The organism is Streptomyces sp. NPDC045778 (genome assembly GCF_056431945.1).
Genome location: NZ_JBWKJZ010000018.1, coordinates 57,265 through 111,869 on the forward strand (window position 1 = coordinate 57,265; position 54,605 = coordinate 111,869).

Sequence of the window (54,605 nt, forward strand, 5' to 3'; positions counted from 1 at the left end):
GATGGCCGCCGTGGACCGCTCCGGGGTGGCGCTGCGCGTGGTGGTGCTCGTGGTGTGGCGGGTCAGGGACACCGCCCGGGCCACGCTCGCCGTCGCCGACCACCAGGAGTATCTGCGCGAGTGCGTGGAGGCGACCGCCGCGCGCGTCCTGTCGCGGCTGCCCGCCGACGCCTTTCACGACGGGCAGCGGGGCGCGGCCGACGGCGGCCCGACGCTGCGCGACGCGGAGGCCGTCGGCGAGGCCCTGACGCGGGCCCTCGCCGCGCAGGCGGAGCCGGTGGGGATCGAGGTCTTCTCCGTACAGCCGACGCGGATCGAGTACGCGCCGGAGGTGGCCGAGGCGATGCACCGGCGCCGGATCGCCGCGCTCGACGCGCGGCACCGCGACGGCGTCCTCACCTCGGTGCTTGACTCCGTCGAGGACACGGTGACGCGCCTCACCGCGCGCGGCCTGGTCGACTTGGACGACTACGAGCGCAAGGCGCTGGTCAAGGACCTGACGGTGGCCTTCTGTACCGGGCACGGAGAGCGCTGAGCGCCGACCAGGACCACCGCGGGGGGAACTTGCCGCGAGCGCGGCGCGGGGCGGGTGACGACGGCCCCGAGGGCGAACGCGTGGAGACTTCGCGGACTCGGTGCGATCGGATCGTCTCCACGATTGGTATGGACATGTTCAACTACCCGCCATAATCTGGGACTTGGTCTAGACCGCACGCCCCCACAGGTCCAGACCATGCGAATCGCATCCCGTGCGGCGACAGCACCACCCGTCACACGGCAGTTCAGCACGACCGTCAGCGCGCGCACGGCTCACAGGACTCCCCCACGTTCTTCAGGAGCGCAGCATGCGAAAGAAACTGTCCGCCGCCATGCTCGGGATGGCGACGGTCGGAGCGTTCGTGCTCTCGACCGGCGGCGCCAGCAGCCATGGCTACACCGACCTGCCCGCAAGCCGTCAGATCAACTGCGCCAAGGGCGTGGTGACCGGCTGCGGCGCCATACAGTACGAACCGCAGAGCGTGGAGGGCCCCAAGGGCTTCCCCGCGGGCGGCCCCGCCGACGGCAAGCTCTGTTCCGCGGGACTCGCCGGCTTCAGCTCGCTCAACAAGGCGACGCAGCCGAACGGCAACGCCTGGCCCACGACGAAGCTGTCGGGCGGCCAGAGCTACACCTTCCGCTGGCAGTTCACCGCGCGGCACCGCACCACGGACTTCCGCTACTACATCACCAAGCAGGGCTGGAACGAGAGCCAGCCCCTGACCAGGGCGGCCCTCGACACCCAGCCGTTCCTCACCGTCCCCTACAACAGCCAGCAGCCGCCCGCCACCCTGTCGCACAGCGGCACGGTCCCCTCCGGTCGCAGCGGCCACCACGTGATCCTCGCCGTCTGGACGGTCGCGGACACCGGCAACGCGTTCTACGCCTGCTCCGACGTCACCTTCTGACCCCTCCGGCACCTGGTTCTGAGGTTTCCCTGAGGATCCCCGCCACCCCCCACGGGTAGGTTCTGCGCACGCCGTACGTGACCACGACGGCGTGCGCGGGACTTATCGGGGGGCCTCATGGACCTGCTGTTCTATGCCGTACCGGCACTCATGGCGGGCCTGGCCCTCGTCATGGGGGCCGCGATCGTCAGACGCTCGACCCAGGTGCGGCGCGCCTGGGGCAGCGGCCTGACCGCCGAGGCGCGCTGTCTGCGCACCTACACCACGACCTCCGGACACGGCGACCACGTGTCCACGACCCTCCACCACGTCTACGAGTACGTCACCCGCGACGGCCGCACGGTCCGCTTCGAGGAGGAGGACGGCCCGGGGACCGTCCTGGAGGGCGACATCGTGACCGTGTACTACGCCCCGGAGCGGCCCGAGCGGGCAACCGCGCACGCGCCGCGCCCGGTCGCGAACACGGTGGCCACCCTCGCCGTGCTCGGCTTCCTCGGCCTGATCGTCGCCTTCTGCGCCTTCTTCGTCACGCAGGTGCACGCCTTCTCCGAGGACTTCGGCTGGGGATCCGGCGTGAGCGTCGACGACGACCCGGCCCCCGACGTGCCGTGGGAGACCGACCCGGGCGTCGAGGCGCCCTGAGCGTGAAGCGCACGGTGCGGAAGGCCGCCTATGTGCTGTCGGGGGCCGCGCTGGGGGCACCCCTCCTGGTCGTCCTGGTCGGGGGCCTCGTGCTCGGCCTTGTCGGCAGCCTCGTCGTCGTGGGGATCCCCCTGCTCGCACTCCTCGCCCTCGCGGGCGTGCCCGTAGGGGCCCTGGAGCGCCGCCGCGCCCGGCTGGTGCGGCCGGGCCCGGTGCCAGGACCGCACCGCACCCCCGACGCCCCCGGCCTCGCGGCCTGGCTCCGGCTCCGGGTGCGGGAGCAGGCGACCTGGCGGGAACTGGCGTACGCCGTCCTGATGGCGTTCGTGCTGTGGCCCCTCGACCTGGCGGTGGCCGCCTGCACGCTGGGGCTGCCCCTCACCCTCGCCGCCGCGCCCGCCCAGCTCGCGCTCACGGGCGGCCCCGCCGGCGGCGGCATCCGGCCCGCCAAGCTGTGGTTCCTCGACTCCTACCCGGCGGCCTGCGGCACCGCCGCGCTCGGTCTGCTGCTGCTCGCCGTCCTGCTGTACCCGCTCGGCGCGTACGCCACCGCCCGCGCCGCCGTCGCCCATCTGCTGCTCGCCCCGCGCGAGGCCGAGACGGAGGCACGGCTCGCCGAGGTGACCCGGTCCAGGGCCCGGCTCGTCGCCGCCTTCGAGGCCGAACGCCGCCGGGTGGAGCGGGACCTGCACGACGGCGCGCAGCAGCGGCTCGTCGCCCTGAGCATGGGCCTCGGCCTCGCCCGCCTCGACGCCGAGCCGGGCAGCCCCCTCGCCGACCGGCTCGCCGCGGCCCACCAGGAGGCCGACCGGGTCCTCGCCGAACTGCGCGAGCTGATCCGGGGCATCCACCCGCGCGTCCTCGCCGACTACGGCCTCGCCGCCGCCATCGAGGACGCCGCCGACCGCTCGCCCGTGCCCGTCGACACCGACGCGGACCTGCCCCGGCTGCCCGAACCCGTCGAGTCCGCCGCCTACTTCGCCGTCCGCGAGGCCCTCGCCAACGTCGCCCGGCACAGCGGCGCCGCACGCGCCGACGTGCACGCCCGGCACACGGGCGGAGCCCTGCGCGTACGGGTGCGCGACGACGGGCGCGGCGGCGCCGACCCCGCGCGCGGCACCGGCCTGACCGGGCTCGCCGACCGCCTCGCGGTCCTCGATGGCACACTGACCGTCACCAGCCCGCCCGGCGGTCCGACCGCCCTGTCCCTGGAGATCCCGTGCGACCCGCTCCCACCCGCGCCCGCCGCGTAGTCCTCGCCGAGGACAGCGTGTTGCTGCGCGAGGGCCTCGTCGGGGTGCTCACCCGCTTCGGGCACGAGGTGGCCGCGGCGGTCGGCGACGCGGACGCGCTGCGCCGGGCCGTCGCCGAGCACGGCCCCGACGTCGTCGTCACCGACGTGCGGATGCCGCCAGGCTTCCAGGACGAGGGGCTGCGCGCCGCGCTCGCCCTGCGCGCCGACCGCCCTGACCTGCCGGTGCTCGTGCTCAGCCAGTACGTGCAGCGGTCGTACGCCGCCGAGTTGCTGGACACCGGCGACGGCGGCGGCGTCGGGTATCTGCTCAAGGACCGGGTCGGGCAGGTCGAGCAGTTCGTGGACGCCTTCACCCGGGTCGCCGACGGCGGCACGGTCGTGGACCCCGAAGTCGTACGGCAGTTGCTGCGGCGCAGGCGCGACCCCCTGGAGCGGCTCACGCCGCGCGAGCGCGAGGTGCTCGCGCTGGTCGCGGAGGGCAGGTCCAACGCCTCCATCGCCGCCGAACTCGTCGTCACCGAGGCCGCCGTGGGCAAGCACATCGGCAACATCCTCGGCAAGCTCGACCTGCCCGTCACCGACGGCACGCACCGGCGCGTGCTCGCCGTCCTCGCGTATCTCAGGGCCTGACTACGATTCCGGGCATGGGCATGTCGGAACAAGGCCCCCCGGAGCGCGGGGCCCGCACCCCGCGCCAGGCACGGCGACTGCGCGGCGCCGCCGCCACCGCGGGGATGGCGGTGGCGGCGGTGCTGCTCACCATGCATCTGCTGAATAGAGCGTCCGTTCTGGTCGTGGGTGTGTACGGGCTGCTGCTCGTCCTCTGCGGCCTGGTCGTCGAGCTGAGCCGGCGCGGCAGGACCAGGCTCGGCAGCTACCTCCTCGGCTGCGGGCTTGCCGCCGCGCTCGTCATGGACGTCGTCGTGCTCTCCTGAAGTGCGGCCCCACCGGGCTCGGCCAGGACCGTCGGCGCCTCCGAGAGCCCGTACCGCTGGTGGAGCCGCCGCAGGAACGGCGGCGCCCACCACGCCCGGTCGCCGAGCAGCGTCATCGCGGCGGGCACGAGCAGCATCCGTACGATCGTGGCGTCGATCAGGACCGCGAGCGTCAGGCCGAGGCCGATCTGGAGGATCGGTGAGAAGCCGCCCGTCATGAAGCCGCCGAAGACGATGGCGAGCAGCAGCGCGGCACAGCTCACCACGCGGCCCGAGCGGCGCAGGCCCTCGACGACCGCCTCGTGCGCGTCCCCGGTCGCCTCCCAGGACTCCCGCATCCGCGACAGGATGAACAGCTCGTAGTCCATGGCGAGCCCGAACGCGATCGCGACGATCAGCGGCGGCGCGGTCAGGCTGAGCGCGCCGAGGCCCTCGCCGCCGAGCAGCGAGGCCCCGTGCCCGTCCTGGAAGACCCAGGTCACCACGCCGAGCGCGGCGCCCAGGCTCAGGAGCGTGGTGAGCAGCGTCCGCAGCGGGCTGAGCAGCGAGCCGGTGAAGGCGAAGAGCAGCGCGAACAGGCCTACGATCACGGTGAGTACGGCCCAGGGCGCCCGGTCGGCGAGCATCGCCCGGAAGTCCACGAGCCGGGCCGCGGTGTCCGTGACCCGTGCCGGCTCGTCGCCGCGCAGGTCGCGTACCCGCTCGACGAGGGCGGTCGCCTCCGGGCCGTCCGCCGAGCCGGTCGGGGTGAGCCGCACCAGGGTGGTGCCGCCCGGCAGCCGGTCGCTGCTCGACCGGGTGACGCCGGGCAGGGCGCGGATCTCGCGCTCGTAGGCGGGGTCGGCGCCCGGCTTGATCACGACGTCCACGGTGTTCACGTCCGTGCCCGCAGGGAAGTGCTCGTGCACGGCGTCGTAGAGCTGCCGGGCCTCGGTGTCGTGCGGCAGCTGACGCGCGTCGCCGATCTCGATGCGCATGCCCAGGACGGGCGTCGCGAGCACCGCGAGCCCGGCGACGACGGTGACCAGGACGGCGTAGGGGCGGCGGGCGGAGAAGCGGGCGAGCCGGGCGAAGAGCGCGCCGGGCTCCGCGGGCTTCTTCCGCAGGCGCGACCGCGTGCGCCGGGGCGTGAGCTTGCCGCCGAACAGGGTGAGGAGCGCGGGGAGCAGCGTCAGGGCCGCCAGCATGTCGACCACGACGACCGCGCCCGCGGCGAGCCCCATGCTCCGCAGGAACGGGCTGGGGAACCACACCAGGCCCGACAGGCACACGGCCACGGTCAGGCCGGAGAACAGCACGGTCCGTCCGGCGTGCGCCACCGTCGCGTGCACGGCGCGTACGACGTCCGGCTCACGCCCCCGCTCCTCGCGGAACCGCACCACCATGAGGAGCGCGTAGTCCACCGCGAGGCCGAGGCCCAGCATCGACACCACCTGCACCGCGTACACCGAGATGTCCGTGACCTGGCTGAACGCGAACAGCGTCAGGAACGCCCCGGCCACCCCGCTCACCGCCACGAGCAGCGGGAGCCCGGCAGCGCGCAGCCCGCCGAAGATCAGCAGGAGGGCGAGCAGGACGGCGGGCAGGGTGATCAACTCGGCGCGTGCCACGTCCTCCTGGGCGCGGCCGCCCATCTGGTCGCCGAGCAGCGGGTCGCCGCTGACCGCCACCTCGACGCGGTCGTCCGCCGCCGCGGCGATCTCGCGCAGCCGGTCGGCGGCGTCGTTCACCGCGCGGATCTCGTCCCGGTCGGAGAGGTCGCCGTCGAGCGAGACGGGGATCAGCAGCACCTTCCCGTCCTCGGCGACGAGGCCTTTGCCGGTGTACGGGTCGAGGACGCGCTCGACGCCCCGCTGGCCGCGCACGTCGGTGAGGGCGTCGGCCACCGCGGCGCGCACCTCGGGGGCGCGCACCGGCCCGCCCGTGACGGACGCCGTGAACGACTCCCCGTCCGGGGTGAGCGGCCCGAGTGCCTCGCTCGTGACCGCGGACTCGCTGCCGGGCACGTCCTCCACGGACGAGTTGAGGTCGCCGAACACCCGCGTACCGAAACCGAATCCGACGACGAGCAGCAGTAACCAGACCAACAGCACCAAGACCGGCCGGCGGGTTGCCGTCCGGGAGAGCGAGGCGAGCATGACCGCTCCTAACTGGCCCCAGGGGCCGGGGCGAAGACTGTTCTCGGCCACACCTTCGCCCGTGGCGGGCGGGCTCCGGATCGCCGTGGGGAGCGGTCTTCGCGGACGCGGTCCATGGGTCGCGCGGGGGAGGGGGCCCGCCGCCCTCCCTCCGGCGGGGGAGGCGGCGGGCCCGCTCAGGCGCCCTGGTCCCCTGGCACCACGAGGCCGTGCTCGTACGCGCAGATCACCGCCTGGACGCGGTCCCGCAGCGCCAGCTTCGACAGGACGTTGCTGACGTGGGTCTTCACGGTGTGCTCACTGACCACGAACTCCGCCGCGATCTCCGCGTTCGACAGGCCGCGGGCGAGCAGCCGCAGCGTCTCCTCCTCGCGGGCGGTGAGCACCCCGAGGTGACGCGAGGGGGCCGCCGGGGCCGCGGGGGACACGGGCGCGGCCTCGTCGGGGCGGCCCCTGCGGACGAAATCCGCGACCAGGCGGCGGGTCACGGACGGGGCGAGCAGCGAGTCCCCGGCCGCGACCACGCGGACCGCGTGCACCAGGTCGTCCCTGCGCACGTCCTTGAGCAGGAAGCCGCTCGCGCCCGCGTACAGCGCGTCGTACACGTACTCGTCGACGTCGAACGTCGTCAGCATCACCACCCGGCAGCCGGACTCCGCGCACACCACGCGGGCCGCCTCGATGCCGTCGACGCCGGGCATGCGGACGTCGAGGAGCAGCACGTCGGGCGCCAGGCGGCGCACCGCGTCGACGGCCTCGGCGCCGTCGCCCGCCTCCGCCACCACCTCGATGCCGGGCTGCGCGTCAAGGATCATCGCGAAGCCGCTGCGCACCAGCTCCTGGTCGTCGGCCACCACCACGCGGATGCTCATGCGCCAAGGATGCCGTGGGCAGGCGCGCCGCGACACGGAATCCGCCGCCCGCGGCGGGTCCCACGTCCACCCGGCCCCCGCAGGCGGCGGCGCGCTCCCGGATGCCGACGAGGCCGTATCCCCCGGTGGCCGCGCGCGCCGCGCCCGTGCCGTCGTCCGTCACCGTGAGCGCCAACTCGCGCGGTGACCAGGCGACTTCCACGGTCACCAGGCTCGCGCCCGCGTGTTTCAGTACGTTCGTCAGCGCCTCCTGGGCCAGCCGGTACGCGGCCACGTCGACGTCGGCGGCGAGCGGCCGGGTCTCGCCCGACTCCTTCAACCGCACGGTGACGCCCGCCTGTTCGACGCGCGCGAGCAGCGCGGGCAGCGCCGCGAGGGCGGGCTGGGGCCCCCGGTCGCCGCCCGCGGAGCCGTCGCCGTCCGCCTCCCGCAGCACCCCGAGGATCCGCCGCAACTGCTCCATCGCGTCCCGCCCGGCCGCGCCGATCGCCTCGAACGCCCGCTCCGCGCGCGCCGGATCGGCCCGCACCACCACCGGCCCCGCCTCCGCCTGCACCACCATGACGCTCACGGCGTGGGCCAGTACGTCGTGCATGTCCCGGGCGATCCTGGCCCGCTCGCGCGCGACGGCCCGCGCGGTCTCCCCGGCCCGCTCCCGCTCCAGGCGCAGCGCCCGGTCCTCCAGGGCCGCGGTGTAGGCGCCCTTGACCCGGGCAAGGACGCCGAAGCCGTAGGCGCTGACGAAGCTCAGCAGGTGGAAGGCGTACTCGAAGGGCTCGGCCCGCTCCCGGAAGGTCATCGTGGCCGTCGCGCCCACCAGCCAGGTGGCGAGCACGAGGCGCCGCTGCACGGGCTTGCCGACGACGGCGAGGGTGTAGAGCGCGACGAGGCCGCCGTACGCGACGTCCGGCGGCGGCGTCCGGTAGACGGCCATCGCGGGCGTGAACACGCTCACCAGATAGACGCTGAGCATGGGCGCGCGCCGCCGCCAGGCCAGCGGCAGGGCCGTGCCCGCGCCGAGCAGGAAGCCGATCGGCGAGAGCCGGTCGTCGCCCTCGTGGGGGAAGACGAACTGCAAGGACGTGGCGAACAGGACGAGGGCGGCGAGCGCCCCGTCCTGGAGGTACGGGTGGAACAGGTGGAACGGGTGGTGACGGCGGCGCGCCGGTCCAGGTCTCGGCACGGACGTTCGCTGCATGCGGCGGCTCCCTCGCACGGGGCTGCCAGTTCAGCACGGGCGGCGGGCCGCGTCCTCGCCGGTACGAGGGATATCCGCGCGGGCGCGGGGCCGGTCAGCAGCGCCGGTACACGTAGGCGTCCTCTCCCGCGGGGCTCACGTCGCGGTCGCGCAGGACGATGGAGAGCTTGTCGCCCCAGCGGCGGCACGCGGCGGCGAAGCCCTTCTTCTCGTACTCGATGTCGAGGACCCTCCCGCCGTACACCGCCGCGTAGTCGCCGCACTCGCCGTACTGGCCGCACTCCTCCACGACGGCGAAGTCGAAGCCGAGCCTCTTGTCCAGGAACTCGGTGGTGTTCTTCTGCGCGATGGCCAGGCCCTGGTCGTGGGCCCTGCGGACGAGGAGCCGCGCGAAGGCCTGGCCGTCGGCGGCCTTGAGGCGGCCGTCGGAGCGCGCGTACGAGTCGAGGTTGTCGGGCTCCACGGCGTCGAAGCCGGCGCGCGCGCAGCCGTCGATCCACGGGCCGACGACGTCGAGGAGGGCCTCGCGCTTGGCGGCGGTGGAGATGTCGAGGAGGGGCTCCTGCCAGTCCTCGTCGATCACGAGCTTGCCGTTCGCGCCGTGCAGCAGCAGGTCGGGGTGCTCGTCCCGCCACCACGCGGCGGCCTTGCCGCCGGGCTGGGCCTGGAAGGCGTTGACGTAGCAGATGTTGTAGCGGCCGGGCACGGGCTTCGCCGCCCGGTCACGCGAGACGGCCCGGACGCCGTCCGGGGGCGGGTAGGCGCCCCCGAGCTGGTAGTCGAAGGCGACACCGGCACGGGGCGCCCGCGGCGCGCGGGACGGGTCGCCGTCGTCGCTGGAGCAGCTCGTGAGGAGGCCTGTGGCGAGAGCGAGGGCCGCGAGGGCGCGGGCCGGGCGGCTGAGCGGCATCTGTCCGTCCTGAGGGGGCAGCGAGGCGCTTCCATTGTGCGCCGCGGTACGGGAGCGCCCCTAAGGGGCGCGGGACTGTGTCCATGTGCGGCTCCGCCGCGTGGGCGCGACCAGCCACGATGGACCCGCAGCCGAGAGACGGCCACCGCGGCAGGCGCAGCCGGGGGGCTCAGCCCCGGCCCCCCGCGGCCCGCTCGATCAGGGCGAAGGGCGGCTCGTCGGCCAGGTAGAAGTGTCCGCCGGGCAGCGTGAACCGCTCGAAGGCCCCCCGGGTGGCCTCCCGCCAGGCCTCGGCGTGCTCGACGCTCACCCGGGTGTCCGCGTCACCGAGCAGGACGGTGACGGGGCAGTCGAGCGGCGCGGCACCGACCGGGCCCGCGTACCTCGCGAGCATGCGGAAGTCCGCTCCCACGTAGGGCATGACCAGGTCGAGGAAGAGCGGGTTGTCGAGCAGCTCGGCCTCCGTGCCGCCGAGGCGGCGCAGGATGTCGAGGACCTTCGCGTCGGAGAGGGCGGCGGCCTCCTCGGGCGTGCCCTGCGCGATGTGCGGGGCCCGGGCCGCCGAGACGAAGAGGTGCTCGGGGCCCGCGCCCTCGGCCTGCCAGATCCGGGCGACCTCGTACGCGACGGTGGCGCCCATGCTGTGCCCGAAGAGGACCGTGGGCCGCCCGTCGGCCGGCGGCCGCAGCTCCCGCGCGAGGTCGCGGGCGAGCTGTCGCAGGTCGGTGGCGGGCGGCTCGGCGATGCGCTCGCCCCGGGCCGGGTAGCAGACCGCGTGCACCTCGAAGTCCGGGAGGGCCTTGCTCCACGCGCGGAAGAAGTGCGGCGAGCCGCCCGCGTGCGGGAAGCACACCAGACGTCGGGCCGCGAAGGGCCTCGGTTCCACGACGGTCGTCCACCCCATGCTGCCCCCCACCACCGGTACCAGGTCGAATCCGATGATCGCATGCGAAGAAGGCCCTTCCGAAACCGGAAGGGCCTTCTTGAAGCCAGCCTCAGGTGGGTGACCTGATCGCTAGTGCGCCGCCAGGGACTCGAACCCCGGACCCGCTGATTAAGAGTCAGCTGCTCTAACCAACTGAGCTAGCGGCGCCTGCTGACGAAGAAAATATTACCTGGTCCGACGGGGTGCTCATGACCACCGGCTCAGATCGCGAGGGAGAGCAGCACCGGCGCCGCCTTGCGGTTCAGGGTCTCCGCGGCCTCGCGCAGCCGGTGCGCGCGCTCGACGGGCAGGGACAGGGCGAGGCAGCCGACCGCCGCGCCCGCCGTGACGGGGACGGCGGCGCAGACCGTGCCGACCGCGTACTCCTGGATGTCGAGGACGGGGACCGTGGGGGCCTGGGCGGCGAGCTTCGTCAGGAGGACCCGCTCGTTCGTGATCGTCCGGGAGGTGAGCCGGGGCATCTTGTGGCGCGCCAGGTGGTCGCGGCGCGCGGCCACGTCGAGCTGCCCGAGCAGGCTCTTGCCGACCGCGCAGGCGTGCCCGGCGACGCGGAAGTCCACCCACTCGTTGACCTTCGGCGTCCGGGGGCCGTCCGCGACGTCCATGACCCGGATCTCGCCGTCCACGTACCGGCTCACGTACACCGCGGCGCCGATCGAGTCGCGCAGGCCGACCAGCGTGCTCTGGAGCTTCTCGCGCAGGGCCCGCCCGCGCTCGTGGGCGGAGCCGAGCCGGGTGAGGGCCGCGCCCGTCACATACGCGCCGTCCGTGAGCTGCTCCACATACCCCTCGCGCAGGAGCATGCGCAGGAGCGGGGCGAGCCGGGCCGGGGGCAGTGCCGCGTGCCGGCCCAGCTCGTCCTCGGTGACGCCGGTGCCGCGGCGCGCGACGAGTTCGAGCACGCGCAGGGCGTGCTGCACCGACCGGTGCGCCGTCGTCGGCTCGTGCTGGAGCGTCACGGCTCTCCCCCTCGACCCCTGGTGGCCCGGTGGCCTGGTGACCCCTGGACGGTACGGTTCTGGACAGCTGGCCCCTGACCCTGTCCACCATAACCGCCAAAGCACCTGCTGGTAGGGGGCGTTGGAGGTTTCTACGGCGCACCCGGCGCACCCCGGCCGGGGAGCGCCGGGAAAACCCGACGTGGGGGGCGCTCAGAGCACCGCGGACAGGAATTCGCGGGTCCGGTCGTGCGCGGGATCGGAGAAGATCTTCTCCGGCGGCCCGGACTCGATCACCCGGCCCGCGTCGAACATCAGGACCTGGTCGGAGATGTCCCGGGCGAAGCTCATCTCGTGGGTCACGCAGAGCATGGTGATGTCCGTGGTGCGCGCGATGTCCCGCAGCACGTCGAGGACCCCGGCGACCAGCTCCGGGTCGAGCGCCGACGTCACCTCGTCCAGGAGGAGCACCTGCGGGCGCATGGCGAGCGCGCGGGCGATGGCGACGCGCTGCTGCTGGCCGCCGGAGAGCTGCGTGGGGTAGGCGTCGCACTTGTCACCGAGTCCGACCAGGTCGAGCAGGTCGCGGGCGCGCTGCTCGGCCTCGTCCTTGGGCAGGCCGAGGACGGTGACGGGCGCCTCCATGATGTTGCGAAGCACCTTCATGTTCGGGAAGAGGTTGAACTGCTGGAAGACCATCCCGATGTTCTTGCGGACCTCGCGCACGTGCTTCTCGCCCGCGGGGACGAGCCTGCCGTTCCTCTCCTCGTGCGTCAGGTACGCGCCCCCGACCTTGATCGTGCCCTCGTCCGGCTTGATCAGGGTCATGAGCAGCCGCAGGATCGTCGTCTTGCCGGAGCCCGACGGGCCGATCAGCGTCACGTGCTTGCCGGAGGCCACGGAGAAGTCCAGCTCGTCCAGGACCGTGTTCGAGCCGAAGCGCTTGACGACCTTGTCGAAGCGGATCAGCTCGCTGCCGTCGACGGCCGGGTTCGGCCGGTCTTTGGAGAGGGGGGTGTCAGCGGACAAGACGGCGCTCCAGGGCTCGCAGGAGGAGGGAGGACGGATAGGCGATGAGGATGAAGGCGACGCCGACGACGGTCAGCGCCTCCGTGTACTGGAAGGTCTGCGCCGCTTCGAGCCGCGAGCGCTGGAGCAGCTCCAGTACGCCGATGCTGGCGAGCAGCGGGGTGTCCTTGAGCATCGCGATGACGTAGTTGCCGAGCGCGGGGACCACGCGGCGGATCGCCTGCGGCAGGATCACCGCGGTCCAGGTGCGCGGGTACGACAGGCTGAGCGCCTTGGCCGCCTCCCACTGGCCGACGGGCACGGCCTCGATGCCCGCGCGGTAGACCTGCGCGGTGTACGTCGAGTAGTGCAGGCCGATCGCGATCGTGCCGGTGGTCTCGGCGGAGAACTGGATGTTCCACTCCGGCAGCACGAAGAACAGGAAGAAGAGCTGCACCAGCAGGGGCGTGTTGCGGATGAACTCGGTGATCAGGCCGACGGGCCAGCGGATGAACCGCGTCGGCGCGCGGAAGGCGAGCGCCCACACGAGCCCCACCGAGAAGGAGATCAGCGAGCCGAGCGCGAGCACCTGGAGGGTGACGAGCACCCCGTCCCAGAAGTGCGGCATGAAGTCGGCGACCGCACCCCAGTCCCATGTGTCCGTGGTGTGGCTCATCGCGCGGCACCCCCGCCCGCGACGCCGGTGGCACCCGCGGCACCCGTGACGCCCGTGCTGCTCAACTCGCCCGACTTGGCGCTCGGCTGACGGAACCTCAGCCACGGCCCGAGCCCCTGCCCCGGCTCGGGGAACTGCCCGATGCCCGCCTTGGCCCTGCGCTCCAGGACCTTCATGCCGCGCGTCAGGAGGAAGGCGAGCACGAAGTAGATGACCAGCGTGATCGAGTAGATCTGCGCGCTCTGGGTGGTCGCGAGCCGCACCAGGTACGCGGCGAAGGACACGTCGCCGATGCCGAGCAGCGACACCAGGGCGGTGCCCTTGAGCAGCTCGACGAGCAGGTTGCAGAACGACGGGATCATCTCCGGGACCGCCTGCGGCAGCAGGATCAGCCGCATCCGCTGCCACGGCGTGAAGCTCAGCGCGACCCCCGCCTCGCGCTGCGCCGGAGCCACCGCGTTCAGGGCGCCGCGCACGATCTCGGCGCCGTACGCCCCGTAGGAGAGCCCGAGGGCGAGCACGGCGGCCCACATCGGCACCAGGGCCCAGCCCGCGAGCTGCGGCAGGACGAAGAAGATCCAGAACATCAGGACCAGGGCGGACATGCCCCGGAAGACCTCGGTGTAGAAGGCGGCGAAGAAGCGCACCACGCGCGAGCGGTGCGTGCGCGCCATGCCGATGCCGAAGGCGACCGCGGTCGCGAGCGCCGCGCTGTAGACGGTCAGCTGGACGGTGATCCAGATGCCCGGCAGGACCCAGTGCTCCCAGAGGCCCGCTGTCATCGGCACAGCTCCTTGGCGGTGAGGGTGGTCATCTCGGCCTTGGTGAAGCCGAAGCGCTTGAGCACCCGGAACAGCTCGCCGCTCTTCTTCATCTTGTGGATCTCCACGTTGAAGGCGTCACGCAGCTTCGTGTCCGAGGGGCGGAACGTGAAGCCGCCGCCGTCGACGTGCTTCTTGCCGTCCACGATCGGCGCGAACGGGTCGGTGGCCTCGGCCTTGCGGCTCTTCTTCACGACGCCGCGCGTCGTCAGGGCGGTCCCGCCGAAGACGTCGATGCGCCCGGCCTCGACCGCGTTCAGGCCCGCGACCGGATCCTGGAGGATCACGATGTCGCTCTCCTTGTAGCCGGCGCCGACCGCGTACGCGATCTCGGCGTAGCCGGTGCCGGTGCCGAACTTGGCCTTCTTCTTGACGACGTCCGCGTACGAGCGCAGGCCCATCGGGTTGCCCTTGCGGACGATGAAGGAGTCGAGCATCTGGTACTCGGGATCGGAGAAGATCACCTGTTGGCAGCGCTCTTTGTTGATGTACATCCCGGCGGAGACGACATCGAACTGGCTCATCTGGAGCCCCGGGATCAGCGAGCTGAAGTCGATGGCGACCGGCTGTACGCGGTCGACGCCGAGCCGCTTGAAGATGATTCTGGCCAGCTCCACCGCCTCACCGGTGAAGTCCCCCTGGTCGTTGATGTACCCGTACGGCGCCTCGCCCGCGATGCCGAGCCGGACCGTGCCCTGCGACCTCAGGCGGGCGAGCGTGTCGCCGGTGGGTACGCGGCCGCAGCCCGCCGCACCCAGTGCGCCGGCCGCGCCGAGGGCGGCGGCGGAAGCGAGGACCGCGCGCCGGGGCGGGCCCGGCGCGCGCCCCGGTCTGCCTCCGGCAGCCCGGCCGCGCGCTGTCTTGATGGGGTTGCTCAGTCGTGGAGCCATGGGCGCGCGGCTACCCGACCCGAAGCGAGATATTCCGATGAATTCAGGCCTTGCCGGGATGCCCGCGCCCGGCCGCGGTCCTCTTGACGGGGGCCGCGGCCCCGGGGGGACCATGGGCCGCATGGCAGACCGCTACATCGAAGTCGCCCTCGCCAAGCGCGGTGTCCGGGCCACGGCGCGGCTCCTCGACGACAAGGCCCCCGTGACCTGCGCGGCCGTGTGGGACGCGCTGCCGCTGGGCGGCGAGGTGTACCACGCGAAGTACGCCCGCAACGAGATCTACGCCCTCTTCCCGCCCTTCGCCCCCGAAGAGCCCCCGCTGGAGAACCCCACCGTCACGCCCATCCCGGGCGATCTGTGCTACTTCACCTTCGCCGGCACCGAGTTGGGCACGGCGTCGCACGGCTACGACGCGCCGCCGAGCAGCGGCACCGTCGTCGACCTCGCCCTCTTCTACGAGCGCAACAACCTGCTGCTCAACGGCGACGTCGGCTGGGTCCCCGGCATCGTCTGGGGCGAGGTCGTGGACGGCCTCGCGGCCCTCGCCGACGCCTGCAACGACCTGTGGCGCACCGGAGCCCAGGGGGAGACCCTGAGCTTCCGGCGCCAACCCTGAGACCCGGGAGGCTAGTTCACCGGGCCGGGGCGCGGGACCGCCGCCGCCCCGGCCTCGTACAGGGCGTGGGCCGCGCGCAGGACCAGGTCGTCGGCGAACCGCGCCCCGACGAGCTGCATCCCCACGGGAAGCCCGTCCCCGTCCACCCCGCACGGCACCGTCGCCGCGGGCTGCTGGGTGAGGTTGAAGGGGTACGTGAACGGGGTCCACCCCGTCCACCGCCGAGCCCCGCTCCGCGGCGGCACCTCGACCCCCGCCGCGAAGGCCGTGATCGGCAGCGTCGGCGTGACGAGCAGGTCGTACGTCTCGTGGAAGCGGCCCATGCGCCGCCCCAGCTCCGTGCGGACGTCGACCGCCGCGAGGTAGTCGAGGGCGCTGTACCGCGTGCCGTGCGCGCACACCTCCCGCAGCCCCGGGTCGAGGAGTTCCCTGCGCGCGGGCGGCAGTTGCTGGACGACCCGGGCCGCCCCGCTGAACCACAGGGTGTGGAAGGCCTCCACGGGGTCGGCGAAGTCGGGGTCGGTCTCCTCGACGTACGCGCCGAGCGACGCGAGGGCCTCCACGCCCGCGCGCACGGCCGCCGCCACCGCGGGGCGCACCGCGACCTGCCCGCCGAGCGTCGGCGAGTACGCGACGCGCAGGCCCCGCACCCCGCCGCGCAGCGCCTCCCCGAAGGTGCCCTCGCGCGGGCCGAGGCAGGACCAGTCCCGCGCGTCGGGCAGCCCGATCACGTCCATGAGCAGCGCCGCGTCCGCCGCGTCCCGCGTCATCGGGCCCACGTGTGAAAGCGTCCCGAACGCGGACGGCGGGAACAGCGGCACCCTGCCGTACGTCGGCTTGAGCGCGAAGATCCCGCAGAACGCGCCGGGGATCCGCACCGAGCCGCCGCCGTCCGTCCCCAGCGACAAGGGCCCCGCGCCCAGGGCCACGGCCGCCGCGCTGCCGCCGCTGGAGCCGCCCGCGGTGCGCGTGGTGTCGTACGGATTGCGGCTGACGCCGTGCCGGGGGCTGTCGGTGACGCCCTTCCAGCCGAACTCGGGCGTGGTCGTCTTGCCCACGAACACCGCGCCCTGCTCGCGCAGCCGGGCCACGGACGGCGCGTCCTCGTCCCAGGCGCCCTCCTCGTCCACGCACCGGGAGCCGCGCAGCGTGGGCGTGCCGCGCTGGAGCAGGATGTCCTTGACGGTGACCGGCACGCCGTCCACGAGCCCGCGCGGCTCACCGGCGCGCCAGCGCGCCGCGCTCTCCTGTGCCGCCGCGAGCGCCGTCTCCGCGTCGAGGCGGACGAACGCGTTCACCGAGGGCTGGATCTCCTCGGCCCTGTGCAGCACCGCTCGGGTCGCGTCGACGGGGCTGAATTCGCCCTTGCGGTAGCCGTCGACGAGTTGTGCGGCGGTCAGTTCGGCCAGCTCAGTCATGCACGCTCCTGGATGAGTGCCCGGCGGAGAACGACGAAGGGAACAGACGGGAACAGACGGGACCCGACGGGAACAGACAGAAACAGTCGGGACCCGACGGGAACAGCGGGGGACGTGTGATCCCTGCCCACGCGCGCCCCCGGTCAGTGCCCCGGAACATAGCCGCGTTCTTTGTCGACCACGTTGGCCAGTGGGCGCCCCTCCTCCCACCGCGCGTACAACGTCACGAACTGCGCGCCCAGTTCGTCCCGCCAGCCGACCGTGTCCCCGCTCATGTGCGGCGACACGAGCAGGCCGGGTGCCGTCCACAGCGGGCTGTCCCGCGGCAGCGGCTCGCTCTCGAAGACGTCGAGGGCCGCGCCCGCGATCCAGCGCTTCGACAGGGCGGCCACCAGGTCCTCCTCCACGACCAGCGGGCCCCGCCCCACGTTGATGAACCGCGCCGACGGCTGCATCACGCCGAAGCGGCGCTCGTCGAACATGCCGCGCGTGTCCTCGGTGAGCGGCGCCGCGCACACCACCCAGTCCGCTCGCGCGAGCAGCCGGTCCAGGTCGGCGGGCCCGTGCACGCCGGTGCGCGGGGTGCGGCCCACCAGGACCGTGGTGACGCCGATCGCCTTGAGCGCGCGGACGACCGCCCGGCCGATCGGGCCCGAACCCACCACGCACGCGCGGGTGCCCGCGACCCGCTGGCTCTCGCGGTGCAGCCAGGTCCGCTCGTCCTGGAGGGCGAGGGTGCGCGGCAGGTCCTTGGCCATGGCGAGCACGAGCGCCGTGACGTACTCCGCGATCGGCTGGTCGAAGACGCCCCGGGCGTTGGTCACCACCGTGTCGGACGCGACGAGTTCGGGACACATCAGCCGGTCCACGCCCGCGCTCGCGGTGTGCACCCAGCGCGGCCGGGGCCCCGCCCCCGGCCAGGCGCGGCGCACCGCGTCGGACAGGAAGTCCCACACCAACAGCACGTCGGCGTGCGGCAGTTCCGCGGCGAGCCCGGCCTCGTCGGTGTGCCGGATCCGGGCGCGGCCGGTCAGCGCGCCGAGCCGCGGCGGGGGCGCGGGCGGCGGGGCGTCGAGCACGAGCACGGTCGGGCGCGCGGCGCCGGCCCCGGACCCGGTGCTTTCGGACACGGTGGAGAAACCATTTCGCAACGAGGGCCCGCTTCCCTGGAAGTGCGTGCTGGACTGGTCGTACGCGTGGCACGTGGCGCCGCCCGCCCGGACCACGGCCCGCACGGCGCGCCCGGACCGGGCGCGGCGCGGGCCCGGACCGCGCCCGCGCCGGGCTCGGACGACGGCGTGGGCGACGGCTCGGACAGCGGCCGGGGCGGCGCACGCGGCGCCGCGCGAGCTGACGTCCTCGACCGTCTGAGATGTGCGGATTGACCACGCTGGCACCCGAACCTACCTTCGTCAACAGAGCCACTTCACTCCGTCACCGCGGCGGACGGGCGCGTTCCGCGCACCCGCTCCCGCGACCGTGTGCACGCCGCACACGCACCCCTGTCCCGACGTCCCGGCGCGTCGCCGGCACCGCACCACTTCCGGCCCCCGGCCGGCCCTGTCACCGCACGTACGTACGAACGTAGGGCCTGCTCATGGACGTCACTTCCTTCAGCTCCTTCTCGTTGGCCGGCGGACCACACCCGCAGCGCGGGGTCGGGGTGGTCGCCCCCTTCGACTTCGCCCTGGACCGCGAGCTGTGGCGCTGGGTCCCCGACGACGTCTCCCTGCACCTCACGCGCACGCCCTACGTGCCCGTCGAGGTCAGCCTCGACCTCGCGCGCCTCGTCAGCGAGCACGAGACGCTCGCCGAGGCGGTCCGCGCGCTGACCGCGGCCGAGCCCGAAGTCCTCGCCTACGCCTGCACGTCGGGCAGCTTCGTCGGCGGCGTGGCGGGCGAGCGGGCCATGTGCGAGGCCATGGCGCGCGAGGGCGAGGTGGCCTCCGTGACCACGTCAGGGGCGCTCCTGGAGGCGCTCGCCGAACTGGACGCGCGCCGCATCGCCCTCGTCACGCCGTACACGTGGTCGGTGACCCAGGCCCTGGAGGAGTACCTGGGCGAAGCGGGCGTAGCGGTCGTGGGCCGCGCCTACCTCGGGCTCACCCGGCACATCTGGAAGGTCCCGTACCGCGACGTCGCGGACATGGCGCGCCGCGCCGTCCTGCGGCCGGTGGACGCGCTGTTCATCAGCTGTACGAACCTCCCCACGTACGACGTCATCCCCCAGCTCGAAGCGGAGCTGCGGGTACCGGTTCTTTCGGCGAACCAGGTGACGATGTGGTCGGCACTGCGACGGCTGGGTACGCGTGCGGTAGGGCCGTACCAAGCGCTGATCGACGCGGGCGCGCGGCCGGGCGCGGCGACGCTCGCCCCCCTGGACCCGGCAGTCGGGTCCCCGGCGGGCGGCGTCGCGGAGCGGACGGTGACGGAGCCGCCGGCGAGCGGGATGGCGGGCCCGTCGGCGACCGAGCCGCCGCTGTCCGGCCCACCCGCCCCCTCGGCGCCCCCTGAGGCCCTGCCGGAACCGCCCGCGGGGCCCGGAACCACGGGCCCCACCGCAGAAGGAGGCTGGTCTTGACCGCACTCGGATTCCTCTACCCGGGGCACTCCGCCGAGGACGACTACCCGCGCATCGAACAGCTCCTCGGGTCCGACATCCGCCTCCAGGTCGTGCACACCGACATCGGCGAGGACGCGCACCGCGTCGACGCGCTCCTGGAGATGGGCTCGCCCGCGCGCCTCGCCGCCGGGGTCGAGGAGCTGCGCCTGACCGGGGCGGAGGCCGTGGTGTGGGCGTGCACCAGCGGCAGCTTCGTCTTCGGCTGGGAGGGCGCGCACGACCAGGTGCGCGCGCTCGCCCGGTCCGCGGGCCTCCCCGCGTCCTCCACGTCCTTCGCGTTCGCCCACGCGGTACGGGAGCTGGGGGCGGAGCGCGTCGCCGTCGCGGCCACGTATCCCGAGGACGTCGCCGGGCACTTCGCCGGCTTCCTCAAGGCGGCGGGGGCCGACGTGGTGTCCCTGCGCCCCAGCGGCGTCGTCACGGCGGCCGAGGTCGCCACGTGGGGGCCGGACGAGGTGCTCGCCCTTGCCCGGGCGGGGGACCACCCCGACGCGCAGGCGGTACTCCTGCCCGACACGGCCCTGCACACCGCCGCCCACATCCCGGACCTGGAGGCGGCCCTCGGCAAGCCGGTCCTCACCGCCAACCAGGTCACCGTCTGGGAGGCCCTCCGCCTGGCCACCCGCCGGGTCAACGCGCCGGCCCTGGGTGCGCTCTTCACGAAGGAGCCGATCGTCCAGGTCCGCGCGGGGTAGGCCCTCGCGGGCGCCGCCCGGGGCGGCACCCGGATGGTGCCGGGGCGGCGCCGGGGTGGCCCGGGTGGTGCCGGGGCGGGCCGCGGGCCCGGGAATAAGCGGAGCCACCCTCCTGTTACCGCCTTCCGTACGGACGGACAAGGCGGACGCAGGAGGCCCCAGTGCCAGTGGACATGGACGCGATCGACGGCGACGGCATCCGGGCCGAGCCGAGAGGCACGGCCCCCGCGGCCCTGTCCGTCCTCGACCTGGTGACGGTCGGCTCCGGCCGCACCGCCACCGACGCCCTGCGCACCAGCGTGGCCCTCGCCAAGCTCGCCGAGTCCCGCGGCTACCACCGCCACTGGGTGGCCGAGCACCACTCGATGCCGGGCGTGGCCTCCTCGTCCCCGGCCGTGATCCTCGCGCACCTGGCGGCCCACACGACCCGTATCCGCCTGGGCTCGGGCGGCGTCATGCTCCCCAACCACGCGCCGCTCGTCATCGCGGAGCAGTTCGGCACCCTGGAGGCGCTCGCCCCGGGCCGCGTCGACCTCGGCCTCGGCCGGGCCCCGGGCACCGACGGCGCCACCGCGGCCGCCCTGCGCCGCACGGACCGGCTCGGCGAGGGCGCCGACGACTTCCCGCAGCAGCTCGCCGAGCTGACCCGGTTCCTGGACGACGACTTCCCCGACGGCCACCCGTACGCCCGGATCCACGCGGTCCCAGGCCCGGTCCAGGCCACGTCCCCCGGTGGCGTCCAGTCCCCGCACCGCCCGCCGATCTGGCTGCTCGGCTCGTCCGGCTTCAGTGCCCGGCTCGCCGGGGCCCTCGGCCTGCCCTTCGCGTTCGCGCACCACTTCTCCGCGCAGAACACGCTCCCGGCGCTCGACCTGTACCGCGAGTCGTTCCGCCCCTCGGCGGTCCTCGACGCCCCGTACGCGCTCATCGGCGTCTCCGCGCTCGCCACGGACGTGGAGGAGGAGGCCCGCCGCCAGGTCAGGGCCGCCGCCCTCAACATGCTCCGGCTGCGCACCGGCCGCCCCGGCCTCGTGCCCACGCCGGACGAGGCGGCCGCGTACCGCTTCACCGAGGCGGAGCGGGACTTCGTGTCCAGCTGGAACAGCAACGTCGTCCACGGCACGGCCGACCAGGTGCGCGCGGGCCTCGACGACCTCGCCAAGCGCACGGGCGCCGACGAACTGATGCTCACGGCCAACGCCCACGGCGCCGACATCCGCCTGCGCAGCTACGAACTGATAGCGGACACCTACGCCCTGCCGAAGGCCCCGTAGGGGCGCGGGGAACTGCGCGCCCAGCCACAACCAACCCGCAGGCGAAAGCACATCCCAGCGAGGCGGGGGGGGCTGCCCCGCCCCGGGGGCAGGGGCAGCACCCGCCCACGCCGCCCGAGGCGTCACGCCTCGGCGGCGGCAAGCCCCTCCGCAGCAAGGATCTTGGAAATCCGCTCCGCGCCCACCGCCCGGGAGTACAGCCAGCCCTGCCCGGTGTCACAGCCGATCCTGCGCAGCCGCTCCGCCTGCCCCGAGGTCTCCACGCACTCGGCCGTGACGGTCAGCCCGAGCTGGTGGGCGAGGCGGACCATGGCCTCGACGATCACCTCGTCGGCCGGGTTGACGTGCCCCTCGCCCTCCTCGTACTGGAAGCCACGGACGAAGGACCCGTCCAGCTTGAGCACGGAGACGGGAAGGCGGCTCAGATACGCGAGGTTGGAGTAGCCCGTGCCGAAGTCGTCGATGGCGATGCGCACGCCCATGTCGCTCAGCGCCTGGAGGGCCTGGAGCGGGCGCCCCGCCGAGCCCATGACGGCGGACTCGGTCAGCTCCAGCTGGAGCAGCTCGGGCGCGAGCCCGGTCTCGGCGAGGATCTCGGCGACGTCCGCGACGAGGTCGGAGTCCCACACCTGCCGCACGGCGACGTTCACGCTCACGAACACCGGCTCCCGCTCGGGGTGTTCGAGCTGCCAGCGGCGCGCCTGCCGGCAGGCCGTGCGCAGCACCCAGCGGCCCAGCTGGACGATGGATCCGTCTTCTTCAGCAAGTCCGATGAACCGATTCGGCGTGAGCAGTCCGAACTGCGGATGATCCCACCGCACCAGCGCCTCCACGCCGTGCAGACCGCCGTCCTCCATGCCCACGAGCGGCTGGTAGTCGAGTACGAACTCGTCGCGCTCGACGGCGGGCCGCAGCGAACTGGCCAGCGCCTGCCGGGTCATGCGGTGCGCGTTGCGCTCCGGGTCGAAGAGCGTCCAGCGGGCCTTGCCGTCGGTCTTCGCCCAGTACAGCGTGGTGTCGGCGGCCTGCATCAGGCCCGTCGTGGTGGTCCCGGCGGCGCGCCGCTCCACGACGCCGATGGACGCCGAGAGGGAGAGCCGCTGCCCGGACAGGTCGAAGGGCTCCTGCAAGGCGCGCAGGGTCGCGTCGGCCAGCTCCGCGAGCTGGTCGGTGCCCGTGGAGTCCTCCACGAGCAGCGCGAACTCGTCCCCGCCGAGCCGCGCCACGAGCGGCGCGGACGTCCTGCCGTACGCGGCCCGGTCGGCGCAGCCGGTCAGGCGCTCGGCCACGGCGGCGAGCAGCCGGTCGCCGACGCGGTGCCCGAGGGTGTCGTTGACCGCCTTGAACCCGTCGAGATCCAGGTAGCACAGGCCGACGCGGCCCGTGCTCGTGTCGTCGTACGCGCCCGCCTCCAGGGCGGTGGCGAGCCGCTCGAAGAACAGGGCGCGGTTGGGGAGGCGGGTCACCGGGTCGTGCATCTGGAGGTGGCGCAGACGCGCCTGGAGGTCGCGCCGGGCGCTGATGTCGGCGGCGGCGAGGAGCACCGTGCCCGGCGCGTGCCGCTCGTCCGGCAGCGGCGAGACGGTGATCTGGGTCCACAGGGAGTGCCCGTCCGGGTGTTTCAGACGGCGCGTGCAGCGCAGCTTGGCCTGGCGGCCCCGGAGCACTTCGTGGTACGCGTGCCAGGTGCGGGCGTCGGACGCCAGGTCCACGAGGTCGGCGGCCACCCGGCCCGGCAGCTCCGCGTGGTCCGCGCCGAGCAGCCCGGCGAAGGCCTCGTTGGCGCAGACGACGAGCCCCTCGCGGTCGACGACGGCGAGGGGGAGGGGGGCCGCGGCGAAGGCCGCGCGGTAGTCGGCGATGTGCTGGACGGAGTGCCCGGCCACACCGCATTGATTACGCTCTGTGACGGCAGGCCGGGTGCGGCCCGGTGCTGTGACCGCTGTGGCAGTCGGCCCTTCAGACGTTCCGTTCACCGCTTGCTCCCGCAGTGCGATTGATCGAGCAGGTCGATGGGGCCCCTGTTCCTGGCGGGTCTGGGGAGGCGATCGGCCGCTCACAGGCGGCCGACGGGGCCCGGAAAGTGTGCCGATCATAGAGGGTGGCCCGCATCGCCTCCAGCCGCCGCACCTCGCGGAGGCGGCCCCGGAGTCCGCGGCAGATCGTTTCTGCTCGGCCCGGCCCCGCTTTCTTTCTGCGACGACCACTTGTGACGGTGAGTGAGCGCCGGGAGTGTCGCCTTCTCGACCATGTTCACTCGGTCAGGTCAGACAAACTGGGCGAACTTCAACAAACCACCACAGGGTGGGTGGGGTGTCCCGCATTCCGCACCCGGAGGTCGACGTGGAGCGTCAGCTCCCCCCTTGGCGGCTCACCCGTGGCGGGGGGCGGTTGCGCACCGCGGCCACTCTGTTCACCTGCCTGTCCGCCGTCGCCGCCACGTCCCTGGTCGCGGGCCCCGCGATCGCCCACGGCGCGGCGGCGCCGTGCGCGCTGCGCCGCACGGCCGCCCACCACTCGGAGGGCCTCGACACCTGGAACGCCGCGTATCCGCGCCCCATCCGGAGCCGCGACGCCGTCATGGTCTTCCTGTCGTTCCCGGACGCGCGACCGGCGACGACGCCCGCGGAGCTGGCCGCCGACCACTTCCCCGAGACCGGCGACTTCTTCGCGCGTGCCTCGTACGGGCGGTTCCAGTTGCGCGCGCATCCCCAGTCCGAGTGGATCCGGATGCCCAAGGCGTCCACCGCGTACGCCATACGGCGCGACTGGAACGCCCAGCGGCGCTCCGCCTATCTGCGGGACGCGCTGGCCGCCGCGGATCCGCACGTGGACTTCTCCGCCTACGACATCGTCTACTTCGTGGCCGACCCGGACGCGCCGGGCGTGGACTCGGACGCGACGAAGGTCGTGAACTTCGACCGGCCGCTGCGCGCCGACGGCGCCCCGATCCGCCGCATCGTCACGGTCTTCGAGCGGCATCCGCCGGACCGCAACGTCCTCGCGCACGAGACGGGCCACGTCTTCGACCTGCCGGACCTCTACCACCGGCCGACCGAGGGCGAGGGCGACTGGGACACGCACGTCGGGGACTGGGACGTCATGGGCAGCCAGTTCGGCATGGCCCCCGACCTGTTCGGCTGGCACAAGTGGAAGCTGGGCTGGCTGGACCCGCGCCAGGTGGTCTGCGTCCCGGCCGGCGGCTCCCGGCGGCTGAGCCTCGAACCCCTGGCGGCGGCCCCCGCCCGCGGCGGCGTCGGCGGCACCAAGCTGGCGGTGGTCCGCACCGGCCGGGGCAGCGCCGTCGCGATCGAGGCCCGCGGTGCCACGGGCAACGACCACGCCACGTGCAGCGAGGGCGTCCTCGTGTACCGCGTCCACAGCGACACGGCGTCGGGCCGGGGCCCGGTCGAGGTCGTGGACGCCCACCCGCGCACCGAGGCGTGCTGGGGCGAGTCGGTCTATCCGCCGCTCGCGGACGCGCCGGTGCGCGCGGGGGAGAGCTTCACGGTGCCGGGCGCCGGGGTCAGGATCGAGGTCGCGGACCGCACCCGCTCCGGCGCCTGGACCGTCCAGGTCACCCCGGCCTGAGCCGCCGCCGGTCACGGACAGCAACGAATGAGGCCCCTCGCACTGCGCGAGGGGCCTCATCCTCAGTGGGTGGCGGAGCCCCCACAGTGCGCGGCGGAGCCGTGCGGAAAACAGAGATGGCGAGGCCCGCTCGCGTATTCCGCGAACATGCCTCGCCATCGTCATCGTGCGCCGCCAGGGACTCGAACCCCGGACCCGCTGATTAAGAGTCAGCTGCTCTAACCAACTGAGCTAGCGGCGCCTGCTGACGTCGTAGACCTTAGCACCCTGATCGCCGCTGGGAAAAATCGATATACGCACCGCGGACTCCGCGGTGCCCCTGGCCGCCCGCACACAGGCCCACAGGACCACCTCGGGCCCCGGGAGCCAGGGGCCGCGGGTGGCCGGGCCGACCACCCAGCGTGACCCGCCCCGGTCACGTCCGTCGCGCGCCAGCGGCGGCACGGTGACGGCGTCCCCGGCCCCGTGGCAGAGCAGCGAGGGCACGGCGGGGGCCCACTCCTCCCAGCGCAGGAGCGAGGGCAGGCGCTGGGCGGTGCCGGGCGCGGCGAAGAGCAGGACGCGGCCGCGGTGCACGGCGACGGGGCCGGAGCCCGGCCCTTCGTGCCAGAGCCGGTCGACCATGCGCCGCCCGAACACGGCGGGCACGCTCACCACGTCGAAGGCGCTGCCGCAGGAGAGCACGGCGGGCTCGTGGGGCCGGGCCCGCCAGTCGGCGAGGACCCGGCGCGGATACGTTTCCGCAGAGGTGAGCCAGGCGGCGCCCGCGGCGGTCACCTCGGCCGCGGAGCCGTGGGCGCGGGTCTGCGGGCCGTGGGGGAGGGTGATGCTCATGGCGACTACATGTACCGGGAGTGAGAGCCCGGTTCCGCAGAGTTCCTGAAAGCCGGGACGGAGGCCGTGCGGGTGGGGTACCTTGCCCCCTCGGCATATGCCAGGGAGCTGCTCGCGGCCGGCCTGGGGAGCCGCTAGCGGTCCGGGGCCTACGGGGTGGCCGTGCCGTCGCGGCGCAGCAGGTCCCGGCCGAACTCCACCATCTTCTTGGCGTAGTCCTCGGTCCACTGGGCGCGCTCGGCGATGTCCGCGGGCGTGAGCCGGTCGAACCGCCGCGGGTCGGCGAGCTGCGCGGCCGCGATGGCCTGGAACTCCACGGAGCGGTCCGTCGCCGCCCGGAAGGCGAGGGTCAACTCGGTGGCCCGGGCGAGCAGTTCCCGCGGGTCCTCGATGGACTCCAGGTCGAAGAAGTGCTCCGGGTCGGCGGCGGCTTCCGCGGGCTCGAAGAGCAACGGCGCGGGGCGCATGCGCTTGCCCTGGGCCTCGGATTCCGCCATCTTTACGTCCCTTCCCTCGTACGCACGTGCCGCGACCCATTGTCCCTTGCCCCGCAAGAGGCCGCGGGCTGCGCTCCGGCGGGGCCGGGTCGCCGCCGTCAGCCCCCGTCAGCCCCCGTCAGTACCCGTGCGTACCTGTCAGTCCCTGTCAGTCCCCGTCAGTCCCCGTCGGTCCCCGTCGGTCCCGGTCAGTCCCGCCAGCGCACCCGGTGCTCGGCCAGATGCGACCACGTCGTCATCATGGCGTCCCAGCCGTCGGGGAACTTCACCGTCACGCCGAGCCGCACGGGCTCCGTCGCCGGGTGGTCGTCGAGGAGCGCGTCCACCCCGGCCCGGCAGACCACCACGCACGCGTGCCGGTGCCGCGAGGTCAGGACGCACAGCCGCCCCGTCTCCAGGTGGAACGCCGTCGCGTCCGGCCGCCCCGACAGCGGGTGCAGGATCACCGTGACGTCGAACTCCCGCCCCTGGAGCCGGTTCGCCGTGTCCACGGTCACGTCCACCACGCCGAGGGAGGCGAGCGCGGCGCGCACGGCCGCCGCCTGGTCGCGGTGCGCCGTGCCCACCGCCACCCGGTCGGCGGTCAGCGGGACCGGCTCCGCGGCGCGCTCCGACGTGGCGGCGCCGCCCCGGTCGAGCAGCCGCCGCACCACCAGGGCGACGGCCCCCACCGCCTCAGGATCGGTGCGCGGCGTGTGCCGGGCGGGCAGTTCGAGCAGGCCCCACCCGGAGGCCGCGGCCTCGTCCAGCACCCGGTCGGGCCCGGACCCGTCCGACGGCACGGCGAAGCGCAGCGCCCGGTCCTCGGGGCCCGTACCGCTGCGGAACGGCGTGAACGGATAGAACGCGTCCGACACCAGCGGCGCGGCCGACGCGGGCAGCCGCCACGACACCGGGAGGCGGTGCTGCGGCAGCTCGGGGTTGTGCGCGAGCAGGGTGGACACCGCGCTGGCCGAGGGGTCGTAGGCGAGCCCGGCCCACTGGTCGGCCTCGGCGATCGCGAAGGGGTCCAACTGCCCCGGGTCACCCACGAACAGCGCCCGCTCGAACAGGCCGGCCACGGCGAGCAGCGCGTCGGACCGCATCTGGTACGCCTCGTCGACGATCGCGTGCCCCCACGGCTCGACGCCCCGCACGTGCGCCCACTTCGCGGCGGTGGACACCACGACGTCGAGCCCCGCGAGGTCCGCGGCCTTCGCGGACTTCTTCACGTTCGCCAGGGCGTCGAGCGCCTTGTCGTACGGGTCGGAGTCGCTGCTGTGCAGGCGCCCCACCGGCAGCTCGGGGTCCTTCTCGGCGAGGCGCAGAACCAGGTCGTCCACCTGCGCGTTCGTCTGCGCGACCACCATCAGTGGCCGTCCGGCGGCGGCCAGTTCGCGCGCGGCACGCACGACGAGCGTGGACTTGCCCGCGCCGGGCGGCGAGTCCACGACCACGCCGCGGTGCGCGCCCTGAAGCGTGTCGCGCAGGATCGCATCGGTGGCGCGGGCCGCCGCGGCGCCGGGGTCGAAGGCGGTGGGGGAGGCCGGGGTCACAGGGTGTCCTCCGCGGTCACGGGGTCGGGGGTCTCGGCGGTGCCGTCCGGGGGGCCTCCGTGCGTCCAGGGGGTGTCCTCCGGGTCGGGCAGCTTCGGGCCGCCCCGCTGCTCGTGCTCGAACAGCGTCCAGCACAGCCGGTCGCCCACCTCGGGCACGGAGCCGGGCTCGGGCTCCTTGCCGCGCCCCATCTTGTCCACGATCCGCAGCACCAGCACACCGTTCCCATCGGCCCCGCTGTCTTCGCCGTCCCCGTCGTACGTCACGAAGTGCGCGGTCTGCGGCTTGCCGTCCAGGGAGCGGTACACCTTCACGCCCTCGTCCAGATGGGGCCGGTCGGCCGTGCGCACGGTGACCAGCGGGCGTGGACGCGGCGACCTGCCCTCGCCGTACGCCATCACGACCTGGGTGACCTCGCCGGTGAAGGCCTCGCCGCGCAGCCGCCGCCCGGCCATCACCAGGGGGTCGTCGAGGGCCTCGTGCGCGTCGAGCCGCGCCTGCTCGCGCTCGCGCGTGGCCAGCTTCTGGGCCGCCGTCACCGCGTCGTCGACGCGCGGCTGCGGCGGCTCGCCGGCGGCCACCCGGTCGCGGTGCGCGGTGTACGACCAGCGGTCGCTCCGCCACCGGTCCTCGGCGTGCGCCGCCTCGGGCAGCGTGCACAGGGCGTCGAGGCCGCGCCAGACCGCGTCCCAGGTGGGCCGGGTGCGGCTGTCGACGAGGGCGCGGATCTCCCGCTCGGCCGCGGTGAGCGCGGCCAGGCGCGCGTCGGCCGCCAGACCGTCCTCGGCGGCGGCGAGAGCCGTCCGCGCGCGGTCGTAGGCCTCGATGGCGGGAGCCAGCAGGTCGTTGTCGAACGCCGGGTCGGTGGCGGGGCCCGCGGGCGGGCACAGCAGCTGCCCCGCGGCGTCCCTGGCCAGCTCCGCGCGCAGGGCCGCGGCCGCGCCCGAGGTGCCATCGGGCGCCTCGATCCAGGCGAGCAGCGCGCCCAGGTGCTGCTCCTCCAGGCTGGACTGGCCCGTCGCCCAGTGCCGCGCGAGCAGGTCCGTCATGGCGAGCAGCAAGGACGAGCCGGGCACCCGGGCGCGCTCCCCGAAGTGCGTCAGCCAGCGCCCGAGCAGCGGCACGCGCGGCGGCGCCGGGTGCGGTGTGTCCGGGTCCTGCTCGGCGGTGCGCCGGAACCGCATGGAGCGGCCGAGGAGCCGGACGAACTCCACGCCCGCGCGGCTCGGCACGATCAGCTGGGGCGCGTCCGCGCACAGGTCGACCTCGACCTTGACGCGCTTGCCGGTCTCCGGGTCGGTCTCGGTGCGCTCGGCCGCCTCCACGTCGTCGCCGTACGCCTCCACGTACGGCAGCAGGACGTCGGCGAGCTGCGCGAGGAAGGCGAAGCGCAGGTCGCGGTCGCGGGGCTGGGGCACGACGAGCAGGCGCGGCGCGGTGCGCTCGGTGCCGATCAGGGCGCCGAGCGGCGCGCCCGCCTCTCCCGCCGTGGTCAGCGGGACGAGGACCAGCGGGCGCTGGGAGAGGTGGCGGTGGCGGACCGTGGCCCGTGGTTGAGCCCGCCCACTGGCCGTCGCCTCAAGCCGGGCCAGGCTGTCGATCAGAGTCATGAGCGGTGCCTCGGGGTCCTTGTCCGAGGGGCATCCGGCAGGAAGGGGCCGCCCTGGGGCGCCCCGCGCGGGGTCACCCGGGCCTCCCCGCCAGGGCTTCCGCCCGCAGCGCCCCGGCCCTGCGCAGCGCGGCCACCGCCGGGTCGTCCGGATCCCCGGCCTCGCCGCGGGCCGCCGCGAGGGCCTGCTCCACCGTGGTCAGGGCGCCCAGCTCGCCCCGCAGCGACCGCCCGAGCGCCGTGACCTCACCCGCCGCGCGGGAGCGCTCGCGGCAGTGGAAGGCCAGCTCGCAGGCCGCCAGGCACTCCGGCGCGTAGGTCGCGGGGACCGCGTCGACCGCGGCGGTCAGCTCGGCCGCGGAGCGGGTGACGTCGAACGTCGTGCCCGGCGGAAGCCCGGCCGCGATGTCCTCGACGCGGGTGAGCCGGGCCAGCTGGCGGCGGGTGACGGAGAGTTGCTTGCGGATGTCGACGGGGGACGCCGCCGGCAGGTTCGAGAAGTCCTTGGGGCAGACCAGGAGGACCTGGTCGCGCACCCGGGGCGCCGGGTCGGCGACGCGGGCGGCGAGGTCCTCAAGGGCGAGGGCGTACACCGCCGACTGGCGGGCGGCCGCGCCCACCTTCGCCGCGTCCGCGGAGCCGTCGATCATCGGGAACGACTTGATCTCGACGACCGTCCACGTCCCGTCCGGGGCGACCACCACCGCGTCCGGTTCGAGGAAGGCCGGGGTGCCCGCGACGTCCAGGGCCAGCATGGGGTGGTCGAGCAGCGTCCAGGCCCCGGCGGCCGTGGCCTCGCGCAGGGCAAGCTCCGTGCGGGCCGCGCGGCCCTGGGGTCCCGCCGCCGTGAGGTCCGGCACGCTCGCCTCGCCGGGCACCGGCTCGGGGCCGCCGCCCAGGCGCGCGTGCGTGAGCCGGAGCAGCTCGGCGCCGCCGTCCGCCTTGACCCGTGCCTCGAAGGCGTGCCCGCGCATGAACGCGAACTGGGACTGCCCGAACCCCGAAGGAGCGCCGAGCGACCGGGCCAGCTCCGCCTTGGGCACCCCGGCGCCGTCGAGCAGGGCCCGTCGGTGGCAGCCCGGGTTCGCCGCGAGCGCGGCGAGGGCGCGGGCGTCGAGCGGCTGCGCCGGTACGTCAGGTCCGCGCAGCTCCGCCAGCCGTCGCCGCAGCGCTGTCCCCGCTGGCGGCGCCGGCAGCGCTGTCGGCGGGGAGGCCGGCCGGTCGTGCGCTCCTCGGGCCGCGGGCGCCGGGCTCGGCACCGAGCTTGCGCTGATGGGGAATTCGCTCACCCGTGGAAGTCTGGCATCCGCCACTGACAACGGAGGCATGTGCGCCGGAAGTGGCGCCCGTGGCCCGCGCCGGGCGCTTGTCCGCGCCCTCGGCGGATGTGGCGCCCCCGCCGGAACCAGAACCAGAACCAGAACCGGACCCGGAACCGAACCGGCCGGGCAGCGCCGCCGCGACCACCGGCCGCAGGCGAGCCGAGACCCGCTCCGCGAGCCGCCGTACCGGCTTGACCAGGAGCAGCCCCACGAGCATCACGGCGACGCCCGCGACCGCGTCCAGGAAGTAGTGGTTGGCGGTGCCCATCACGACGATCGTGGTCAGCAGCGGATAGGCGACCGCCGCCGTCTTCGCCACCGGGCCGCGCCCGTACCGCCACAGCATCACGCCGCACCACAGGGACCAGCCCACGTGCAGGCTCGGCATGGCCGCGTACTGGTTGGTCATCCCGCCGAGGCCCCGCGGGGCGCTGGCCTGGCCGCCCCACCAGCCCCAGTCGCTGTACTGCGCCATGGTGTCGACGAACCCGTGGCCCGCGTCGAGCAGCCGCGGCGGGCAGGTCGGCATCAAGGAGAAGCCGATCAGGCCGATCAGCGTGGAGACCATCAGCCAGGTGCGGGCCGCGGCGTAGTGCGCGGCCCTGCTGCGGAACAGCCAGATCAGGATCAGCGGGGTGACCAGGTAGTGCAGCGACGCGTACCAGAAGTCGGCCGGGACGCCGAGGGACGCGTGGGCGGTGAACAGCCGGTTCAGCGGGTGTTCGAGGTTGAGGTTCAGCGCCTTCTCGACCCGCAGGATGGACAGACCGTGGTCCACGGCCGTCGTCACGTCCCCCCGGGCCAGCAGCCGGCCCGCCGAGTACGCTCCGTACACCAGCAGGATCAGCGGCAGCTCGGTCCACCAGCGCGGACGGAGGCCGGGTACACCCCGTACCCGGTGCCCGGATATGCCGCCGTTGCCGGCGCCCTGTGCCTCGGTCTGCGGCATCCGGTGGGTCCCCCATCTCATTTCGCGCTGTTCTCGCTCAGTTCTCGCGGCGTACGGCCGCTGGGTCACTTTACGGCGTACGCGAAGGCCGGACGGCCATCCCCCTGGTGGTCTTAGACGCAGAGATCGGCGCGCGGGTTGCTCCTCGCGCGCGTGAGTGATGATGGAAGGAAACAGAAGGGCACATGAGGGAGCGGACAATCACTTGTCCGCTTTTGTCCTAGCTGATACCTGACATAACGCCGCTCCCTCGTCGCTCTTCGTGACTCCGCCCGCTCCACCCCGCACCTCTTGGGAAGGCTTCTCATGGCACCGCGCATCCTGCTGGCCCGGCACGGACAGACGCAGTGGTCGCTGTCCGGCAAGCACACCGGCAGGACCGACATCCCGCTCCTGGACGAGGGCAGGCGCGGCGCCAAGCTGCTCGGCGAGCGGCTGCACCGGGCGCCCTACGACGGCCTGCCCGGCGTCGAGGTGCGCACCAGCCCGCTGTCCCGCGCGCGGGAGACGTGCGAGCTGGCCGGGTTCGGCGACCGGGCCGCGGAGTGGGACACCCTGATGGAGTTCGACTACGGCGCGTACGACGGCATGACCCCGGCCGACATCCAGGCGATCCGGCCCGGCTGGTTCATCTGGCGCGACGGCGTACCGGACGGAGAGACCCTCGCGCAGGTCTCCGCGCGCGCGGACGAGGTGATCGACTGGGCCCGCGGCGCCGACCGCGACGTACTCGTCTTCGCCCACGGCCACATCCTGCGCGCCATCGGCGCCCGTTGGCTCGGCCACGACATCGCCTTCGCCTCCCGCATCCGGCTCAGCCCGACGTCCCTCTCGGTCCTGGGCTGGGCGTACGGGGAGCCCGCGATCGAGTCCTGGAACGAGACCGGGCACCTGGCCGGCTGAGCGGCCCCGCCGTCAGGCACGCGCGCGCGACGCATGGTGCTCCAGGAAGTCGGTCACCCCCGCGGCGCGCCGGTGCGGGAGCAGCACGCGCGCGGTGGTGGCGAGCATCCCCTGGATGCGCGACGACTGGACCTCGTCGAGGAGCGCGAGGACCCGCAGGCCCGCCGCAGCCGCCTCGTCCGGGCGGCCCGCGCGTGCCAGGTCGTCGGCCAGTTCGGCGGTGTACAGGGCGATGTTCCGGGTGAACTGGGGCGTCTGGGCCGCCGCCACGTCCGCCGCCCGGTGCGCGTGCCGCGAGGCGCGCTCCCAGTGGCCGAGCGCCGACCAGCACTGCGCCTCCAGGCCCGCCAGCTCCGCCGGCCCGTAGAACGTCATCCACTCCGGGTCCTGCGCGCCCGGGCCCCGGTCGAACAGGGCGTGCGCCTGGAACAGGGCCCGCTCGCAGCCCGCGCGGTCACCGAGGCCCGCCCAGCCGCCCGCCTCGCGGAGCGCGATCAGCGACAGGAGCCGGGGCGACGCGACCTGCCGGGCGGCCCGCGCCGCGGCCTGCGCCGCCCGCACCGCCTCGCGCGGGCGCCCGGCGTCCCGGGCGAGGAACGCCGTGTTGCAGAAGGCGTGTGCCTCCACGGCGGGGTCCCCGGACATCCGGGCGGTCGCGAGCGCCTCCGCGTAGTGCGAGCGCGCGTCGTCGAAGCGGCCCGAGTCGTGCGCGAGCCAGCCCACGGAGATGGCCAGTTCGCCCGCGCCCGTGTACAGCCGGTCCGCCGTGGCCTGCCGGGCGGTGCCCGCGTCGAGCAGGGCGTAGGCGGTGCGCAGGGGGGCGGCGGCGCGCCGGTAGAGGCCGTCGGCGCCGTGCCGGTCGTCGAGCAGCCGGATCCGGCGGACCGCCTCCTCCACCGCGTGCACCTCGGCCTCGCCCGCCGTGCGGGGGCGGGGTACGGAGACCGCCGCGGCCTCGGCGGCGCCGCCGAGGGGCAGGGCCGTCAGGGAGGCGGCCGCCACGGTGGCCGTGCCGCTGGTCATGAATGCGCGACGCCGCACGTCGCTCTCCTCGTCGCTGTGGTTCTGTTCGTGGTCCCGGAGCCCGTCCAGGGCGGGGTGACCACCCAGGTCGTGCGCCGTGAGCGCTTCGGCGTCCGCGCGCGCCCCCCGGCCGCGTACCGCCGCGCGCGGCGCGAAGCCGAGGTCCGTCAGGGTCCGGCCGGGGAACATGTGCAGGAACACCCGCTCGTACGCGTAGTTGGGGCAGCGGATCTCGCCCGCCTCGACGCGGCCGACGTACCGCGCGTCGCAGCTGACCCGCTCGCCGATCTCGCGCGCGGCCCGTCGTACCAGGGCCGCGAACTCGCCCGGCGAGCGCTGGCCGCGCAGTCGCCGGAAGGCGAGGTTCGGCCGCGGCGGCGGAGTGGACGAAGCCCTGGAAGACGACGCCATGCCGGATCCTCTCGTGGGGACCGAGGCCCTCTCGTGGGACCGTGCCGATGAGCCGCCGACCGTCCCGCGTCGCGCGTCCCGCCCCCGCGCTGCCCGTGGTCCGGCCGTGTCCCGGCGGAGCAAAAAGTACCCTCTGTGACGCGACGGTGACATGGAGTTTGGCTACAAACCGGATATCTCACCCGTGATCTGCCATGATCTGCCATCCTTTGCGGCGGCGTGGCGCCGTAGCCGTTGACGCGGTCGCGCGTTGAACCAGTGCGGAGAGGGAGCGAAGCGGCTTCCGCCCTGGCGAGGAGGGGTTCCCTTGTTGGAGGTCGGCATGGAGAACAGCGAATCTGGGGGCTCACTGACCACGGCGCGGCACTGGCCGAGCCAGGACCGCAGCGCCGGGCCCGGCGGCGAACCGCGCGGCCCCGCCGCCCACCCCGGGCCCCGGAGCCACGAACCGTACGCACGGCACGCCCCGTCCGCCCCGCACACCGCGTACAGCGCGCACCCCGGATGTGCCCCGCACAACCCCCACGTCCCGTACATCCCGTCCGCCCCTTACGGCGCCGACCCCGGTCACGGGCACTGCGACCTGGTGACCGTGCCCGCGCGGCAGGGCCTCGAAGCCGTCGACATCCTGCGCCGGGGCGCAGGGGGCGAGGCCGTGGGACCCGTCCTGCACGACGGCAGCTGCGACACCCTCGGCTTCCTGGTCCCGCCCGGCACGGCGGCCGCCTGGGACCTGCCGGGCAGCGCCTGTACGCAGACCTTCGCCGGGGGCGGCACCGGCGGCGCCGGCGTTCAGGGCCCGACGCCCCCGCCGCCCGTCGCCGGCACGGGGTGGCTGGTGCCGCCCGGCGCGGCGGACCCGGTGACCGATCCCGCCGCCCTGCGCGCGGCCCTCGGCGAGGCCCGGCGCATGATCGAGGCGGCCGACAACTGCCGCTGAGCCCTGCCGGGGTGGCCGGCCGTTCATCGCGCTGCGCACTCGTCCTCGAACGCCGGACGGGCTGAAAGATCTCCGGTGCGGGCCGCATCCCGTCCGCGGACCGCGGGCCGGTCAAGCCCGCAGGCGGGATGCGGTCCGCATCGGCACCATCCAGCCCGTCCGGCGTTTGAGGACGAGGCGCGGAGCGCCGAAAGGCGGGGGTACGGGGGCGGCAGCCCCCGGAGCGGGAAGGGGCGGGCCTGGGGCGCACCGCGCGAGCGGCCCCCCGCGGCCCCGGCGATAATGGCCCGATGGCAAGGAACAGGCGGGGCCGGCAGACGGCGCGGGAAGCCGTGGTCGAGGAGGTCGACGGCGGCCTCGCCGAGCTGCTGCCCGACCGGGACCGCCCGCACGCCTGGACCCTCGTCATCGACGGCGCCCCCCAGTCGCACGTCGACCTCGACGACCCCGCGTACCTCGACTTCGAGTACCAGCGCAGGCTCGGCCACATCGCCGACCTCACCGCCCCGCCCGCGGCCCCCCTGCACGTGCTGCACCTCGGCGGCGGCGCCTTCACCCTCGCCCGCTACGTCGCCGCGACCCGGCCCCGCTCCACCCAGCAGATCGTCGAGCGCGACACCGCCCTCGTGAGCCTGGTCCGCCGCGTGCTGCCGCTCGACCCGCAGGCACGCGTGCGCGTGCGCGGTGCCGACGCCCGCGAGGGGCTCGCCAAGGTGCCGGACGGCTGGGCGGACCTGGTGATCGCCGACGTGTTCAGCGGGGCCCGCACCCCCGCGCACCTGACGTCCGTGGAGTTCCTCGGCGACGTACGCCGTGTCCTGAAGCCCGAAGGGCACTACGCCGCCAACCTCGCCGACGGCCCGCCGCTCGGCTATCTGCGCGGCCAACTCGCCACCGCCGCCGCCGTCTTCCCCGAACTCGCGCTCATCGCCGACCCCGCCGTCCTGCGCGGCAAACGCTTCGGCAACGCCGTGCTCCTCGCCTCCGCGCGCCCCCTGCCCCTCGCCGAGCTGACCCGGCGCAGCGCGAGCGACCCGCACCCGGCGCGCGTCGAACACGGGCGCGCCCTCCTCGACTTCGGCGGCGGCGCGGCCGCCGTCACGGACGCGAGCGCGGTGGCCTCGCCCGCGCCGCCGCCCTCGGTGTTCCGCTGAGCACGCCCCGGCCGCTCAGTACGTGGTGACGTCGACGCGCGGCGCCTGGTCGTGCCACGTACAGAACACCGAGACGCGGTCCGCGCCCGAGGTGAACTCCACCCGGATCCACGCCCGGGCCTTCCACACCCGCATCGACCAGCCCGTCGCGGGCGTCGCGGAGACCAGCGACGCGGCGTCCCCGCCGAGGTCGAACACGACCCGGCCGCCGTCGGTGGAGTAGGTCTTCACATGGCCGGGGGAGGGCTCGGCCGGAGAGGGCGTACGGGGAGTAGGCACGCGCGACGCGGGCGGCTTCCGCGACGGCTCGGGGGCGGCGGACCGCGCGGGCCTCGACGGCCGTGCGCTGGGCTCCGGTTCGGGCCGGTGCGTGGACGACGACACCGCGCGCTCCGGGTGCTCCGCCGCGAGCGGGAGGGCGCGCGGCGGATCGTAGGCCGTGCCCGCCATCACGGTGTGCACGCCCCACCATGAGAGCGTGACCGCCGCGCCCGTGGCGAGCGACCACGCGCCGGCGTGCAGGAGACCTCTGCGCATAGCGCGCCATGGTGCCCCACCGCCACCCCGGTGGCCAGAAAACACAGGCGTGGTGGGGGACATGACGCCCATGTCCGGGCCAAAAGTCCCACGGAGCACCGGCCCCGTCCGCATGGCGTACGGTGCCGCCCATGGCTCGTGTGCTCGTCGTCGAGGACGACCAGTTCGTCCGCTCGGCCCTCATCCGGCATCTGTCCGACGCCTCCCACACCGTACGGAGCGTCGGCACGGCCCTTGAGGCGCTGCGCGAGGTCGCCCACTACCGCTTCGACGTGGTGATCCTCGACCTCGGGCTGCCCGATCTGGACGGCGCGGAGGCGCTCAAGATGCTGCGCGGCGTCACCGACGTACCCGTGATCGTGGCGACCGCGCGCGACGACGAGACGGAGATCGTCCGGCTCCTCAACGACGGCGCCGACGACTACCTGACCAAGCCCTTCTCCGTCGAGCACCTCTCCGCGCGCATGGCCGCCGTCCTGCGCCGCGCCCGTGGATCCGGCGCCTCCCCGGCGAACCGGGTGCTGCGCGTCGGCGGCCTCGCCATCGACCCGCTGCGCCGCCAGGCGGCCCTCGACGGGGCGCCGCTGGACCTGACGCGGCGCGAGTTCGACCTGCTCGCGTTCCTCGCCGGGCGGCCCGGGGTCGTCGTCGCGCGCAAGGAACTCCTCGCCGAGGTCTGGCAGCAGAGCTACGGCGACGACCAGACCATCGACGTCCACCTCTCCTGGCTGCGCCGCAAACTGGGCGAGACCGCCGCGAGCCCGCGTTATCTGCACACCCTGCGCGGCGTCGGCGTGAAGCTGGAGCCGCCGCTGTGACGGCGACGGGCGGTGGCACGGGCAAGGCCGCGCCGTGAGGTGGGCGCTCGTGAAGGTGTGCCTGGCCGTCACGACGATGGTCGCGGCCGCCTTCGCCGTCCCGCTGGGCCTCGTCATCCAGGAGATGGCCCGCGACCGCGCCTTCTCCAACGCCGAACGGCACGCCGCCGGCATGGGCCCCACGCTGTCCATCACCACCGACCGCGCCGAACTCACCCGGGCCGTCGCCACCTCCGAGGCGGGCGGCGAGGGGCGCATGGCCGTGCACGTCCCCGCCGTCGGCGCGCACCCCGCGCTGACCATCGGCGACCGCCGCGCCCCCGCGCACGACGTCGCCGCCACACGCGAGCAGGGCCGGGCCAGGACCGTCACCGCGCCCGGCGGCTACGCGCTGCTCCAGCCCTTCGCCATCGGCTCGGGCGAGATCGCCGTCGTCGAGATCCACGTGCCGGAGAGCGAGGTCAGCAACGGCGTGACCACGGCCTGGCTGGTGCTCGCGGGCGTCGGGGTCGGGCTCGTCATCGGCTCGGTGGCCGTCGCGGACCGGCTCGGCGTCCGCATGGTCCAGCCCGCGAGACGCCTGGTGGGCGCCGCCCGCGACCTGGGCGAGGGCAAGCTCACCGCGCGCGTGCCCGTGGAGGGGCCCACCGAACTGCGCCTCGCAGCCGTGGCGTTCAACTCCATGGCCGACCAGGTCGTCCACCTCCTGGCAGGCGAGCGGGAGCTGGCCGCCGACCTGTCGCACCGCCTGCGCACCCCGCTGACCGTGCTGCGCCTCAACGCGGCGTCCCTGGGCGAAGGGCCCGCCGCCGAGCAGACCCGGATCGCCGTGGAGAAGCTGGAACGCGAGGTCGACACGATCATCCGTACCGCCCGCGAGGCCAAGCCGCGCACGGTCGCAGGCGGCTCGGGCGCGGGCTGCGACGCCGCCGAAGTGATCCGCGAGCGCATGGAGTTCTGGTCGGCGCTCGCCGAGGACGAGGGGCGCGAGGCGCGCGTCGCGGGCGTGGAGCGGCCCGTGTGGATACCGGTGGCGCGGGCCGACCTGGTCGCCGCGCTCGACGCCCTGCTCGGCAACGTCTTCCGGCACACCGGGGAGGGCGCCGCGTTCGCCGTGGACGTGCACAGCGGCGAGGACGCGGTCATCGTGCTCGTCTCCGACGCGGGCGACGGCATCGCCGACCCCGAGGCCGCCCTCGCGCGCGGCAACTCCGGTGGCACGGACAGCAGGGGCGGCACCATCGGGTCGACCGGGCTCGGCCTGGACATCGCGCGCCGCCTGGCCGAGTCGACCGGCGGCGACGTCCGCATCGGCCGTTCGGTCCTCGGCGGCACGGAGGTGCGGCTCTGGCTCCAGCGGGGGGCCGTCCGGCCGTCGATGGGGCGGCGCGCGGCACGCGCGATGGTACGCCGCCGGGGCCGGGCCTCGGCGCGCGGCAGCTAGGGCCCGGCGACGGCGAGGGCCCCACGGCGGTCAGACCCTGTGCGGCCGGGCCTTAACGACCCCCGATGCCTTCCTTAAGTCCGGCATAAGGGCCGCTTCGGCGCCCCGGAGCAGGGCTAACGTGCTGTGCGGATCCCCCCACGGGAACGCGTGCCCCGGCCACCCCCCTCCGGCCGGGGCACGCACCGTTCACCCCTCGGCCACCAACCGGGGCAGCTCCCCGCTCGCCGCGACCTTCGCGTACCACCGGGCGCTCGACTTGGGTGTCCGCCGCTGCGTCTCGTAGTCGACGTACACCGCGCCGAAGCGCTTGCTGTAGCCGTACGCCCACTCGAAGTTGTCCAGGAGCGACCACAGGAAGTAGCCCCGGACGTCGGCGCCCTCCAGGATCGCCGCGTGCACGGCGGACAGGTGTCCGTGCAGGTAGCGCACCCGGTCGGGGTCGTGCACGGCACCGCCCTCGGGCTTGTCGTCGTAGGCGGCGCCGTTCTCCGTCACATAGAGCGGAACCCCGGGGGCCTGAGCGGTGTACTCAAGGAGAAGGTCCTTCAGTCCTGTGGGATCCACCGGCCAGTCCATGGCGGTGAGTTCGCCGGGCGCGCGGTGGAAGGAGACCAGGGAGTCCGCGCCCGGCCAGGGGGAGTGGTCGCCGCCCCCGTGCCCGTCGAGGCGCGGGGCGTCAAAGGGGGAGGCGGCCGACACGACAGCGGGGGAGTAGTAGTTGATGCCGAGGAAGTCCAGCGGCTGCCGCGTGACGTCCAGGTCACCGTCGCGCACGAAGGCCCAGTCCGTGACGCGCGCGGTGTCCGCGAGCAGATCGTCGTCGTACGTCCCGCGCAGCATCGGCCCGGTGAAGACCCGGTTGGCCAGGGCGTCGATCCGGCGCCGCGCGTCCAGATCGGCGGGCGAGGAGGTGAGCGGGCGCACCGCGCTCGGGTTGAGGCTCACCCCGATCCGGGCGCGGGCGGGCAGCGCCGCGCGCAGCGCCCCGGCGCCCAGGCCATGCGCGAGGCTGAGGTGATGGGCCGCGCGCAGGGCGGCGGCGGGGTCGGTGCGCCCGGGCGCGTGCACCCCCGAGCCGTAGCCCAGGAAGGCGCTGCACCAGGGCTCGTTGAGGGTCGTCCACAGCTCCACGCGGTCCCCGAGCGCCCCGGCCACGATCCCGGCGTACTCCGCGAAGCGGTGCGCGGTGTCCCGCTCCGGCCAGCCGCCGCCCGCCGCGCCCTCGCCGGGCAGGGCCGACTCCAGGTCCTGGGGCAGGTCCCAGTGGTAGAGCGTGACCATCGGCGTGATGCCGCGCGCGAGCAGCTCGTCCACGAGCGCGCGGTAGAAGTCGAGCCCGCGCTGCGCGGCGGGCCCGCGCCCGGTGGGCTGCACCCGGGGCCAGGACACCGAGAAGCGGTAGGCCTCGATCCCGAGGTCCGCGAGGAGCCGCACGTCCTCGCGCCACCGGTGGTAGTGGTCGCAGGCGATGTCCCCGGTGTCACCGCCGAGCACCTTGCCCGGCGTATGGCTGAAGGTGTCCCAGATCGACGGGGACCTGCCGTCCTCCCGAGCGGCCCCTTCGATCTGGTAAGCGGCGGTCGCGGCACCCCACAGGAAGCCGGGGGGAAACCGCAGGTTCGCATCGGGCATGGAAGCGCTCCCATGGTTCGTACGGATGGAGGAGTGGAGGGAGGTGCGGGGCCGGGCTCACCCCTTGACGGCGCCCTGCATGATCCCGCCCACGATCTGCTTGCCGAACAGGACGAAGGCGAGCAGCAGCGGCAGCGTGCCGAGCAGCGCGCCCGCCATGATCACGGACTGGTCGGGGATCTGCCCCCGGCCGAGCCCGGCGAGGGCGACCTGCACGGTGGGCTCGCCGCCCTGGGTGAGCGCGATGATCGGCCAGAAGAAGTCGTTCCACGCCATGACGAACGTCAGCATGCCGAGCACGGCCATCGCGGGCCGCGCCGCGGGAAAGACCACGTGCCAGATGAGCCGCACACTGCTGGCCCCGTCCACGCGCGCGGCCTCGATCAGCTCGGTGGGCAGCGCCTCGATGAGGTACTGCCGCATGAAGAACACCCCGAAGGCGCTCACGAGCGTCGGCAGGATCACCGACTGCAACTGATCGGTCCAGCCGAACTCCGCGATCATCATGAACAGCGGCACGACACTGAGCTGCGGCGGCACCAGCATCGTGCCGATCACCAGAAGCAGCAGCAGACCGCGGAAGCGGAAGCGCAGCTTGGCGAAGGCGAAGCCCGCGAGGGTGGAGAAGAGCACCGTGCCGACGGTGATCGTGCCCGCCACCACGAGCGTGTTGAGCAGGGCGGTGCCCATGTTGGCGTCGGTCCAGGCGATCTCAAGGTTCTTGAAGAGGTTCCCGCCGAACCAGAAGGGGGGCGGGGTCTGGGCGAGCCGCGTATTGGTCCGGGACGCGGCGATCGCCGTCCACACCAGCGGGAAGAGCGAGCCGATGGTGAAGAGGACGAGCACGGCGTACGTCAGCTTCCCGCCGTGCAGCTGCCGTCCGGCGCCGCGCTTCCTCGGGCCGCGCCCGCGCCGCTCCGGATGGGCCCGGGGCTCGCCGGTGCGCGGCGCGCGGCGCTTGTGCGTCACGTCGGTCATGTCATCCCCTCACGCGCTCTTGCGGATCCACCGGCCGACCGCCCAGTTCAGCAGACCGATCAGCACGAGAATGAGGAACATGGTCCAGGCGATCGCCGAGGCCCGCCCGAGATGCTGGTTGAACCAGCCCTGTTCGTACAGATACAGACCCAGCGTCTGGAACTGATGGTCCGAGCCACCCGTCGGGCTCGCCCCCTGGCTGAAGAGGAGCGGCTCACCGAAGAGCTGCGTCGCCCCGATCGTCGACACCACGCAGGTGAAGAGGATCGTGGGCCGCAGCGACGGCACCGTCACATGCAGGAACTGCTGCCAGCGACTCGCCCCGTCGAGCGCCGCCGACTCATAGAGGTCGTGCGGGACGGCCTGCATCGCGGCGAGGTAGATCAGCGCGTTGTAGCCGGTCCACCGCCAGATCACGATGGCGGACACGGCGAGCTGCGCCGTCCAGTCGCCGTTCTGCCAGTCCACGGCCTCGATCCCGACGAGCCCAAGCCCCCAGTTGATCAGCCCGTGGTCAGTCCGGCTGAACATGAGCACGAACACGAGCGTCGCCGCGGCCACGGACGTGGCATAGGGAGTGAGGATCGCGACCCGGAAGAACATGGACCCGCGCAGCCGGTAGTTCAGCAGATGGGCGAGCCCGAGCGCCATGAGCAGCTGCGGCACGGTGGAGATGAGGCCGATGGTGAAGGTGTTGCGCAGCGCGTTCCAGAAGAAGTCGTCGTCGAGCAGCCGCGAGAAGTTCCGCAGGCCCACCCACTCCATGTCCGTGGGCGCGCCCAGCTCCACCCGGTGCAGCGAGGCCCACCCCGTGTAGAGCAGCGGAAAGAGCCCGAAGGCGACGAAGAAGAGGAAGAAGGGCGCGATGAGGGCGTAGGGGCTGAACCGCACGTCCCAGCGGTAGAGGCGGCTGCGCCGCGCCCGGCGGCGCTCGTCCCGGGCCGTGTCCGCCGCCGGGGCGGGGGACACGGCCGTCTGGGCGTCACTCGGCACGTCGGTCACCGCGTCACTGGTCCAGGGCGTTGTCGATGGTCTTCACGGCCTTGCCCCAGGCCTTGTCGGGCGAGGTGCCCTTCTGGTCCACGCCGAGCATCCCGGTGTCCGCCAGGTACTGGGCGATGATCCCGTCCTTGGGGCCGATGGGCTGTACGGGCACGCCCTCGGCGGCCTTGGAGAAGATCCGGCCCACCGGCGCGTCGCCGAAGTAGGGGTTCTTGGCGCCCTTCACCGCGGGCAGGTCGTAGGCCGCGCTGGCGCTCGGGAAGCTGGCCCGCTCGTCGAACAGCTTGGCCTGCTGCTTCGGCGCGGTCAGCCAGGCCACCAGCTTCGCCGCCTCCTCCTTGTGCTCGCCCGCCTCGGGCACGGTGAGGAAGGAGCCGCCCCAGTTGCCGGGCCGGGGCGCGGCGGCGACGTCCCACTGGTCCTTCGCGTCGGCGCCCGCCTTGTCCTTGATGTAGCCGAGCATCCAGGGCGGGCAGGTCACCGTGGCGAAGGACCCGTTGGCGAACGCCTGGTCCCAACTGGGCTGGAACTGCTGGAGCTTCGCGGTGAGCCCGGCCTCGGCGAACCGCGCGGCGATGTCCCAGCCCTGCTTGACCGCCGGGCTGTCCTTGTAGACCAGCTCGCCGTCGGCGTCGTAGAACTTCTGCGTGCCGGAGGCGTGCACGGCGGCCATCACGCCCGTCGCGCCGTCCACGAAGGCGGTGCCCTTGGGCGCCTTCTTCTTGAAGCGCTCACCCGCTTGGAGGTACTTGTCCCAGTCCCCGGCCCACAGCCTGCCCACCGCCTCGCGGTCCGTGGGCAGCCCGGCCTTCGCGAACAGGTCCTTGCGGTAGCAGATGCCGGTCGGCCCGATGTCGGTGCCGAGGCCGATGGTCTTGCCGTCCTCGGTGGTGCCCTGCTTCCACTTCCAGTCGAGGTAGGCGCCCTTGTCGACGCCGGGGGCCTTGCCGAGGTCCATCAGCTTGTCCGCGTGGCCGCCGGTCAGCTCGGCGACGTTGCCGACCTCCACGGCCTGGATGTCGGACAGGCCGCTGCCGCTGCTCAGATGGGTGAGCAGCGCGGGCCAGTAGTTCTCGTTGCGCTGTACGGAGTTCTGCTTGATGTCGATGTCCGGGTGGAGCCGCTCGTACTCCTCGTACAGACCGGCCTCCTGGAGGCCGAAGGCGCCGAACACGCCGATGGTGAGGGTCGTCTTCCCCTTGCCGCCCCCGTCTCCGCCCCCGCCGCCGGAGGAGCCGCCGGCGTCCTTGTCGTCGGAGTCCGACGCGCAGCCGGTGAGCGCGCCGCAGGCGAGCGCGGCGACGGCCGCGAGCACCACGGCCGTACGGGGCATTCGAGTCCTGTAGCGAGTCCGGTCATGCGTCCTGCGGCGAGTCCTGTGGCGCATGGTGTCCTCCTAGTGCTCCGACGTACCGACCACCGGTCAACTGCCCTGTGCGAGTCATGAGTTGGAGAGGAACGGCTCGGACGGAACGTGCGGATCGGGAAAGAGCCGAGTAGAGTGGGAGCGCTCCCATATTTGATGCCTTGAAGGGTTACGGCTAGCTGCGGGGGTGTCAAGGCACCGGACGGCGGGAGTTGCGGGCCGTCGGCGGCGTCGCTGGTGGCCGGGGCCGGGCTGTTAGATTTCGCGTCGTGGGGAGGCACTGATGGGGAGTCGTCAGCCCAAGGGGCGCAGCGGGGGCCGGCCCACGCTGGAGGAGGTGGCCGCGCTCGCGGGCGTCGGCCGGGGGACGGTGTCCCGGGTGATCAACGGCTCGCCGCGGGTGAGCGCGCACACCCGCGCCGCCGTGGAGGAAGCCGTCGCCGAGCTGGGGTATGTGCCGAACACGGCGGCCCGGGCGCTCGCCGCGAACCGTACGGACTCGATCGCCGTGGTGGTGCCCGAGCCCGAGTCGCGGTTCTTCGCCGAGCCGTACTTCTCGGAGATCATCCACGGCGTGGGGGCCGCGCTCGCGGACACGGACCTCCAGCTCCTGCTGACCTTCGCGGGCGGCGACCGGGAGCGCCGCCGCCTGGCGCAGTACCTGTCGGCGCACCGCGTGGACGGTGTCCTGCTCGTGTCGGTGCACGCGGACGACCCGCTGCCGGACCTCCTTCAGCAGTTGGAGATACCGGCGGTGATCAGTGGCCGCCGCCGTGCCGACGAGCCGCTTGCCTCGGTGGACTCGGACAACTTCGCGGGGGCCCGCGCGGCCGTCACCCATCTGCTGGCCCGGGGCCGCCGCAGGATAGCCACGATCACGGGCCGCCTCGATGTGTATGGGGCCCAGCGGCGGCTTGACGGTTACCGCGATGCCCTGGCGGAGGCCGGGCACGAGCCGGACAAGTCCCTGACGGCCCCCGCCGACTTCACCGAGGAGGGCGGCCGGCGCGCGATGACGGACCTCCTCGCGCGCAGGCCGGACCTGGACGCGGTCTTCGCCGCGTCGGACGTGATGGCGGCGGGGGCCCGCCAGGTCCTGCGCCGGGCGGGCCGCCGCATACCGGACGACGTGGCCCTGGTCGGCTTCGACGACTCGGCGATCGCCCGCCACATGGATCCGCCCCTGACGAGTGTGCGCCAGCCCATAGTGGAGATGGGCCGCACGATGACGGACGTCCTGCTCGCCGAGATCGCCGACCCCCGCCCGTCGGCGGCCCGCCGCCTAGCCCGCCCTCGGATCGTCCTGCCGACGGAGCTGGTCGCCCGCGCGTCGTCCTGAGGCGGGAGCCGGGGCAGTCGCGTGCGTGGAGGTAGCCGAGTATGGGCCAGGGTTCTTCTCGCCAGGAGTGCGGGCGCAGGGGCCGGCCGGGGGTGATGGGGGCCTGGCAGGCGGCGCAGCGTATCGCCGGGTGGCCTGCCTGTTCCCGTACGGCCAGGTGGTTCATGCCGAGGGCCCGGCCTTCCACGCAGGGGCCGTAGGGGCACCGGCGGCAGGTGACGGTGTGGTCGTACCAGGCGAGGTAGGTCGTCAGGGAGTTCGTCCTGATCTCGCAGCAGTCCAGGCAGCCGTGCGGCCGGAGGGGTCCGGGGCTGCCGAGGTCGATCCCCTCGCCGGGACGGAACTCGTGCCGACACCAGACGCAGGCGGCACCGGACAGCTGCGCCGGGGCGAGGGTGTCGAGCCCGGGTAGGGCGGCTCGCAGCACCACCGGCTTCGGTTCAGACATGCCGGACTCCTGCGGGCGCGGTGGCCGTGCGGCCGCCCTCGATCCAGGCGGCACGCAGCCGCGCACCTTCGGAGCAGTCGGCGAGGATGCCGAAGTGCCGACGGGGGCAGGTGTTCAGGTGCTCGCGGTAGGCCTCGGACGGGCCCCTCGGTTCCTGGCCGTCCTCGTGGTCGTCGAGGCCGGTCATGGTCGGCCCACGGCTCGCAGCGGATCGGCCGTGGCGAGCAGCGTGCGCAGGACGGCGGTGTCGCACAGGTTCCCGGGATGCTCCGGCGCCACCACCCAGCTCATGAGGTACGCGATGTGTCCCACACGGGGGACCCCGAGGAAGGTGCCCGTGCTCAGGCGGTCCTCCGGGCCGTCCCACTCCGCGCCTGGCGTCACCAGGAAGTAGTACGCGCCCAAGGTGCTGCGCAGATCCCTGATCACCGGGCCGCCCAGCCAGTCCCGCAGCGCCGCGGCCACCGTGGCGGGCTCCTCGTCGGCGACCGCGGCGTGGATCCGCTGCGCGGGCACGCGTACGGCGTCGAAGCGGCGCCCGAGCGGGATCATCGCGACGTACGCGTCCGACCACTCCCGCCGGGCCCGGCTCGGCAAGGGGTGGGCCTGGGCCAGCCAGTCAGCGATCAACCGGTTCTCCGCCTGCGAGGGCACCTGTGCTCGGGTGCCGCTTCTCGGCGCTTGCACGGGGGCCGTACTCTCGCCCATGTCGACTCCTTGGTGGTCGGCCATGCCCCGGGGCCGGTCGCACGGTCACCGGGGTCTTCGCTGTGTCTTTCGACGCTAGGAGTGCACCGGAGTCGACCACCAGCTCTGTGCAGATCTGTGCAGCCTGCTACCGGCAGCACTTCTGTGTTCCGTCCGCTCCCTTGACCTGGGCCCCTTGCCGCCACGATCGTGGCGCACAGAAACGCACACTCTGCTGACGGAGGATGACGTGCCGTTACTGTTCATTGGGATCGACCCCGACACCAAAACCGCCGACAGCCCCACCGTGTGGGTCGACCAGGACAAGCGGGAACTCGTCCTCCAGGGGTGGGAGCCGGCGCCCGAACTCCACGCTGAATGCGCCGCCTTCGAGGCGCCCGGCCACGCCGTCGGCATCCCGGACGGAGAAGCCGTGGTCCGAATTCCTGCGAGGATGATCGACATGATCAGGGAGGCGTGCGATGTCCTTCAGCGAGTCAACGATCACTGAGCTGATGGACGGCTGCACACGGACCGCGGTGCACCTGGAGATGCGGGACCAGTATGGTGTCGCTGCCGAAGCCGAGGACTTCCGTACCTGGCTGGAGACCGGCGAGTTCGATACCGATCCCTCCTCGGAGGACTGGGCGCCGTGGGTCGACCTTGTGGGCCGGGCCGTCGGCCGTGGCGTCGCTGTGCGACGTGCTCGCATCGTGTCCGAACCCGTATCCGATTACATCCGGTACGAGCACGCTTCCACCATGGTCAACACGCACGCTGGTGAGGAAGTGCGCTGGCTGCCCCGCCGTCATGCCTCGGCCCTCTGCCTGCCCGGCAACGACTTCTGGCTCTTCGACGACCGTATCGTCCGCTGGGGCTACTTCTCGGGCGACGGTGCGCTGGTCGGACACGAGATCTCGGAGGACCCCGCATCCGCCAAGCTGTGCAGGGACGCCTTCGCGGCGGTGTGGGAACGAGCCATACCGCACGACGACTACCGGATCGACTGAGCAGGAAGCACCGGCAGCCAGCTCATGTCCGTCTCCCCTTCCTCGTCGGCCCAGGCCGCGCGCGAAGCTGTCGCCCGGCAGCTCCGCACCCTCCGCAAGGAGGCCGGGATGACGCTCGTACAACTGGCTGCCGCGTGCGACTGGCACCACTCCAAGACGTCGCGGATTGAGAACGCGCTCACCGGGCCGTCGGCGTACGACATCCGCCGCTGGTGCACTGCCACCGGCCGTAGTGATCAGGCCCAAGACCTGATCGTCCAGTCCATCAACGCCGAGACGCTGTACCAACAGTGGCGCGACCAGGTGCGCTCCGGGCTCCGGCACATCCAGGAGAGCCGGGTCGGTTTCTTCCGCGGCACCGAGCTTTTCCGCGTGTACTCCTCCGGCCTCGTACCCGGCCTGCTCCAGACCGAGGGGTACGCGACTGCCGTCCTCCGCATCGCTGCGGACTCAAACGACCTTGCTGTGGACGACAGCGTGGAAGCCGCGCGCGCACGCATCGAGCGCTCCCGCCTCATCCACGAACCGGGACATCGCTTCGTGGCGGTGATCGAAGAGTCCGTCTTGCGCTACCGGATTGCTGGAGCAGAAGCCATGTCCGCCCAGCTCGGCTACCTGCTCACCGCGGGGGCCTTGCCCGCCGTCTCCCTCGGCATCATCCCCGTAGCCGGCGAGCGGACGCACTGGCCGGAGGAGACGTTCCACATCTACGACGACAAGCTGGTGGCCATGGAACTCGTGTCGGCCGAGGTACGTGTCACCCAGCCCTCCGAGGTAAGCCAGTACGTGAAGACGTTCGAGCGTCTGCGGAGCATGGCCGTCTACGGTGCGGAGGCCCGCGGCCTCATCCTCCGCGCGATCGAGGCGCTGCACTGAACAGGGCACGACGAAGGCTCCCTCCCGCCCGAAGGCGAGAAGGGGCGAAGCGTTTCAGCGGGCGATCAGTGCGGACAGGCCGGAACCAGCGCCGATCACCCCGGCGAGAGCGGCGATCGTCGGCAGCGGCCACCTCCCCCGCTCCAGGACGTCGAGGCGCCGCTCGTGGTCATCCAGCGTCTTGTCCGTCTGCTCGCCGCGCTGCTCCAGGAGCGCGAGCTGGCCGCGCTGCTCGGCGAACCCGACCTCCGTCGTGCGGCGGAGTTCGGCGAGTTCCAGCGCGACATCACGTGTCCCGGGCGCCGTCACAGCCTTCTCTACGGCGACTCCGTGAGCCCCGGCCCCCCGGCCGCTTGTTGCCTCGGCGGTCGGCAGGGCGAGCACCACGGCGAGCCCGGCAGTGCTCAGGGCGGCTGTCCACGGGGCGCCGAGGACAGCGAGGAGACGGCGTCCAGCTGGGCCTGTGGCCAAGGGTCCTCGCCGTCGCCCCAGCTCGTCACCGGTCGCCGCCCACCACTGCGTCTGCGCACACCGCGTCCGCCGAGACGTCGTACGTGACGCCCGTGCCGCCCGCGGAGGTGGCGACCTTCAGCAGGTCCCCGGTCCCGGCGATCACCGCGTACCCCGTGGCGTCCGCTTGGCCCGTCATGACGCCGAGGCAGGCGCCCGGCCGGAGCTGCGCCGCCCTGTCGGGCGACGGAGTCGGCCAGGCCCCCGCCGTGGGGCGCCCTCGGGAAACGACAAGGGCCCGACCTGCTTTCGCAGGTCGGGCCCTTGATCATCAGGGTGAGTGACGGGACTTGAACCCGCGGCCACCTGGACCACAACCAGGTGCTCTACCAACTGAGCTACACCCACCGTGAGCCGGTCTTTGTCGTTCTTCCGACCGGCCGAGAAAAAGTGTACAGGGTCCGAAGGGGTGCTCGCGCACCCCTTCTTCCGACCCCGTCCACCAGGCCCTTCCGGGCCGCCTAGCTCGCGGGCAGCACGTGCTTCGCCGCGATCGACTTCGCCGTGTCCGAGTCCGGGCCCGGCTGCGGGACGAAGATCGCCTCGCGGTAGTAGCGCAGCTCGGCGATGGATTCGCGGATGTCGGCGAGCGCCCGGTGGTTGCCGTTCTTGTCCGGGCTGTTGAAGTACGCCCGCGGGTACCAGCGCCGGGCCAGCTCCTTGATCGAGGAGACGTCCACGATGCGGTAGTGCAGGAAGTTCTCCAGGGTCGGCATGTCCCGCAGCAGGAAGCCGCGGTCCGTGCCGACCGAGTTGCCGCACAGCGGAGCCTTGCGGGGCTCCTTCACATGCTGACGGACGTAGTCGAGGACCTGCTCCTCGGCGGCGGCGAGCGTGGTGCCGCCGGACAGCTCGTCCAGGAGCCCCGAGGTGGTGTGCATCTGCCGCACCACCTCGGGCATGGTCTCCAGCGCTCCGTCCGGCGGGCGGATCACAATGTCCACACCTTCGCCGAGCACGTTCAGTTCCGAGTCGGTGACCAGGGCGGCCACCTCGATAAGTGCGTCATCCGTCAGCGAGAGCCCGGTCATCTCGCAGTCGATCCACACCATGCGATCGTTCATGCGCCCAACCCTACGGCGCGCTCCTGTGGCCGGGGAGCGGCGTGCGTCCCGGCGCGTACGCATCGGCGGGGTGCTTGCCCGCGTCCATCGCCAGGGCCGAGGCCCCGAAGGCGCTCGCCGCCGCCGTACGCCGGGTCTGGGCCGGTACCGAGCCCGGGGACATGCCCGGATTCGGACCCGGTGCGGAGCCGTGCCCGCCCGGACCGCCCGGTCCTCCGTGGCCGCCCGGCCCGTCCGCCGAGACCACCGCGGGCGCGCTGGGCATGGGCGCCGGAGCGCCCGGCGCCCCGGCGGAGCCGTCGAGGCCGCGCTCGCTCTGCGGCCTGCGCGCCCGGTACGCGGCGCGGTAGGCGGCGGGCGAGGAGCCGAGCTGGCGCCGGAAGTGGCCGCGCAGCGCGACGGGCGAGCGGAAGCCGCAGCGTCCGGCGACCTCGTCCACGGAGTAGTCCGAGGTCTCCAGGAGCCGCTGCGCCTGGAGCACCCGCTGGGTGATCAGCCACTGGAGGGGAGCGCTCCCCGTCAGCGAGCGGAAGCGCCGGTCGAAGGTGCGGCGGCTCATATAGGCGCGGGCGGCGAGCGTCTCCACGTCGAACTGCTCGTGGAGGTGTTCGAGCGCCCAGGCGACGACCTCGGCCAGCGGGTCGGCGCCGATCTCCTCCGGGAGCGACCTGTCCAGGTAGCGCTCCTGGCCGCCCGCGCGGCGCGGCGGCACGACGAGCCTGCGGGCGAGCGCGCCCGCCGCCTCGTTGCCGTGATCCGTGCGCACGATGTGCAGACAGAGATCGATTCCGGCCGCGGTGCCGGCCGATGTGAGGACGTCCCCGTCGTCGACGAACAGCTCGCGCGGGTCGACGTGGACGGACGGATAGCGTTTGGCGAGTGTCGGCGCGTACATCCAGTGCGTCGTCGCCGGGCGGCCGTCCAGTAAACCGGCCGCCGCGAGGACGAACGCGCCGGTGCACAGACCGACGATGCGGGCCCCTTCTTCGTGTGCCCGGCGCAACGCGTCGAGTGCCTCCAGCGGGGGCGGCGACGTGATGGACCGCCACGCCGGTACGACGACGGTGCCGGCGCGCGCGATGGCCTCGAGGCCATGCGGCGCGGTGAGTTCAAGCCCGCCCGTGGTGCGCAGCGGCCCCTCTTCACCGGCGCATACGAGCAGCCGGTACCGGGGCACTCCCGCGTCCTGCCGGTCAATGCCGAACACGGAGAGTGGTATGGAACTCTCGAAGATGGGACCACCGCTGAAGAGCAGCACCGCGACGATTTCCCGACGGCGCCGCCCGGAGAGTTTCCGCGCCGCGGCTTCCTGCACGGCAGTGGAGTCGTGGCTCATGGCGCTAAGCCCCCCTCGGTCGTCGCGGCTCCCTGTTCTTGACGTGCTTGCTGGACCTGTCGCTCCTGCACGTTTCCCCTCGGTCCTCCACCAGTCCCCCGCCGTACTACAGTCAAGATCGAATCTACTGCGTCGTGTGACGCTGCCGTGACCAGTTCAGCACTCGGCGCATTGTCGACATGGCAACTTGGCGTGAAGCATTCGATCACGAAGCGTCGCACTCGTGGGCCGTGCAGGGAAGTGCGCCTCGTCCCAGTGGCCGGTCAACGTAGGGTGCGGATGCCTTCTCCGCTCCTTTCACCCCTGGTGGGACGTGGGTTGACCCCCCATTCGGCCAGGGAATGCGGACCAGCCGGAAGTTGGCTGAAAACGTATGGAGGAGTGCGCCGGAATCGGTCAGTCCTCCGGCGCACTCGGGCCCGCGTGCCGCCCGCCCCGGCGCGCCCCCGGAGCCGCCCCCGAGCGGCGCCCCGCGGCGGCCGGACGCCGCTCGGCGCGCGCCCGCTCGGCCCCCCGCTCGGACTGCCTGAGCAGCAGCCGGCACACCCCCGTCACGGCCGCGAGCCCCAGGGCCGACCCGGCCGCCCCCGCCAGCGAGGTCCCGTACCCGACGAGCACGACGGGGACGAGGACACAGGAGAACGCGGCCCAGCGCACCACGTCGCTCGCCGACTCCTGCGGGGCCGCCCCGGGGGTCTCGGTGCCCCGGGGCCCGGCGCCCCCGTGGCCCCGGCGCTCGTGCGCCCCCTCGGTGGCGCGGCGTCGGGCGGTGGGTGCGGCGGCTGGGGCGGCAGTGATCGGTCCTGGCACGGCGTACTCCCTGCGGCGGTGGTTTCGCACGTGGTGTCGGTTCCTGGGGATGTCTCCGAAAGAGTGGTTTCACGGGTTCAACGCGTGGCCATGCGGCCGGTCACTGGCCGGAAGGGGCCAGTGCGCGCGAACCGGGTGCAAACCGCCTGTACGGGGCAGCCGCCATTGCCATCCGGGCCCCGCTCATGCATGCTCCGGTGAACGCCGTGAGGCCCTGCGGAGGCCGTACTGAGGCCTCGGGCGGGCGGTGCGAGCCGCTGCCACGGCCCGGGAGACCCCTGGCCGGGACCTGGGCAGGAGAGGAGTGTCGCCGTACCCTTGGGGTAAGGGGTTGGGAAGATGATTCCCGGACACGCGTCCGGTGACGGCCCGTGTCCGCCGAAGGCCGCAGGGCCCGACCCGCTCTCGGTCCCCGCTCCATCCTCGCTCAGCCCCCGTTCGACCTGATCTCCCGCGCTCCATCCGTTCCACGCACCACCCGTATAACCCGTAGCACGTGCATCACTCGCATCACCCGTATTCACCCGGGGCTCCGTGTACGACCCGCCCCGGACTCCGCGCACGACCCGACCCGGCGCGCCGCACCACGGGCGCCGGAGCACTTGAAAAAAGCCGACCCTCCCACAGAGGACTCCTTCGCCGAGACACCGATGGCCGGTCACGAATTCTCCGAACCCGCGGACCGCAAGAGGCAGGTCGCCGATCCGACGACGACCCCCCGAGCGGCGGAAGAACCACGTCATTCCTGCGATCCGGCCTTCCGGCACGGCGTCGTCGTCGGCTTCGACGGCTCGACGTCCAGCGAGCGGGCCCTCGCCTACGCGATCGGCATGGCACACCGCTCCGGCTCCGGCCTGATCATTGTCCACGTCGCCAATCGCCTGCCCACCACCGTCTGGGCGGGCTGCGAGCCACCGGTCTTCGTCGACGTCCCCGACCACCGCACCGAGGTCCTCGGGCTCGAACTGGCCTGCGCCGACTATCTGTCCGAGGTGCCCTGGATCCTCGTCGAGCGCGGCGGCGACATCTGCCACGAACTCGAAGAGGTCGGCCGGGAGTACTCCGCGGACGCCATCGTCGTCGGCTCGACGCACGGCATCGTGGGGCGCATCTTCGGATCCGTCGCGGGCCGCCTCGCGCGCCGTGCGCAACGGCCCGTGGTCGTCATCCCGTAATTCCGCAACGCCCCGCCGCCCCAGGTGAGATGAGGGAGGCGCGGCGTCAACCTCCGTACCCCGGCGCATAAATCTACTCGCGCGTAGAGGTGGTTCGCGCGCTTGTGAAGGGTACATACCGGTCGCCGGGGCACCGCGGCACCGCGACTTCTCACCGCCGTCTCCCGCGGACCCCGGGCGCCCTGCCGGCCGGGGGGTGACGGCCACCGGCCGAGGCAGGCACGGGCCGGGGTAATGGGCGACCCCGGTCCCTGAAGGAGTGGCCCCCCGTGTGCTTGGTGGCACGCACGGGGGGCCACTCACTCCCGTGCCGGTGCTACTCGACGGTGACCGACTTCGCCAGGTTGCGCGGCTTGTCGATGTCCCGGCCGAGGGCCAGGGCCGTGTGGTAGGCGAGGAGCTGGAGCGGGATGCCCATGAGGATCGGGTCCAGCTCGTCCTCGTTCTTCGGGACGACGATGGTGTGGTCGGCCTTCTCCTGTTCCTGGTGGGCGACCGCGAGGATCCTGCCGCTGCGGGCCTTGATCTCCTCGAGCGCCGCCCGGTTCTTCTCCAGGAGGTCGTCGTCGGGCACGATCGCGACCGTCGGCAGGGCGGGCTCGATCAGGGCGAGCGGGCCGTGCTTCAGCTCGGAGGCGGGGTAGGCCTCGGCGTGGATGTAGGAGACCTCCTTGAGCTTGAGGGAGGCCTCGCGCGCCACCGGGTAGCCGCGTACGCGCCCGATGAACAGCATCGACTTGGCCTCGGCGAACTCCTGCGCCAGCTTCTTGATCTCGTCCTCGCGCGCCAGCATCTGCTCGATCTGCGCGGGCAGCTGCCGCAGGCCGGCGATGATCCGCTTGCCGTCGGCGACGGACAGGTCCCGGATGCGGCCCAGGTGCAGGGCGAGCAGCGCGAAGGCCACGGTGGTGTTGGTGAAGCACTTGGTGGAGACGACGCAGACCTCGGGGCCCGCGTGCACGTACACGCCCGCGTCCGCCTCGCGGGCGATCGCGGAGCCGACCACGTTGACGATGCCGAAGACGCGGGCGCCCTTGCGCTTCAGCTCCTGCACGGCCGCGAGCACGTCGTACGTCTCACCGGACTGGGAGACGGCCACGTACAGGGTGTCGGGGTCGACGACCGCGTTGCGGTAGCGGAACTCGGACGCCGGCTCGGCGTCGGCGGGGATGCGCGCCAGCTCCTCGATCATCTGGGCGCCGATCATGCCCGCGTGGTACGAGGTGCCGCAGCCGAGGATCTTCACGCGCCGCACCTTGCGGGCGTCGTGGGCGTCCAGGTTCAGGCCGCCGAGGTGCACGGTGGAGAAGCGGTCGTCGATGCGGCCGCGGAGCACGCGGTCCACGGCGTCGGCCTGCTCGAAGATCTCCTTGTGCATGTACGTGTCGTGGCCGCCCATGTCGTACGACTCGGCCTCCCACTCCACGGTGGTCGGCGAGGCCTGGGTGGTGGAGCCCTCGGTGGTGTACGTGCGGTAGTCGTCGGCCTTGATGGTGGCCATC

The 54,605-nt window shown here is 73.4% G+C and carries 54 protein-coding genes and 3 tRNA genes (2 of these 57 only partly in view); 21 read left to right on the plus strand and 36 right to left on the minus strand.

Going from position 1 to position 54,605, the window contains the following annotated elements:
* The 6 genes from AC07GB_RS23100 to AC07GB_RS23125 all read left to right on the plus strand — a co-directional run.
* Positions 1-535 carry the 3' portion of an SPFH domain-containing protein gene (locus AC07GB_RS23100; protein ID WP_478848305.1) on the plus strand. The gene continues 698 nt to the left of window position 1, outside the view, so 535 of the gene's 1,233 nt are visible here — the last part of the coding sequence; its start codon lies beyond the left edge, outside the window; its stop codon occupies positions 533-535.
* Between the two features lie 310 nt (positions 536-845).
* Positions 846-1,445, plus strand: a complete 600-nt coding sequence (locus tag AC07GB_RS23105) for a lytic polysaccharide monooxygenase auxiliary activity family 9 protein (protein ID WP_478848307.1) — start codon at positions 846-848, stop codon at positions 1,443-1,445.
* Positions 1,446-1,562: 117 nt separating this feature from the next.
* On the plus strand, positions 1,563-2,087 hold the full coding sequence (locus AC07GB_RS23110; protein WP_478848309.1) for a DUF3592 domain-containing protein: 525 nt from the start codon (positions 1,563-1,565) through the stop codon (positions 2,085-2,087).
* A 2-nt stretch (positions 2,088-2,089) separates the two neighbouring features.
* Positions 2,090-3,340, plus strand: coding sequence for a sensor histidine kinase (locus tag AC07GB_RS23115; RefSeq protein WP_478848311.1), 1,251 nt, complete (start codon positions 2,090-2,092; stop codon positions 3,338-3,340).
* Positions 3,307-3,972 (plus strand): response regulator, encoded by a 666-nt coding sequence (locus AC07GB_RS23120; protein WP_478848313.1) that lies wholly within the window; start codon positions 3,307-3,309, stop codon positions 3,970-3,972. The genes AC07GB_RS23115 and AC07GB_RS23120 overlap by 34 nt, the downstream gene beginning before the upstream one ends.
* A 14-nt stretch (positions 3,973-3,986) precedes the next feature.
* The gene (locus AC07GB_RS23125; protein WP_478848315.1) at positions 3,987-4,277 is read left to right on the plus strand and encodes a hypothetical protein; all 291 of its coding nucleotides are present in this window, start codon (positions 3,987-3,989) and stop codon (positions 4,275-4,277) included.
* On the opposite strand, the gene AC07GB_RS23130 is transcribed toward AC07GB_RS23125, so the two are convergent.
* The 11 genes from AC07GB_RS23130 to ehuB all read right to left on the minus strand — a co-directional run bounded on the left by AC07GB_RS23130 (position 4,217) and on the right by ehuB (position 14,674).
* Complete coding sequence (locus AC07GB_RS23130) at positions 4,217-6,415, minus strand: MMPL family transporter (protein WP_478848317.1); 2,199 nt, start codon at positions 6,413-6,415, stop codon at positions 4,217-4,219. The genes AC07GB_RS23125 and AC07GB_RS23130 overlap by 61 nt on opposite strands.
* A 176-nt stretch (positions 6,416-6,591) precedes the next feature.
* Positions 6,592-7,287 (minus strand): response regulator, encoded by a 696-nt coding sequence (locus AC07GB_RS23135; RefSeq protein WP_478848319.1) that lies wholly within the window; start codon positions 7,285-7,287, stop codon positions 6,592-6,594.
* Positions 7,220-8,485: a sensor histidine kinase gene (locus tag AC07GB_RS23140; protein ID WP_478848321.1), complete on the minus strand. Its 1,266-nt coding sequence runs from the start codon at positions 8,483-8,485 to the stop codon at positions 7,220-7,222. Before AC07GB_RS23140 ends, AC07GB_RS23135 begins: the two co-directional genes overlap by 68 nt.
* A 94-nt stretch (positions 8,486-8,579) precedes the next feature.
* Entirely contained in the window at positions 8,580-9,395 is an 816-nt protein-coding gene (locus AC07GB_RS23145; RefSeq protein ID WP_478848323.1) for an endo alpha-1,4 polygalactosaminidase, read from the minus strand.
* Positions 9,396-9,564: 169 nt separating this feature from the next.
* Positions 9,565-10,299, minus strand: coding sequence for a thioesterase II family protein (locus AC07GB_RS23150; RefSeq protein ID WP_478848325.1), 735 nt, complete (start codon positions 10,297-10,299; stop codon positions 9,565-9,567).
* Between the two features lie 115 nt (positions 10,300-10,414).
* Positions 10,415-10,488: transfer RNA gene (locus AC07GB_RS23155), tRNA-Lys, on the minus strand.
* A gap of 53 nt (positions 10,489-10,541) precedes the next feature.
* A complete protein-coding gene (locus AC07GB_RS23160; protein WP_478848327.1) occupies positions 10,542-11,300 on the minus strand; it encodes an IclR family transcriptional regulator in 759 nt (252 codons plus the stop codon).
* 192 nt (positions 11,301-11,492) lie between these two features.
* A complete protein-coding gene (ehuA, locus tag AC07GB_RS23165) occupies positions 11,493-12,308 on the minus strand; it encodes an ectoine/hydroxyectoine ABC transporter ATP-binding protein EhuA (RefSeq protein WP_478848329.1) in 816 nt (271 codons plus the stop codon).
* Positions 12,298-12,963, minus strand: coding sequence for an ectoine/hydroxyectoine ABC transporter permease subunit EhuD (gene ehuD, locus AC07GB_RS23170; RefSeq protein WP_478848331.1), 666 nt, complete (start codon positions 12,961-12,963; stop codon positions 12,298-12,300). The genes ehuA and ehuD overlap by 11 nt, the downstream gene beginning before the upstream one ends.
* Positions 12,960-13,745: an ectoine/hydroxyectoine ABC transporter permease subunit EhuC gene (gene ehuC, locus AC07GB_RS23175; protein ID WP_478848333.1), complete on the minus strand. Its 786-nt coding sequence runs from the start codon at positions 13,743-13,745 to the stop codon at positions 12,960-12,962. Before ehuC ends, ehuD begins: the two co-directional genes overlap by 4 nt.
* Positions 13,742-14,674 carry an ectoine/hydroxyectoine ABC transporter substrate-binding protein EhuB gene (gene ehuB / locus AC07GB_RS23180; RefSeq protein WP_478848335.1) on the minus strand — a complete coding sequence of 311 codons (933 nt, stop codon included), beginning with the start codon at positions 14,672-14,674 and terminating at the stop codon, positions 13,742-13,744. Before ehuB ends, ehuC begins: the two co-directional genes overlap by 4 nt.
* Before the next feature lie 121 nt (positions 14,675-14,795).
* On the opposite strand from ehuB, the gene AC07GB_RS23185 reads away from it, so the two are divergent.
* The gene (locus AC07GB_RS23185) at positions 14,796-15,290 is read left to right on the plus strand and encodes a DUF3830 family protein (protein ID WP_478848337.1); all 495 of its coding nucleotides are present in this window, start codon (positions 14,796-14,798) and stop codon (positions 15,288-15,290) included.
* An 11-nt stretch (positions 15,291-15,301) separates the two neighbouring features.
* Here AC07GB_RS23185 and AC07GB_RS23190 read toward each other — a convergent pair whose 3' ends face one another.
* Both AC07GB_RS23190 and AC07GB_RS23195 read right to left on the minus strand, forming a co-directional pair.
* A complete protein-coding gene (locus AC07GB_RS23190) occupies positions 15,302-16,708 on the minus strand; it encodes an amidase (protein ID WP_478848339.1) in 1,407 nt (468 codons plus the stop codon).
* Between the two features lie 143 nt (positions 16,709-16,851).
* Positions 16,852-17,838, minus strand: a complete 987-nt coding sequence (locus AC07GB_RS23195; protein ID WP_478848341.1) for a D-2-hydroxyacid dehydrogenase — start codon at positions 17,836-17,838, stop codon at positions 16,852-16,854.
* Positions 17,839-18,305: 467 nt separating this feature from the next.
* On the opposite strand from AC07GB_RS23195, the gene AC07GB_RS23200 reads away from it, so the two are divergent.
* The 3 genes from AC07GB_RS23200 to AC07GB_RS23210 all read left to right on the plus strand — a co-directional run bounded on the left by AC07GB_RS23200 (position 18,306) and on the right by AC07GB_RS23210 (position 21,300).
* A complete protein-coding gene (locus tag AC07GB_RS23200) occupies positions 18,306-19,289 on the plus strand; it encodes a maleate cis-trans isomerase family protein (protein ID WP_478848343.1) in 984 nt (327 codons plus the stop codon).
* Positions 19,286-20,026 (plus strand): maleate cis-trans isomerase family protein, encoded by a 741-nt coding sequence (locus tag AC07GB_RS23205; RefSeq protein WP_478848345.1) that lies wholly within the window; start codon positions 19,286-19,288, stop codon positions 20,024-20,026. Before AC07GB_RS23200 ends, AC07GB_RS23205 begins: the two co-directional genes overlap by 4 nt.
* Positions 20,027-20,199: 173 nt before the next feature.
* Complete coding sequence (locus AC07GB_RS23210) at positions 20,200-21,300, plus strand: LLM class flavin-dependent oxidoreductase (RefSeq protein WP_478848516.1); 1,101 nt, start codon at positions 20,200-20,202, stop codon at positions 21,298-21,300.
* 122 nt (positions 21,301-21,422) lie between these two features.
* Here AC07GB_RS23210 and AC07GB_RS23215 read toward each other — a convergent pair whose 3' ends face one another.
* A complete protein-coding gene (locus AC07GB_RS23215; protein WP_478848347.1) occupies positions 21,423-23,276 on the minus strand; it encodes a putative bifunctional diguanylate cyclase/phosphodiesterase in 1,854 nt (617 codons plus the stop codon).
* 337 nt (positions 23,277-23,613) lie between these two features.
* Here AC07GB_RS23215 and AC07GB_RS23220 point away from each other — a divergent pair, with 337 nt between their 5' ends.
* Complete coding sequence (locus AC07GB_RS23220) at positions 23,614-24,891, plus strand: M6 family metalloprotease domain-containing protein (RefSeq protein WP_478848349.1); 1,278 nt, start codon at positions 23,614-23,616, stop codon at positions 24,889-24,891.
* 167 nt (positions 24,892-25,058) lie between these two features.
* Here the strand turns inward: AC07GB_RS23220 and AC07GB_RS23225 are convergent.
* From AC07GB_RS23225 to AC07GB_RS23255, 7 genes are all read right to left on the minus strand, one after another.
* Positions 25,059-25,132, minus strand: a tRNA-Lys gene (locus tag AC07GB_RS23225).
* Positions 25,123-25,725 carry a bifunctional DNA primase/polymerase gene (locus AC07GB_RS23230; protein WP_478848351.1) on the minus strand — a complete coding sequence of 201 codons (603 nt, stop codon included), beginning with the start codon at positions 25,723-25,725 and terminating at the stop codon, positions 25,123-25,125. Before AC07GB_RS23230 ends, AC07GB_RS23225 begins: the two co-directional genes overlap by 10 nt.
* A gap of 149 nt (positions 25,726-25,874) precedes the next feature.
* Positions 25,875-26,222, minus strand: coding sequence for a hypothetical protein (locus tag AC07GB_RS23235; RefSeq protein WP_478848353.1), 348 nt, complete (start codon positions 26,220-26,222; stop codon positions 25,875-25,877).
* A gap of 188 nt (positions 26,223-26,410) precedes the next feature.
* The gene (locus tag AC07GB_RS23240; RefSeq protein WP_478848355.1) at positions 26,411-27,757 is read right to left on the minus strand and encodes an AAA domain-containing protein; all 1,347 of its coding nucleotides are present in this window, start codon (positions 27,755-27,757) and stop codon (positions 26,411-26,413) included.
* A complete protein-coding gene (locus AC07GB_RS23245; RefSeq protein ID WP_478848357.1) occupies positions 27,754-29,367 on the minus strand; it encodes a hypothetical protein in 1,614 nt (537 codons plus the stop codon). Before AC07GB_RS23245 ends, AC07GB_RS23240 begins: the two co-directional genes overlap by 4 nt.
* Positions 29,368-29,440: 73 nt before the next feature.
* Positions 29,441-30,562 (minus strand): hypothetical protein, encoded by a 1,122-nt coding sequence (locus AC07GB_RS23250; protein ID WP_478848518.1) that lies wholly within the window; start codon positions 30,560-30,562, stop codon positions 29,441-29,443.
* Positions 30,501-31,637 carry a phosphatase PAP2 family protein gene (locus tag AC07GB_RS23255; RefSeq protein WP_478848359.1) on the minus strand — a complete coding sequence of 379 codons (1,137 nt, stop codon included), beginning with the start codon at positions 31,635-31,637 and terminating at the stop codon, positions 30,501-30,503. The genes AC07GB_RS23250 and AC07GB_RS23255 overlap by 62 nt, the downstream gene beginning before the upstream one ends.
* A 306-nt stretch (positions 31,638-31,943) precedes the next feature.
* Here AC07GB_RS23255 and AC07GB_RS23260 point away from each other — a divergent pair, with 306 nt between their 5' ends.
* The gene (locus tag AC07GB_RS23260) at positions 31,944-32,540 is read left to right on the plus strand and encodes a histidine phosphatase family protein (RefSeq protein ID WP_478848361.1); all 597 of its coding nucleotides are present in this window, start codon (positions 31,944-31,946) and stop codon (positions 32,538-32,540) included.
* Between the two features lie 12 nt (positions 32,541-32,552).
* Here AC07GB_RS23260 and AC07GB_RS23265 read toward each other — a convergent pair whose 3' ends face one another.
* The gene (locus AC07GB_RS23265) at positions 32,553-33,974 is read right to left on the minus strand and encodes a tetratricopeptide repeat protein (RefSeq protein WP_478848363.1); all 1,422 of its coding nucleotides are present in this window, start codon (positions 33,972-33,974) and stop codon (positions 32,553-32,555) included.
* Between the two features lie 535 nt (positions 33,975-34,509).
* On the opposite strand from AC07GB_RS23265, the gene AC07GB_RS23270 reads away from it, so the two are divergent.
* Both AC07GB_RS23270 and AC07GB_RS23275 read left to right on the plus strand, forming a co-directional pair.
* Entirely contained in the window at positions 34,510-34,914 is a 405-nt protein-coding gene (locus AC07GB_RS23270) for a hypothetical protein (protein ID WP_478848520.1), read from the plus strand.
* Between the two features lie 290 nt (positions 34,915-35,204).
* Positions 35,205-36,068 (plus strand): spermidine synthase, encoded by an 864-nt coding sequence (locus AC07GB_RS23275; protein WP_478848365.1) that lies wholly within the window; start codon positions 35,205-35,207, stop codon positions 36,066-36,068.
* Between the two features lie 15 nt (positions 36,069-36,083).
* On the opposite strand, the gene AC07GB_RS23280 is transcribed toward AC07GB_RS23275, so the two are convergent.
* On the minus strand, positions 36,084-36,605 hold the full coding sequence (locus AC07GB_RS23280) for a hypothetical protein (protein ID WP_478848367.1): 522 nt from the start codon (positions 36,603-36,605) through the stop codon (positions 36,084-36,086).
* A 131-nt stretch (positions 36,606-36,736) separates the two neighbouring features.
* On the opposite strand from AC07GB_RS23280, the gene AC07GB_RS23285 reads away from it, so the two are divergent.
* Both AC07GB_RS23285 and AC07GB_RS23290 read left to right on the plus strand, forming a co-directional pair.
* On the plus strand, positions 36,737-37,423 hold the full coding sequence (locus AC07GB_RS23285; RefSeq protein WP_478848369.1) for a response regulator transcription factor: 687 nt from the start codon (positions 36,737-36,739) through the stop codon (positions 37,421-37,423).
* A 34-nt stretch (positions 37,424-37,457) separates the two neighbouring features.
* Positions 37,458-38,867, plus strand: a complete 1,410-nt coding sequence (locus tag AC07GB_RS23290) for a HAMP domain-containing sensor histidine kinase (protein ID WP_478848371.1) — start codon at positions 37,458-37,460, stop codon at positions 38,865-38,867.
* 189 nt (positions 38,868-39,056) lie between these two features.
* Here AC07GB_RS23290 and AC07GB_RS23295 read toward each other — a convergent pair whose 3' ends face one another.
* From AC07GB_RS23295 to AC07GB_RS23310, 4 genes are read right to left on the minus strand one after another with little or no spacing between them, the layout of a single operon-like run.
* Positions 39,057-40,502, minus strand: coding sequence for a GH1 family beta-glucosidase (locus tag AC07GB_RS23295; RefSeq protein ID WP_478848373.1), 1,446 nt, complete (start codon positions 40,500-40,502; stop codon positions 39,057-39,059).
* A gap of 57 nt (positions 40,503-40,559) precedes the next feature.
* Positions 40,560-41,480, minus strand: coding sequence for a carbohydrate ABC transporter permease (locus AC07GB_RS23300; protein ID WP_478848375.1), 921 nt, complete (start codon positions 41,478-41,480; stop codon positions 40,560-40,562).
* A gap of 9 nt (positions 41,481-41,489) precedes the next feature.
* A complete protein-coding gene (locus tag AC07GB_RS23305; protein WP_478848377.1) occupies positions 41,490-42,473 on the minus strand; it encodes a carbohydrate ABC transporter permease in 984 nt (327 codons plus the stop codon).
* A 13-nt stretch (positions 42,474-42,486) separates the two neighbouring features.
* Positions 42,487-43,815 (minus strand): ABC transporter substrate-binding protein, encoded by a 1,329-nt coding sequence (locus tag AC07GB_RS23310; protein ID WP_478848379.1) that lies wholly within the window; start codon positions 43,813-43,815, stop codon positions 42,487-42,489.
* 316 nt (positions 43,816-44,131) lie between these two features.
* On the opposite strand from AC07GB_RS23310, the gene AC07GB_RS23315 reads away from it, so the two are divergent.
* Entirely contained in the window at positions 44,132-45,187 is a 1,056-nt protein-coding gene (locus tag AC07GB_RS23315; RefSeq protein WP_478848381.1) for a LacI family DNA-binding transcriptional regulator, read from the plus strand.
* 440 nt (positions 45,188-45,627) lie between these two features.
* Here the strand turns inward: AC07GB_RS23315 and AC07GB_RS23320 are convergent, their stop codons facing one another.
* The gene (locus AC07GB_RS23320) at positions 45,628-45,822 is read right to left on the minus strand and encodes a hypothetical protein (RefSeq protein ID WP_478848383.1); all 195 of its coding nucleotides are present in this window, start codon (positions 45,820-45,822) and stop codon (positions 45,628-45,630) included.
* On the minus strand, positions 45,819-46,343 hold the full coding sequence (locus tag AC07GB_RS23325; protein WP_478848385.1) for a hypothetical protein: 525 nt from the start codon (positions 46,341-46,343) through the stop codon (positions 45,819-45,821). The genes AC07GB_RS23320 and AC07GB_RS23325 overlap by 4 nt, the downstream gene beginning before the upstream one ends.
* A gap of 229 nt (positions 46,344-46,572) precedes the next feature.
* On the opposite strand from AC07GB_RS23325, the gene AC07GB_RS23330 reads away from it, so the two are divergent.
* From AC07GB_RS23330 to AC07GB_RS23340, 3 genes are read left to right on the plus strand one after another with little or no spacing between them, the layout of a single operon-like run.
* Positions 46,573-46,833: a hypothetical protein gene (locus tag AC07GB_RS23330; protein WP_478848387.1), complete on the plus strand. Its 261-nt coding sequence runs from the start codon at positions 46,573-46,575 to the stop codon at positions 46,831-46,833.
* The gene (locus tag AC07GB_RS23335; protein ID WP_478848389.1) at positions 46,805-47,332 is read left to right on the plus strand and encodes a DUF6879 family protein; all 528 of its coding nucleotides are present in this window, start codon (positions 46,805-46,807) and stop codon (positions 47,330-47,332) included. Before AC07GB_RS23330 ends, AC07GB_RS23335 begins: the two co-directional genes overlap by 29 nt.
* Positions 47,333-47,356: 24 nt before the next feature.
* A complete protein-coding gene (locus tag AC07GB_RS23340; protein ID WP_242718334.1) occupies positions 47,357-48,208 on the plus strand; it encodes a helix-turn-helix domain-containing protein in 852 nt (283 codons plus the stop codon).
* A gap of 54 nt (positions 48,209-48,262) precedes the next feature.
* Here AC07GB_RS23340 and AC07GB_RS23345 read toward each other — a convergent pair whose 3' ends face one another.
* The 6 genes from AC07GB_RS23345 to AC07GB_RS23370 all read right to left on the minus strand — a co-directional run bounded on the left by AC07GB_RS23345 (position 48,263) and on the right by AC07GB_RS23370 (position 51,778).
* Complete coding sequence (locus tag AC07GB_RS23345) at positions 48,263-48,517, minus strand: hypothetical protein (protein WP_478848391.1); 255 nt, start codon at positions 48,515-48,517, stop codon at positions 48,263-48,265.
* 187 nt (positions 48,518-48,704) lie between these two features.
* Positions 48,705-48,857 (minus strand): hypothetical protein, encoded by a 153-nt coding sequence (locus AC07GB_RS23350; protein ID WP_478848393.1) that lies wholly within the window; start codon positions 48,855-48,857, stop codon positions 48,705-48,707.
* A gap of 136 nt (positions 48,858-48,993) precedes the next feature.
* A tRNA-His gene (locus tag AC07GB_RS23355) sits at positions 48,994-49,066 on the minus strand.
* A 113-nt stretch (positions 49,067-49,179) separates the two neighbouring features.
* On the minus strand, positions 49,180-49,782 hold the full coding sequence (orn, locus tag AC07GB_RS23360; protein ID WP_478848395.1) for an oligoribonuclease: 603 nt from the start codon (positions 49,780-49,782) through the stop codon (positions 49,180-49,182).
* 10 nt (positions 49,783-49,792) lie between these two features.
* Positions 49,793-51,118 (minus strand): helix-turn-helix domain-containing protein, encoded by a 1,326-nt coding sequence (locus AC07GB_RS23365; RefSeq protein WP_478848397.1) that lies wholly within the window; start codon positions 51,116-51,118, stop codon positions 49,793-49,795.
* Positions 51,119-51,514: 396 nt separating this feature from the next.
* A complete protein-coding gene (locus tag AC07GB_RS23370; protein WP_478848522.1) occupies positions 51,515-51,778 on the minus strand; it encodes a hypothetical protein in 264 nt (87 codons plus the stop codon).
* A gap of 800 nt (positions 51,779-52,578) precedes the next feature.
* Between AC07GB_RS23370 and AC07GB_RS23375 the strand changes: the two genes are divergently transcribed.
* Positions 52,579-53,103, plus strand: a complete 525-nt coding sequence (locus AC07GB_RS23375; RefSeq protein WP_478848399.1) for a universal stress protein — start codon at positions 52,579-52,581, stop codon at positions 53,101-53,103.
* Positions 53,104-53,419: 316 nt separating this feature from the next.
* On the opposite strand, the gene glmS is transcribed toward AC07GB_RS23375, so the two are convergent.
* Positions 53,420-54,605, minus strand: the 3' portion of a protein-coding gene (glmS, locus tag AC07GB_RS23380) for a glutamine--fructose-6-phosphate transaminase (isomerizing) (protein ID WP_478848401.1). It continues 632 nt past the right edge of the window; only the last 1,186 of its 1,818 coding nucleotides appear in the window; the start codon falls outside the window, past its right edge — the gene reads right to left on this strand; it ends in the stop codon at positions 53,420-53,422.

What these genes read in the sequence shown, in the direction of transcription:
- AC07GB_RS23255 (WP_478848359.1), bottom strand. Translation starts at nt 31,637, where the DNA reads ATGCCGCAGACCGAGGCACAGGGCGCCGGCAACGGCGGCATATCCGGG.
- ehuD (WP_478848331.1), bottom strand. Translation starts at nt 12,963, where the DNA reads ATGAGCCACACCACGGACACATGGGACTGGGGTGCGGTCGCCGACTTC.
- AC07GB_RS23145 (WP_478848323.1), bottom strand. Translation starts at nt 9,395, where the DNA reads ATGCCGCTCAGCCGCCCGGCCCGCGCCCTCGCGGCCCTCGCTCTCGCC.
- AC07GB_RS23365 (WP_478848397.1), bottom strand. Translation starts at nt 51,118, where the DNA reads ATGAGCCACGACTCCACTGCCGTGCAGGAAGCCGCGGCGCGGAAACTC.
- AC07GB_RS23280 (WP_478848367.1), bottom strand. Translation starts at nt 36,605, where the DNA reads ATGCGCAGAGGTCTCCTGCACGCCGGCGCGTGGTCGCTCGCCACGGGC.
- AC07GB_RS23210 (WP_478848516.1), top strand. Translation starts at nt 20,200, where the DNA reads ATGGACGCGATCGACGGCGACGGCATCCGGGCCGAGCCGAGAGGCACG.
- AC07GB_RS23190 (WP_478848339.1), bottom strand. Translation starts at nt 16,708, where the DNA reads ATGACTGAGCTGGCCGAACTGACCGCCGCACAACTCGTCGACGGCTAC.
- AC07GB_RS23265 (WP_478848363.1), bottom strand. Translation starts at nt 33,974, where the DNA reads ATGGCGTCGTCTTCCAGGGCTTCGTCCACTCCGCCGCCGCGGCCGAAC.
- AC07GB_RS23230 (WP_478848351.1), bottom strand. Translation starts at nt 25,725, where the DNA reads ATGAGCATCACCCTCCCCCACGGCCCGCAGACCCGCGCCCACGGCTCC.
- AC07GB_RS23375 (WP_478848399.1), top strand. Translation starts at nt 52,579, where the DNA reads ATGGCCGGTCACGAATTCTCCGAACCCGCGGACCGCAAGAGGCAGGTC.
- AC07GB_RS23320 (WP_478848383.1), bottom strand. Translation starts at nt 45,822, where the DNA reads ATGACCGGCCTCGACGACCACGAGGACGGCCAGGAACCGAGGGGCCCG.
- AC07GB_RS23350 (WP_478848393.1), bottom strand. Translation starts at nt 48,857, where the DNA reads ATGACGGGCCAAGCGGACGCCACGGGGTACGCGGTGATCGCCGGGACC.
- AC07GB_RS23150 (WP_478848325.1), bottom strand. Translation starts at nt 10,299, where the DNA reads ATGGGGTGGACGACCGTCGTGGAACCGAGGCCCTTCGCGGCCCGACGT.
- AC07GB_RS23285 (WP_478848369.1), top strand. Translation starts at nt 36,737, where the DNA reads ATGGCTCGTGTGCTCGTCGTCGAGGACGACCAGTTCGTCCGCTCGGCC.
- AC07GB_RS23105 (WP_478848307.1), top strand. Translation starts at nt 846, where the DNA reads ATGCGAAAGAAACTGTCCGCCGCCATGCTCGGGATGGCGACGGTCGGA.
- AC07GB_RS23125 (WP_478848315.1), top strand. Translation starts at nt 3,987, where the DNA reads ATGGGCATGTCGGAACAAGGCCCCCCGGAGCGCGGGGCCCGCACCCCG.
- AC07GB_RS23335 (WP_478848389.1), top strand. Translation starts at nt 46,805, where the DNA reads ATGTCCTTCAGCGAGTCAACGATCACTGAGCTGATGGACGGCTGCACA.
- AC07GB_RS23315 (WP_478848381.1), top strand. Translation starts at nt 44,132, where the DNA reads ATGGGGAGTCGTCAGCCCAAGGGGCGCAGCGGGGGCCGGCCCACGCTG.
- AC07GB_RS23340 (WP_242718334.1), top strand. Translation starts at nt 47,357, where the DNA reads ATGTCCGTCTCCCCTTCCTCGTCGGCCCAGGCCGCGCGCGAAGCTGTC.
- AC07GB_RS23135 (WP_478848319.1), bottom strand. Translation starts at nt 7,287, where the DNA reads ATGAGCATCCGCGTGGTGGTGGCCGACGACCAGGAGCTGGTGCGCAGC.
- AC07GB_RS23275 (WP_478848365.1), top strand. Translation starts at nt 35,205, where the DNA reads ATGGCAAGGAACAGGCGGGGCCGGCAGACGGCGCGGGAAGCCGTGGTC.
- AC07GB_RS23325 (WP_478848385.1), bottom strand. Translation starts at nt 46,343, where the DNA reads ATGGGCGAGAGTACGGCCCCCGTGCAAGCGCCGAGAAGCGGCACCCGA.
- ehuB (WP_478848335.1), bottom strand. Translation starts at nt 14,674, where the DNA reads ATGGCTCCACGACTGAGCAACCCCATCAAGACAGCGCGCGGCCGGGCT.
- AC07GB_RS23110 (WP_478848309.1), top strand. Translation starts at nt 1,563, where the DNA reads ATGGACCTGCTGTTCTATGCCGTACCGGCACTCATGGCGGGCCTGGCC.
- AC07GB_RS23185 (WP_478848337.1), top strand. Translation starts at nt 14,796, where the DNA reads ATGGCAGACCGCTACATCGAAGTCGCCCTCGCCAAGCGCGGTGTCCGG.
- AC07GB_RS23140 (WP_478848321.1), bottom strand. Translation starts at nt 8,485, where the DNA reads ATGCAGCGAACGTCCGTGCCGAGACCTGGACCGGCGCGCCGCCGTCAC.
- AC07GB_RS23130 (WP_478848317.1), bottom strand. Translation starts at nt 6,415, where the DNA reads ATGCTCGCCTCGCTCTCCCGGACGGCAACCCGCCGGCCGGTCTTGGTG.
- AC07GB_RS23310 (WP_478848379.1), bottom strand. Translation starts at nt 43,815, where the DNA reads ATGCCCCGTACGGCCGTGGTGCTCGCGGCCGTCGCCGCGCTCGCCTGC.
- ehuC (WP_478848333.1), bottom strand. Translation starts at nt 13,745, where the DNA reads ATGACAGCGGGCCTCTGGGAGCACTGGGTCCTGCCGGGCATCTGGATC.
- AC07GB_RS23260 (WP_478848361.1), top strand. Translation starts at nt 31,944, where the DNA reads ATGGCACCGCGCATCCTGCTGGCCCGGCACGGACAGACGCAGTGGTCG.
- AC07GB_RS23235 (WP_478848353.1), bottom strand. Translation starts at nt 26,222, where the DNA reads ATGGCGGAATCCGAGGCCCAGGGCAAGCGCATGCGCCCCGCGCCGTTG.
- AC07GB_RS23300 (WP_478848375.1), bottom strand. Translation starts at nt 41,480, where the DNA reads ATGACCGACGTGACGCACAAGCGCCGCGCGCCGCGCACCGGCGAGCCC.
- AC07GB_RS23295 (WP_478848373.1), bottom strand. Translation starts at nt 40,502, where the DNA reads ATGCCCGATGCGAACCTGCGGTTTCCCCCCGGCTTCCTGTGGGGTGCC.
- AC07GB_RS23200 (WP_478848343.1), top strand. Translation starts at nt 18,306, where the DNA reads ATGGACGTCACTTCCTTCAGCTCCTTCTCGTTGGCCGGCGGACCACAC.
- AC07GB_RS23245 (WP_478848357.1), bottom strand. Translation starts at nt 29,367, where the DNA reads ATGACTCTGATCGACAGCCTGGCCCGGCTTGAGGCGACGGCCAGTGGG.
- orn (WP_478848395.1), bottom strand. Translation starts at nt 49,782, where the DNA reads ATGAACGATCGCATGGTGTGGATCGACTGCGAGATGACCGGGCTCTCG.